General features: G+C 62.6%; 44 protein-coding genes and 2 tRNA genes (2 of these 46 only partly in view). 14 read left to right on the forward strand and 32 right to left on the reverse strand.

All coding sequences use genetic code 11. The features are described 5' to 3' along the window. Both AC07TV_RS10195 and AC07TV_RS10200 read right to left on the reverse strand, forming a co-directional pair. Positions 1-1265, reverse strand: the 5' portion of a protein-coding gene (locus AC07TV_RS10195; protein WP_494648278.1) for a patatin-like phospholipase family protein. It extends 928 nt beyond the left edge of the window; the window shows 1265 of its 2193 coding nt (coding positions 1-1265); it begins with the start codon at positions 1263-1265; its stop codon lies beyond the left edge, outside the window. A 56-nt stretch (positions 1266-1321) separates the two neighbouring features. Then, a complete protein-coding gene (locus AC07TV_RS10200) occupies positions 1322-1975 on the reverse strand; it encodes an OmpA family protein (RefSeq protein ID WP_494648279.1) in 654 nt (217 codons plus the stop codon). A gap of 168 nt (positions 1976-2143) precedes the next feature. Between AC07TV_RS10200 and AC07TV_RS10205 the strand changes: the two genes are divergently transcribed. The 3 genes from AC07TV_RS10205 to AC07TV_RS10215 are packed head-to-tail and all read left to right on the forward strand — an operon-like array spanning position 2144 to position 9539. Beyond that, positions 2144-4201 (forward strand): site-specific recombinase, encoded by a 2058-nt coding sequence (locus AC07TV_RS10205; protein ID WP_494648280.1) that lies wholly within the window; start codon positions 2144-2146, stop codon positions 4199-4201. 9 nt (positions 4202-4210) lie between these two features. Then, positions 4211-5890, forward strand: a complete 1680-nt coding sequence (locus AC07TV_RS10210) for an autotransporter assembly complex protein TamA (RefSeq protein WP_494648281.1) — start codon at positions 4211-4213, stop codon at positions 5888-5890. A gap of 7 nt (positions 5891-5897) precedes the next feature. Then, positions 5898-9539 carry a translocation/assembly module TamB domain-containing protein gene (locus AC07TV_RS10215; RefSeq protein ID WP_494648282.1) on the forward strand — a complete coding sequence of 1214 codons (3642 nt, stop codon included), beginning with the start codon at positions 5898-5900 and terminating at the stop codon, positions 9537-9539. A gap of 20 nt (positions 9540-9559) precedes the next feature. Here the strand turns inward: AC07TV_RS10215 and AC07TV_RS10220 are convergent, their stop codons facing one another. From AC07TV_RS10220 to AC07TV_RS10285, 14 genes are all read right to left on the reverse strand, one after another. After that, on the reverse strand, positions 9560-9826 hold the full coding sequence (locus tag AC07TV_RS10220) for a hypothetical protein (RefSeq protein WP_494648283.1): 267 nt from the start codon (positions 9824-9826) through the stop codon (positions 9560-9562). A gap of 71 nt (positions 9827-9897) precedes the next feature. Continuing rightward, complete coding sequence (locus tag AC07TV_RS10225) at positions 9898-12339, reverse strand: ATP-binding protein (RefSeq protein WP_494648284.1); 2442 nt, start codon at positions 12337-12339, stop codon at positions 9898-9900. A gap of 269 nt (positions 12340-12608) precedes the next feature. Beyond that, positions 12609-15671, reverse strand: coding sequence for an efflux RND transporter permease subunit (locus AC07TV_RS10230; protein ID WP_494648285.1), 3063 nt, complete (start codon positions 15669-15671; stop codon positions 12609-12611). A gap of 70 nt (positions 15672-15741) precedes the next feature. Next, positions 15742-16875 (reverse strand): efflux RND transporter periplasmic adaptor subunit, encoded by a 1134-nt coding sequence (locus tag AC07TV_RS10235; protein ID WP_494648286.1) that lies wholly within the window; start codon positions 16873-16875, stop codon positions 15742-15744. A 77-nt stretch (positions 16876-16952) separates the two neighbouring features. Continuing rightward, entirely contained in the window at positions 16953-18956 is a 2004-nt protein-coding gene (locus AC07TV_RS10240) for an acyl CoA:acetate/3-ketoacid CoA transferase (protein ID WP_494648287.1), read from the reverse strand. 31 nt (positions 18957-18987) lie between these two features. Further along, the gene (locus AC07TV_RS10245; RefSeq protein ID WP_494648288.1) at positions 18988-20385 is read right to left on the reverse strand and encodes a GntP family permease; all 1398 of its coding nucleotides are present in this window, start codon (positions 20383-20385) and stop codon (positions 18988-18990) included. A 159-nt stretch (positions 20386-20544) separates the two neighbouring features. After that, positions 20545-21945: a sigma-54 interaction domain-containing protein gene (locus AC07TV_RS10250; protein ID WP_494648289.1), complete on the reverse strand. Its 1401-nt coding sequence runs from the start codon at positions 21943-21945 to the stop codon at positions 20545-20547. A 2-nt stretch (positions 21946-21947) separates the two neighbouring features. After that, the gene (locus AC07TV_RS10255; RefSeq protein WP_494648290.1) at positions 21948-22532 is read right to left on the reverse strand and encodes a CBS domain-containing protein; all 585 of its coding nucleotides are present in this window, start codon (positions 22530-22532) and stop codon (positions 21948-21950) included. A 173-nt stretch (positions 22533-22705) separates the two neighbouring features. Further along, positions 22706-22781: transfer RNA gene (locus tag AC07TV_RS10260), tRNA-Ala, on the reverse strand. Between the two features lie 109 nt (positions 22782-22890). After that, positions 22891-23877, reverse strand: coding sequence for an L-threonylcarbamoyladenylate synthase (locus AC07TV_RS10265; RefSeq protein ID WP_494648291.1), 987 nt, complete (start codon positions 23875-23877; stop codon positions 22891-22893). A 25-nt stretch (positions 23878-23902) separates the two neighbouring features. Next, a complete protein-coding gene (gene purE / locus AC07TV_RS10270) occupies positions 23903-24400 on the reverse strand; it encodes a 5-(carboxyamino)imidazole ribonucleotide mutase (RefSeq protein ID WP_494648292.1) in 498 nt (165 codons plus the stop codon). Between the two features lie 35 nt (positions 24401-24435). After that, positions 24436-25296 carry a bifunctional methylenetetrahydrofolate dehydrogenase/methenyltetrahydrofolate cyclohydrolase FolD gene (gene folD / locus AC07TV_RS10275; RefSeq protein WP_494648293.1) on the reverse strand — a complete coding sequence of 287 codons (861 nt, stop codon included), beginning with the start codon at positions 25294-25296 and terminating at the stop codon, positions 24436-24438. A 72-nt stretch (positions 25297-25368) separates the two neighbouring features. After that, a complete protein-coding gene (locus AC07TV_RS10280) occupies positions 25369-25992 on the reverse strand; it encodes an indolepyruvate oxidoreductase subunit beta (protein ID WP_494648294.1) in 624 nt (207 codons plus the stop codon). Next, positions 25989-27866 carry a thiamine pyrophosphate-dependent enzyme gene (locus AC07TV_RS10285; protein ID WP_494648295.1) on the reverse strand — a complete coding sequence of 626 codons (1878 nt, stop codon included), beginning with the start codon at positions 27864-27866 and terminating at the stop codon, positions 25989-25991. The genes AC07TV_RS10280 and AC07TV_RS10285 overlap by 4 nt, the downstream gene beginning before the upstream one ends. A gap of 188 nt (positions 27867-28054) precedes the next feature. On the opposite strand from AC07TV_RS10285, the gene AC07TV_RS10290 reads away from it, so the two are divergent. From AC07TV_RS10290 to AC07TV_RS10320, 7 genes are all read left to right on the forward strand, one after another. Then, positions 28055-28657: a cytochrome c oxidase subunit 3 family protein gene (locus AC07TV_RS10290; protein ID WP_494648464.1), complete on the forward strand. Its 603-nt coding sequence runs from the start codon at positions 28055-28057 to the stop codon at positions 28655-28657. Further along, the gene (locus AC07TV_RS10295; protein ID WP_494648296.1) at positions 28654-28956 is read left to right on the forward strand and encodes a hypothetical protein; all 303 of its coding nucleotides are present in this window, start codon (positions 28654-28656) and stop codon (positions 28954-28956) included. The genes AC07TV_RS10290 and AC07TV_RS10295 overlap by 4 nt, the downstream gene beginning before the upstream one ends. A 188-nt stretch (positions 28957-29144) precedes the next feature. Beyond that, positions 29145-31820, forward strand: coding sequence for a pyruvate dehydrogenase (acetyl-transferring), homodimeric type (aceE, locus tag AC07TV_RS10300; protein ID WP_494648297.1), 2676 nt, complete (start codon positions 29145-29147; stop codon positions 31818-31820). Between the two features lie 15 nt (positions 31821-31835). Then, positions 31836-33467 (forward strand): dihydrolipoyllysine-residue acetyltransferase, encoded by a 1632-nt coding sequence (gene aceF, locus AC07TV_RS10305; protein WP_494648298.1) that lies wholly within the window; start codon positions 31836-31838, stop codon positions 33465-33467. Between the two features lie 18 nt (positions 33468-33485). Continuing rightward, positions 33486-35267, forward strand: coding sequence for a dihydrolipoyl dehydrogenase (gene lpdA, locus AC07TV_RS10310; RefSeq protein ID WP_494648299.1), 1782 nt, complete (start codon positions 33486-33488; stop codon positions 35265-35267). Positions 35268-35609: 342 nt separating this feature from the next. Beyond that, entirely contained in the window at positions 35610-37499 is a 1890-nt protein-coding gene (locus AC07TV_RS10315; RefSeq protein WP_494648300.1) for a putative bifunctional diguanylate cyclase/phosphodiesterase, read from the forward strand. A 128-nt stretch (positions 37500-37627) separates the two neighbouring features. Beyond that, complete coding sequence (locus AC07TV_RS10320) at positions 37628-38113, forward strand: thioesterase family protein (RefSeq protein ID WP_494648301.1); 486 nt, start codon at positions 37628-37630, stop codon at positions 38111-38113. Between the two features lie 146 nt (positions 38114-38259). On the opposite strand, the gene AC07TV_RS10325 is transcribed toward AC07TV_RS10320, so the two are convergent. From AC07TV_RS10325 to AC07TV_RS10385, 13 genes are all read right to left on the reverse strand, one after another. Then, positions 38260-38916 carry a PEP-CTERM sorting domain-containing protein gene (locus AC07TV_RS10325; RefSeq protein ID WP_494648302.1) on the reverse strand — a complete coding sequence of 219 codons (657 nt, stop codon included), beginning with the start codon at positions 38914-38916 and terminating at the stop codon, positions 38260-38262. 53 nt (positions 38917-38969) lie between these two features. Continuing rightward, positions 38970-41132 carry a PhoX family protein gene (locus tag AC07TV_RS10330; RefSeq protein ID WP_494648303.1) on the reverse strand — a complete coding sequence of 721 codons (2163 nt, stop codon included), beginning with the start codon at positions 41130-41132 and terminating at the stop codon, positions 38970-38972. Between the two features lie 466 nt (positions 41133-41598). Next, positions 41599-42723 carry a polyphosphate kinase 2 gene (gene ppk2, locus AC07TV_RS10335; protein ID WP_494648304.1) on the reverse strand — a complete coding sequence of 375 codons (1125 nt, stop codon included), beginning with the start codon at positions 42721-42723 and terminating at the stop codon, positions 41599-41601. Positions 42724-42780: 57 nt separating this feature from the next. Continuing rightward, positions 42781-43236, reverse strand: coding sequence for a SixA phosphatase family protein (locus tag AC07TV_RS10340; RefSeq protein WP_494648305.1), 456 nt, complete (start codon positions 43234-43236; stop codon positions 42781-42783). A 113-nt stretch (positions 43237-43349) separates the two neighbouring features. Further along, positions 43350-44123: a class I SAM-dependent methyltransferase gene (locus tag AC07TV_RS10345; protein ID WP_494648306.1), complete on the reverse strand. Its 774-nt coding sequence runs from the start codon at positions 44121-44123 to the stop codon at positions 43350-43352. A gap of 7 nt (positions 44124-44130) precedes the next feature. After that, positions 44131-44469, reverse strand: a complete 339-nt coding sequence (locus AC07TV_RS10350) for a hypothetical protein (protein WP_494648307.1) — start codon at positions 44467-44469, stop codon at positions 44131-44133. A 9-nt stretch (positions 44470-44478) separates the two neighbouring features. Then, positions 44479-44554: transfer RNA gene (locus tag AC07TV_RS10355), tRNA-Phe, on the reverse strand. Between the two features lie 64 nt (positions 44555-44618). After that, positions 44619-46124 (reverse strand): sensor histidine kinase, encoded by a 1506-nt coding sequence (locus AC07TV_RS10360; protein ID WP_494648308.1) that lies wholly within the window; start codon positions 46122-46124, stop codon positions 44619-44621. Then, the gene (locus tag AC07TV_RS10365; protein WP_494648309.1) at positions 46102-46773 is read right to left on the reverse strand and encodes a response regulator transcription factor; all 672 of its coding nucleotides are present in this window, start codon (positions 46771-46773) and stop codon (positions 46102-46104) included. Before AC07TV_RS10365 ends, AC07TV_RS10360 begins: the two co-directional genes overlap by 23 nt. Before the next feature lie 365 nt (positions 46774-47138). Beyond that, on the reverse strand, positions 47139-48818 hold the full coding sequence (locus AC07TV_RS10370; RefSeq protein WP_494648310.1) for a cation acetate symporter: 1680 nt from the start codon (positions 48816-48818) through the stop codon (positions 47139-47141). 1 nt (position 48819) lies between these two features. Continuing rightward, complete coding sequence (locus AC07TV_RS10375) at positions 48820-49128, reverse strand: DUF485 domain-containing protein (RefSeq protein WP_494648311.1); 309 nt, start codon at positions 49126-49128, stop codon at positions 48820-48822. Between the two features lie 206 nt (positions 49129-49334). Then, positions 49335-50987 carry a chaperonin GroEL gene (groL, locus tag AC07TV_RS10380; protein ID WP_226403592.1) on the reverse strand — a complete coding sequence of 551 codons (1653 nt, stop codon included), beginning with the start codon at positions 50985-50987 and terminating at the stop codon, positions 49335-49337. A gap of 73 nt (positions 50988-51060) precedes the next feature. Then, on the reverse strand, positions 51061-51351 hold the full coding sequence (locus tag AC07TV_RS10385) for a co-chaperone GroES (RefSeq protein WP_494648312.1): 291 nt from the start codon (positions 51349-51351) through the stop codon (positions 51061-51063). Between the two features lie 343 nt (positions 51352-51694). Between AC07TV_RS10385 and AC07TV_RS10390 the strand changes: the two genes are divergently transcribed. From AC07TV_RS10390 to AC07TV_RS10405, 4 genes are read left to right on the forward strand one after another with little or no spacing between them, the layout of a single operon-like run. Further along, positions 51695-53779 carry a methyl-accepting chemotaxis protein gene (locus tag AC07TV_RS10390; RefSeq protein WP_494648313.1) on the forward strand — a complete coding sequence of 695 codons (2085 nt, stop codon included), beginning with the start codon at positions 51695-51697 and terminating at the stop codon, positions 53777-53779. A 52-nt stretch (positions 53780-53831) separates the two neighbouring features. Next, positions 53832-55316, forward strand: coding sequence for a D-alanyl-D-alanine carboxypeptidase/D-alanyl-D-alanine endopeptidase (gene dacB, locus AC07TV_RS10395; protein ID WP_494648314.1), 1485 nt, complete (start codon positions 53832-53834; stop codon positions 55314-55316). After that, on the forward strand, positions 55309-56010 hold the full coding sequence (locus AC07TV_RS10400; protein WP_494648315.1) for a hypothetical protein: 702 nt from the start codon (positions 55309-55311) through the stop codon (positions 56008-56010). The genes dacB and AC07TV_RS10400 overlap by 8 nt, the downstream gene beginning before the upstream one ends. A gap of 20 nt (positions 56011-56030) precedes the next feature. After that, positions 56031-56483 carry a CopD family protein gene (locus AC07TV_RS10405; protein WP_494648316.1) on the forward strand — a complete coding sequence of 151 codons (453 nt, stop codon included), beginning with the start codon at positions 56031-56033 and terminating at the stop codon, positions 56481-56483. A 3-nt stretch (positions 56484-56486) separates the two neighbouring features. Here AC07TV_RS10405 and AC07TV_RS10410 read toward each other — a convergent pair whose 3' ends face one another. The 3 genes in view from AC07TV_RS10410 to ubiD are tightly spaced (each overlapping or abutting the next) and all read right to left on the reverse strand, a layout consistent with a single transcriptional unit that may run on beyond the window. Continuing rightward, positions 56487-56894 (reverse strand): DUF4870 family protein, encoded by a 408-nt coding sequence (locus AC07TV_RS10410; RefSeq protein WP_494648317.1) that lies wholly within the window; start codon positions 56892-56894, stop codon positions 56487-56489. Further along, on the reverse strand, positions 56891-57388 hold the full coding sequence (locus AC07TV_RS10415) for a GNAT family N-acetyltransferase (RefSeq protein WP_494648318.1): 498 nt from the start codon (positions 57386-57388) through the stop codon (positions 56891-56893). Before AC07TV_RS10415 ends, AC07TV_RS10410 begins: the two co-directional genes overlap by 4 nt. Further along, a protein-coding gene (ubiD, locus tag AC07TV_RS10420) for a 4-hydroxy-3-polyprenylbenzoate decarboxylase (RefSeq protein WP_494648465.1) crosses the window boundary here: on the reverse strand, positions 57385-57671 show its end. The gene runs 1177 nt beyond the window's last position; only the last 287 of its 1464 coding nucleotides appear in the window; its start codon lies off the right edge, out of view — the gene reads right to left on this strand; it ends in the stop codon at positions 57385-57387. The genes AC07TV_RS10415 and ubiD overlap by 4 nt, the downstream gene beginning before the upstream one ends.

Here is a 57671-nt window from a genome sequence, read left to right on the forward strand (position 1 = left end):
GCGAAGCGGGCGTAATCCGGCCCCCAGCGCTTTTCGATCGGCATGACGCGCAGAATGTTGCGGTCGCGCTGGGCGAGCACGGTGTAATCGACGCTTTCGTAGTAGCCGTCGCCATACATGCGCAGCAGGTCGCGGTTGATCACCGACGGCCGGATCGTTTCGCCCGGCTGGACGCTGAGATAGCGTTCAATAACGCCCTGATTGGCTCGCTCCAGCCCGACGATCTCGATTTCGTCGATACGCGGCGAGGGGCGGCGGGTGACTTCGATACTCTGCCACCATGCCGCGTAGGCCGACTCGCTGGCACTCAGGCGAGCCAGTTTGCCAATCGCCTCTTCGGCCGCCAAGCGGCCACTCTCGGCAGCCTCGGCATGTTTCGTAAAATCGCCCGCGGTGATCCCGCTGAGCTCGGGCTTGATGTAAATGTCGCCCGGCTTGAGCATGGCCAGCGAACGACTGACGTTCTGCTCGGTCAGGATGCCGACCATCTGCGCCGACACCGTCAGCAGCGAGCCGACCTCATCGGCCTTGAGCAGCGGCGAGCCGACATTGACGGCGATCACCACGTCAGCCCGGCAGCGTTCGCGGACTTCCGAAATGGGCAGGTTATCGACCAGCCCGCCATCGACCAGCTTGTGGCCCTGATGGTCGACCGGGGCGAGCAGGCCGGGCACCGACATGCTGGCGCGCATCGCCGTGGTCAGCGCACCATCGCGGAATACCACGCGCTCGCCCGTGCCGATATCGGTGGCGATGATCGACAGCGGCAGCGGCAAATCCTCGATGTTGCGCTCGCCCTGATTGGCGCGCACCAGCTGGTTGAAGAACAGCTTGATCTTCTGCCCGGCAACGACACCGCCCTGATAGGCCACACCGTTGGCCGAAACACCGCTTTCCGACCCGGGCAGGTAGCTCCGCGAGACCAGCTTGTTGCGGTAGCTCATCTCGGCGTATTCCGGGTTATCGACAAAAATGTCGCCCCAGTCCGCCGCGGCCAGCGCCTCGCGCATTTTCTCCGGCGACATGCCGGCCGCCCAGGCGCCAGCGATCAACGCCCCCATGCTGGTGCCGGCCACACAATCGATCGGCACACGTGACTTCTCCAACACCTCCAGCACGCCGATATGCGCCGCCCCGCGCGCCCCGCCGCCGCCCAGCACGAGGCCGATGCGCGGTCGGGCGGCATCAGCGGCCATTGCCACGGTCAACCCGAAAAAATGGGCAAAAATGAAAACGGCAACCAGACGGCGTATCGGCAATGTCATTCCTTTATCCGAAAAAAAACCCCGCTGGGCGGGGCTTTCATTGAAGCTTCGGCAGATTACTTGGTGCCGATGACTTCGATATCAACGCGACGATCCGGCTGCAGGCAGTCGATCAGGGCCTTGGTCTTGGCGTTGCCCTTGCACTTGTCGCCGGTGACCGGCTGCTTCTCGCCCTTGCCTTCGGTGTAAACACGGTTGGCTTCGATGCCCTTGGCAACCAGGTATTCCTTGACCGCGGCAGCGCGCTTTTCGGACAGCTTCTGGTTGTAGGCGTCGCCACCGATGCGGTCGGTGTGGCCAACGGCCAGGATCACTTCGAGCTTGATGGCCTTGGCCTTGGAAACCAGCTCGTCGAGCTTGGCCTTGCCGGCCGGACGCAGGACAGCCTTGTTGAAGTCGAACAGGGCGTCGGCAGCGACGGTGATCTTTTCGCCGGACGGCTTGACGCCGGTTGCAGCAGGCATGGCGGGCTTGGCGGCAACCTTGGGTTCGCAGGCTTCCTTCGGCAGCAGGTCCTTGTCGCACTCGCAACCGGCCTTGTCGGCAGCGGCAGCGGCCGGGGTCCAGTAACCATCGCGCCAGCACAGGCCGAAACCGGACTTGGCGACGACGTCACGACCGTCGATCAGGTAAACGCGTTCTTGGGCAACAGCGGTAAAACCGATACCGGCCAGCAGGGCCAGAACCAGAGATTTTTTGACGATATTCATTTTTGGCAGTCCCGGTGTAGTAATTAGGATGGTGGTCAATTCTTGAAACCTCTGAATTCTATTACGAATCGTCACATTTCAACCACTTGTCACGCATGGCGGGTAGTCTTTATCTCCGTTACCATGGGTCTGTCCGACACCCCGAGGGCCACTCCGGACTCCAAAACCATGACAAAAATCCAAGCCTTTTTCCTCTGGCTGTTTGGCAAGGCATCGCCGGTTGGCGACCCGCTGGCCGATGCCCTGAACCGCTTTCGCGACCCTCAAGCCGACACACTGGAGCTGATGCGGCGGCTGGTTGCCGCCCTGCGCCCGCAAAGTCGGCGTGCTGGCGGCTCGGCCGACCGTTACCAGTCGATGCTCGACCGGCTCGAATCCGATCCGGAGCTGCTCACCGCCTTTCGTGGCCACATCGTCCACTTCATCGCCACCCGCCGGCTGGTCACTTTCTTCACCGATAGCGGCGTGCTGCCGGGCACCGGCTTTTTCTCGGAATGGTGGCGCATCCTGGGCAGCCGGTTGCTGCCGGAAGTCCCCGACGAGCGCCGGCTGAAGGATTGCCTGCATGTCATCTACGACCAGACCGACGACTGGCGCTGGCTCGAGGCGATCCCGCCCGCGGCCTCGCAACGCTTCTGGGCTCTGCTCGCCCCGGCCGAGGAACTGCGCAATGTCGATTGGCACCGCATCCAGGAACAGATGCTCGACGCCGTATTGCTGCTCGCCCACCGGGTCAGCGGCCTGGGGGTCGAAAGCGAGTTGATGCGTGCCTCGCCCAATTTCGACGACGACACACCACGCTTCGTCGCGCTGTCGGCCGAGGCACTCGATTTCGTCAATTCATTCCGTGCTGCGCTCAACGATCCCGAACAGGAAGCCGACGACGGCAGCCAGTTGCTGGTCATCGCCGATCAGTGCCAGGACACCCTGCAGCGTATCCGGAAGCGGGCGCTCACTGTCGGTACCAGCCTCCATCTTTCCTACATTCTGACGCGCAGCGAGCAAAGCCTTGAGCGCCTGCGCGACCTCACCGCCATTCTCGCCATCGGCCAGCAGACAACGGCCCGCGACGAGGCCATCCAGTCCTGGGCGGAGTTCGCCCACGCCGCCTTCCTGGCCGAAAACCGCCGCAACAGCCTGCGTTTCTACGTCGCCCAGCTGTCTCAACTGCTTGCCGTGCGCGTCACCGAAAATGCCGCGCGCTCCGGCGAGCATTACATCTGCGACACGAATGCCGATTACCGCGCCATGTGGCGCTCGGCGGCCGGCGCCGGCATCATCATCGGCCTCATGGCGCTGCTCAAGATCAAGGCCGCCGCACTGCAAGCGCCACTCTTTGGTGAGGCTTTCATGTTCAGCATGATTTACGGCCTGGGCTTCGTCATCATCTTCCTGCTCGGCATGACGGTCGCCACCAAGCAGCCGGCGATGACGGCACAAACACTGGCCGGCCTGCTCGGCGACATCAAGCCGACGCGCAGCGCCGATCTCGAACGGCTGGTCGATGTCGCCGCCGCCGTCAGCCGCAGCCAGCTCGCCGCCATTGCCGGCAACGTCATGGTTGCGCTGCCCGTCGCCATCGCCGTCGGTTTCGGCCTGAGTTATTGGGCCGGGGAGCCGGCCATCACGCTCGACAAGGGCGCCCACCTGATTGGCGATCTCGACCCGCTGTCCTGGGCGCTGCCGCACGCCGCCATCGCCGGTTTCTACCTGTTTCTCTCCGGCCTGATCACCGGCTATTTCGACAACCGCGCCGCCTACGCCGACATCGGCCCACGCATTGGCCGCCTGCGCTGGCTGCAGGCGCTGTTCGGCCGCGAACGGGCCGGGCGTTTCGGCAACTACATCCAGGAACGCCTGGGCGGCATCATGGGCAATTTCCTGTTCGGCTGCATGCTCGGCTCGACCGGCGTCATCGGCACCATCCTCGGCCTGCCGCTCGACATCCGGCACATCGCCTTCGCCTCGGCCAACCTTGGCTACGCACTGGTCGGTTTCCAGTTCGCCTTGCCCCTCAAGGCCATCGCCTGGGCCGCTTTCGGCATCGCCGCCATCGGCTTCACCAACCTCGCTGTCAGCTTCGCGCTCGCCCTGCGCACAGCCATGCGCGCCCGCGGCATCGTTTTCGAACATTGGGGACCGTTGCTGAACGTCCTGGGGAGCCGCCTGCTCAGACAACCGCGCAGCTTCCTGCTGCCGCCGCGCCAAGCCGCTGCCAACGCGTAAAATGCCGGCGTGATCACCCGCCGCCTGCCACTTCTTGTCCTGCTCACCATCGCCACGCCGCTGATGGCCGGCGAGCTGACTGTGCACGCGCCAAATGACATCAACAGACTGCTCGCTCCCTGGTTGCCGGAAGAAGCCGGCAACCAGCGTCGGCTGCAGGGGCAGCTCAGCGAAATCCTCGCCACCGAGGGCTATTTTTCGCCGGAATTCAATTTCACCGAAAACGATGACGGCCTGACGCTCAATCTCGATCCCGGGCCACGGACGACCATCGCCAGCGTCAATGTCACGGTCGACGGGAAAATTGAGCCAAAAACGAAATCCGACCTCATCGCCAGCTGGGGCCTGCCGGTCGGCCAGCCATTCCGGCAAGCCGACTGGAATGAAGCCAAGCAGCAAATCCTGGCTGACCTGCTGGCCGTCGAACACGCCGACGCCAAACTGGTCGACAGCGAAGCCAGCATCGACGCCGAAACGCACCGCGCCGACCTGAGCGCTCATTACGACGCCGGCCTGCGCTACCGTTTCGGCAACATTCGCGTCGAGGGCCTGCAAAACTACCCGCCCGACCTCATCGCGCGCTACAACCGCGCCGTGCAGGCCGGCCAGCCCTACCGCGAAGACCGGCTCAACGCGCTGCAGGGCATGCTGCAATCGACCCCCTATTTTTCCTCGGTGCAGACCACGCTCGACCGCGAGGCGGCCGTGGTCAATGCGGACGGCACGGCGACGGCGCCCGTCCTCGTCCGCGTCCGCGAACGTTCGCCGCACCGCGTCTCGTTCGGCGCCGGCGCCAGTTCCAACACCGGCGCCCGGGTCGAGGTGAATTACCACACCCCCAACCTGCTCAACCGCGGTTGGGCGCTCGATACCGGCCTGCGCCTCGAGCAGAAAAGACAGACCGCCTACAGCGACGTCTTTTTGCCGCCCGACGCGCGCAACCGCCGGCACAGCTTTGGCATCATGGCTGAAGCCGCCGACATCCAGGGACTGAAAACCGAACGCTACGCTTTTGGCGCGCAGACCGTGCAGCAACGCGGCATCGTCGAACAGCGCCTGTCGCTCAACTGGCAGGAAGAAAAGCGCGAAGCCAGCGGCGCCAGCCCGCAAACCGCCCGGGCGCTGGTCCCCAATGGCGTGTGGACCTGGCGCCACATCGACAACCTGCTCGACCCGCGTGACGGTTCCGTCGTCCAGGTGCAGATCGGCGGCGGCGCCAAGGCCGCGCTCTCCGACCAGAACTTCGTTCGGCTGCACACCCGTGTCCAGCACTACATCCCGCTCGGCCACGCCGACACGCTCAATCTGCGCGGCGAAATCGGCTACACCTTTGCCGACTCGCGCCAAGGCATCCCGCAGGATTACCTGTTCCGCACCGGCGGCGCCGGCTCGGTGCGCGGCTACGCCTACCAGAGCCTCGGTATCCGGGAAGGCAGCGCGATAGTCGGCGGCCGCTACCTGGCCATCGCCAGCGCCGAATTCACGCACTGGCTCAACGACAGTTGGGGCATCGCCGCCTTCGTCGACGCCGGCGACGCGGTCGATAGCCTGCAGGACATCCGCCTCGCCGTCGGCGCCGGCCTCGGTGCCCGCTGGCGCAGCCCGGCCGGGCCAATCGGCGTCGATCTGGCCTACGGCGAACGCAACCAGGAAGTGCACCTGCACTTCTCGCTGGCCATTCCGTTCTAAGCGTGACATGAAACGCCCCCTTACCCTTTTCGCCCTCCTCGCCAGCGCCGCCGTCATCGGCGGACTCGGCTGGCTGACGACCAGCGAAAGCGGCCTGCAAACCGCCATCGGCCTGGCCCAAAGCGCCACCGCCGGCCAGCTGCGAATCGAACAAGCCAGCGGCCGCCTGCTCGGCAACATCGACATCGGCCAACTGCGCTGGCAAGGCGCCAAGCAGCAAATCGAGGCGACGCAGATTCACCTCGACTGGTCGCAGTCAGCCCTGCTCCGCGGCACACTGGACATCGCCGAACTGAGCATCGCCACCCTGCACATCGTCACCACCCCGAGCGACACGCCGACACCGGCGCCGATCGATCTGCAACTGCCTTTCACGGTCAACGCGAAAAAACTGGCAATTTTGAAATTGAGTGTCGGCGACGGCTTCACCGCCACCGACCTCGCCGCCAGCTTCAGCAGCGACGGCCGCCAGCACCAGCTTGCAGACGTCCATGCCCTGACTGGCGGCATCGCCATCACCGGCCGCGCCAGCCTCGACGGCCTCGCCCCCCTGCCGCTCGCCGCCAGCGCCGAGATTTCCGGCCAGCTCGACGAGCGCCCGCTCGCCTTGGCGCTGACCGCCAACGGCCCGCTCGAACGCATCGCGCTGACCGCCGTCGCCACCCAAGGCGTCGCCGGCACGGCCGAGGTCGCTCTCACGCCCTTCGCCGACGCCGCTTTCGCCAGCGCCCGCCTCCTGCTTGAAGACATCGACCCGGCCACCTGGCAGCCCGGCGCGCCGCAAGCCAAACTCAGCATCACCGCCGACATCGCACCGCAAGGCGACGGCATTGTCGGCAGCTTCGGCCTGACCAACCATCAACCCGGCCCCCTCGACCGCCAGCGCCTGCCGCTCGCCACGCTGGCCGGCACGGTCGACTGGCAGGGCAGCAGCGCCAAATTCGCCACCCTGCACGCCACCCTGCCCGGCGGCAGCGAACTCGACGGCAGCGGCGAATGGCGCGACGGCGCCCTTAAACTGGCGCTGACCGCCAGCCGGCTCGACGCTGCGCAACTCGTCTCGACGCTACGGTCAACCCGATTAAATGGCCAAATTTCAAGTCTTGTCGGCGCCGAGCGCCAGCAACTCAAGCTCAATCTGAAAGACGCCACCTTTACCCTGCTCGTCGAGGCCAGCCACGCCGACCAGCGCATCGACCTGCCGCAACTCCAACTCGCCGCCGGTGACGCCCGCCTGAGCGCCAAAGCCGAACTCAACCTAAAAACGCCGCGCGCCTTCACGGCCGAAGGCGAACTGCAACGTTTCGACCCAAGCCGCTTCGCCAAAGTACCAGCGGCGCAGATCAACGCCAATTTCAAGGCCGACGGCCGGCTCGACCCGCGTGCCGTGGTCGATGCCAGCTTCACGCTCAATGACAGCCGGGTCGCCGGTCAGCCGCTGAACGGTCAGGGCAAACTCAACATCGACTGGCCGCACATCCCCGGCATCGATATCCATCTCGTTTCCGGCGCCAATCACCTGACGGCCAAGGGCGCTTTCGGCCAGCCCGGCGACACCGTGGTCGTCGACCTCGACGCCCAGCAACTCGCTCCCTACGGCCTCGACGGCGGCATCACCGGCCGGCTCGCCCTGACCGGCTCGGCGCAGCAACCGAAAATCGCCGGCCAGCTTAACGCCGCCAAAATTGGCCAGCCCGGCGTCGCCCGCCTCACCGGCCTGAGCCTGAAGGCCGACGCCGCCGGGGAGGCCGGCTCGCCGCTGAGCCTCGATCTCGCCATCGCCGCCGTCGACATGCCGGACCAGCCCGGCCTGCTGCGTAGCATCCGCCTGCACGGCGCCGGCACCAACCAGGCGCACAGCCTGACGGCCAGCGCCGAGGTAGCCGGCAAGAATCTGCTGAACCTCGCCGTAGACGGGGGTTTGAGCGCCGATTTCAGCCAGTGGCAAGGCCGCCTGCTCGAAGCAAAGCTGAACAGCGCCGACAAATCGCGCAATTTCCACCTCGCCGCCCCGGCCCCGATCAAGCTGGCCGGCGCTGGCTGGAGCATCGGCCCGGCCCAATTCATCGGCGATCCGCTCGATTGGCAAGCTACCCTGCAAGCGGGCGCCGACGCCAGACAACTGCACGCCACGCTGAGCGCCAGGGGCAGCCGTATCGGCCAGGTCGATGGCGAACTCAACGCCGCCATGCTCGGCCCCTGGTCGCTAGCCCAGAACGCCCGCTGGCAGGGCCGGCTCAAGACCGACATCGCGGACCTCGGCTGGCTGGCCGAACTGATCGGCGACGGTTGGCAGAGCGAAGGACGCCTCAACGGCGAACTGCAATTGGCCGGCACACCCGCCGTGCCGCTGGCCAGCGGCCGCTTCCGCGGCGATAACTTGGCACTGCGCCTACCCGAACAAGGCCTCAACCTGGCCCGCGGCGAACTTGATGTCGATCTGCGCGACAACCTGCTGCACATCAATCGCCTCGGCTTCGATAGCCTGCTCCAGCCGATGCCGCGGGCGATCCGGCTCGATGCGCGCGACGACCTGAGCGGGCTGACGGCCAAGCCGGGGCGACTTGAAATTTCGGGCGAAATTCGGGTTGACCGTGGAAGTGCCGGCGAAAACGCTTTTCTCGACTTCAAACTCGATCGCCTTGGCGCTTTCCAGTTGCCCGACCAATGGGTCGCCGTTTCCGGCAACGGCCGGCTCAGTCTCAAAGATGGCACGCTCGGCGCCGTCGGCAAAATGGCCGTCGACGCCGGTTACTGGCAACTCGCCCCGAGCGGCACGCCACGACTCTCCGACGACGTGGTGGTCAAACGCCCTGGTACGGAAAAGCCCGCGGCCAGCCTGCGTCCGAAACTCGAACTCGACGTCAGCACCGACCTCGGCCGCAATTTCCTCTTCAATGGCGCCGGGCTTTCGAGCCGGCTGGCCGGCAGCATCCGGATTACCGCCCACGGCCGCGACCTGCCGCGGGCCAGCGGCACGATCCGGGCGCGTAGCGGCCGCTTCGAAGCCTATGGCCAGAAACTGGAAATTGAACGTGGCATCCTGAGTTTCAACGGCCTGCTCGACAATCCCGGACTCGATGTCCGCGCCGTGCGCAAGGGTTTGTCGGTCGAACCCGGCGTCCAGATCAGCGGCTCGGCGCAACGGCCGGTCATCAAGCTGATCTCCGACCCGGAATTGCCCGATGCCGAAAAACTTGCCTGGCTTGTCCTCGGCCACGGCCCGGAACAGATGGGCGCCGGCGACGCGACGCTGCTTTTCTCGGCAGCCGGCGGCCTGCTCGGCAACGATTCAGGGAATGTTGTCCAGCAGTTGAAAAAGACCTTTGGATTCGACGAATTCGGCCTTCGTCAGGGCAACATCGGCGACACCGGCGGGCGCCAACCAACCAGCCGCGTGGCCGGCGGCAACAGCATCGACACAGCCGGGACGACTGGCCAGCAGATTCTCAGCGTCGGCAAACGCCTGACGTCAAACGCGCTTGTTTCCTACGAGCAGACGCTGGGTCGGGCCGAAGGCATCGTCAAGCTGACCGTCAACCTGACGCGACAAATCGCTGTCATTGGCCGCGCCGGCAGCGACAACGCGCTGGATATTTTCTATACGCTGACCTTCGGGCGTGCAGAAAAAAAGCCCGTCGTCGAGTAAGAACGAAACAATCTGGCGGATCATGCCGCGGCGATGTGGTTTTTAACGGTGTGGTGAGCCGACATATGGGCCAGACGCCGAATTTCAGCCCGCAATGCCACCTGCTGCCCGGCCGTGATCATGCGCTGGCCATTGTGCCATTCGTAGTTGATGGCGGTATCGTCAACACCAAGCTCATAAAGCGCCTGCGCCATGGCACGCCAGTCGTGCCGCTCAACGCTCCGGCCATCGCTCAAAGCCGCGACAAATTCACTCTTGAAAAACGCTACGCTTGCAGTAATCGTCATGACAGCACCTCCTGTTGACTCAGGTTAGCGCCATCCTTTTTTGAGGGCAGTGACATATTTCACGCTTGCCATCAACGAGCCTGGAAGTTGCCCAACCACTTGCCGACCATGCCCAGCAACTCGGCATGATTAATCGGTTTGGCCAGAAAATCGTCCATGCCGGCCGCCATGCAGCGCTGCCGATCCTCGACGAAGGCTGCGGCGCTTAGCGCCACGATGGGCCGGCGCGGCAATCCCTGTTCCTGCTCCCAGTCGCGGATCAGGCGGGTAGACTCGAGACCGTCCATGATCGGCATCTGCATGTCCATCAATATCAGATCCGGGTGCATGCCGCCGGTAATGACGGTCAGCGCCTCCAGCCCGTTTTCGGCCATCGAGACAGCGAAACCCTCTTTCTGGAGCATGGCGCCGACCACTTTGCGGTTCACCAGATTGTCCTCGACCACCAGTACCCGGCCAATCTGGCTGGCCGAGGCGGTCTTGACGTCGGGTGCCCGATTTCGGGTCGCCTGACGACCATCCTCGCCAGCTTCGACGATCACGGCGCGAACCCGGAACCAGAAGCGCGCCCCAAGCCCCGACTGGCTTTCGACGCCGACTTCACCGCCCATCATTTCAGCCAGCCGGCGGACGATGGAAAGGCCGAGGCCGGTTCCGCCAAACTCACGGGTCGTCGAGCTATCGGCCTGCGAAAATGGATGGAAAAGTAGTGACTGCTGGCCGGACGAAACGCCGATTCCGCTGTCGCTGACCGAAAACTCGAGGATCGCCCCGCGCTCGTCACGGCTGACCTCGCTGGCCTCGATATCGACAAAGCCATGCGCCGTGAATTTCACTGCGTTGCTGACCAGATTGGACAGCATCTGGCGGAGCCGGATCGAGTCAGCTCGGTAGCGCGCGCCCGCTTCGCCACGCCAGTTCGCCCGAACCTCCAGTTCCTTGTCGTGGACCGGCCCGGAAAAAAGCTTGACGGTTTCGTCGACGATTTGTTTCGGGTCGAAGACCGCATCGGACAGGGACAGCTTGCCGGCCTCGATCTTCGATAGATCGAGGACATCGTTGAGCAGCGCCAGCAAGGTCTGGCCGGAATTGAGGATGATGCGCGCGTAGTCATTGCGCTCGTCATTCGACACCCCGGGCATCAGCAGCAGTTGCGCCATGCCCAGGATGCCGTTCATCGGCGTGCGGATTTCATGCGACATCATCGCCAGAAAACTGCTCTTGGCCCGATTGGCCGCCTCTGCCGCCTCCTTGGCGGCGTAAAGCTCGGTTACGTCAATGCGAAAACCGACAGTAAATCCTTCCGGTGTCCGGCGCTCGAGAATCCGTAGCCAGCGGCCGTCATCAAGCGGTTGAATGATCTCCGTATTGCCGCTGCGATGCGCGGCCAGACGCTCGGCGATCCATTCGTCTACGCGCCCGATGGCCTCCTTGTACTGGCCGCGTTCAGCCCCCGTGCGAATGATTTCCTCGAAGCTTTTTCCGGCAACCAGCAGGTCGGAAGAGCTCCGGTAATACTGACGATACTGTTCATTGGAATACGCCAGCCGGTCATCCTGATCGTAAATGACAAAGGCCTCGCCGATGGTATCGACCGCCGAAGCGAGCATCGCCTGGCTATCATGCAGGCGCTTCCCCATCTCGGCCCGCAGGGCCAGCGAACGGAACAGAAACAGCATGAAGGCCGCGAAAACGATGCTCACCCCCGAAGCAGCGCCAAGCACGACCCGCCGGTGACTGTAGAAGGGCATCAACACCTGCTCAACGGCATGCCCGATGACAAAACTCAGGCCGTAGTCCGGCAGTCGGTAAAACCCGTAGACCCGCTCGACACCATCCACCTGAGCCTGTCGCGTGAAACTGCCGGACAAGGGTGCATCCGGCGGCAGATAAGGAGCCCCGACAATTTTCTTGCCCATGGCGTTTTCGAAACCGGGCTCGCGCGCGACAATGTCGCCGCTATCGGCAACCACGGTACTGCTCGCCTCCGGGGCGATTTTTTCACTATAGGCTGCCACCGACCCCGGGCTGACGGAAGCCACAATCACCCCCGTCAATCGCCCGTTCACCAGGATTGGCCGGGTGAACTGGATGGACCATTTGCCGGACACCTTACCCTTGATCGGCTTGCTGATGAACAGCCGGTCGCCGCCAGCAAGGTGCGCCCGGAAATGCTCGCGTTCGCCAAGAAACACTCGCTCCCTGGCAACCGACAGATTGGAATAAGCCAACCAGCCCTCGGCATCGATAACGGCTACCTGAAAGGCCATGTCGGCCATGTATTGCTGGCGACGTTTAACCTGGTCGGCGAAGCGCTCGGGGCGCCCATCCCACTGGGTTCGCAGATCGAGCAGCATCTGGTCAAGGCGTTTGATGGCCGAAAATGCGCTCTCGGCGAAGGCCTGAGCCTGAAACCGGGTCGAGTTCTCGACTTCACGCAAATAACCCGCCCGGCTACGGTCAAGCTCATACCAGGCGATCGCCCAGACGAGCCCCAGACCAAACACCAGCATCAGCCAAAGTTGCGGCCGGAGTGACAAAGCGGAGTATTTTTTTGCAGGAATTTCGCTCACCAACTGGCGCCGTGCATCGACCCATCATGCAAGGCGGCCGCAAGACGCGCCCCCTGCCGATGAACAAGGAGCGTGATGCTCGCCTCGCCCATCGCCAAAGTCAAGACCGTCCCGACAGGAACGGCGCTATAACCGGTATCTGGCGATCATCTCCATGGCGATGACGCCTCGCGCAACATCCCGATGTTCGCCCCCATCTGCCGCGATGCTTAGTGCGGCTTGAGCCCCAATCGTGCCCGAACCAGCCCGATCAGGTCATCGACGTAGGTGAACACCACCGGAATGACCAGCAGGCTCAGGAAAGTCGAGGTAATCAGGCCACCGATGACGACAATCGCCATTGGCGCCCGGAAGCTCGGGTCGGTGCCGATGCCCAGCGCGATCGGCATCATGCCGGCGCCCATGGCGACGGTGGTCATGACGATCGGCCGGGCCCGCTTGCGGCAAGCATCGAGCAGCGCGTGCCAGCGATCCAGCCCGTGCTCGCGCCGGGCGAGGACGACATAATCGATGAGCAGGATGGAATTCTTGGTGGCGATGCCCATGAGCATGATCAGGCCGATCATCGACGGCATGGAGAGCGCCGTGTGGGTGACGAACAGCGCCAGGAAGGCGCCCGGCACGGAGAGCACGAGGGCGGCGAGGATGGTCACCGGCTGGACGAAGTCTTTGAAGAGCAAAACCAGCACGATGTAGATGCAGAGCACGCCGGTGGCCATGGCCAGCGCGAAACTGGCGAACAGTTCGCCCATCGCCTCGGCGTCGCCAACCGTCGTCTGGATGACGCCGGGCGGCAGGTTGGTCAGGCTGGGTTTGGCCAGGGCCTGGGCTTCCACCTCGCCAAGCGGCTGGCCGTTCAGTTCGATTTCAAAATTGATGTTGCGCAGGCGGTCGTAGCGGTCGATCTCGGCCGGGCCGCCGGCAATGCTGACTGTAGCGACATTGGCGAGCATGACCGGGCCGTGCTTGCCGGGTACGGTCAGCCGTGCGAGCAGGGCAAGGTCGGTGCGCGCCTCAGGCGGTAATTTGACGACGATGGGCACCTGACGCTGCGTCAGGTTGAGCTTGGCCAGACCCTGGTCGTAATCGCCGGCCGTGGCAATACGCAGGGTGTCGGCAATCGCCGCCGAAGTCACGCCGAGGTCGGCCATGCGGGCGAAATCGGGGCGGATGACCAGTTCCGGGCGAACCAGGCTGGCCGTCGTCGTGATGCCGCCGATGCCGGGAATGGTGCGCAGGTCGCGCTCGACGAGACGGGCGTGTTCAGTGAGCAATGGGCCATTCTCGCTGGCCAGGACGAGGACGTATTTGGCGTTGCCGGAGGCCAGGCCGACCTTGATCTGGGCGCCGGGGATGACGCTGAGCGCCTCGCGCAACTGGTCTTCGATGGCCTGCTTGCTGATGCCCGAACGCTCGTTGCGCGGTGTCAGGTTGATGGTCAGCGTTGATTTCCTCACCTCGGCAGCCCCCGAGGCAGCAAACGGATCGCTGCCGGCCTTGCCGCCGCCGACGGCGGTGTACACCAGCTTGACGTGCTCGTTGGCCTCGGCGATGTGGCGGGCCTGCTCGGCAATGGCGACAGACTCCTTGAGCGTCGCGCCGGGCGGCAGGGAGAGGTAGATTTGCGTTTGCGACACGTCGTCCGCAGGCACGAAGCCGGTCGGCAACAGCGGCACCAACATGAAGGAACCGACAAAGAAGAAGGCCGCACCGAGCATGGTCATGATCCGGTGCTTGAGACACCAGGTGGCCCAGCCTTCGTAATACTTCAGCCAGCGCGGCGTCGGCTCGTCGTGCGTCACCGGACGCAGGATGTAGGCGGCCATCATCGGCGTCAGCATGCGGGCGACGACGAGCGAGAAGAAGACGGCGACAGCTGCGGTCCACCCGAACTGGACGAAGAATTTGCCGGCGACGCCACCCATGAAGGCCGTGGGCAGGAAGACGGCGATCAGGGTGAAGGTCGTGGCGATAACCGCCAGGCCGATTTCGTCGGCTGCTTCCATGGCCGCCTGGTAGGGCGTCTTGCCCATGCGCAGGTGGCGCATTATGTTTTCGATTTCGACGATGGCGTCATCGACCAGAATACCGACGACCAGCGACATCGAGAGCAGGGTGACGACATTGAGCGTGAAGCCCATCAGGTACATCGCGGCGAAAGTCGGGATGGCCGACAACGGCAGCGCGGCGGCCGAAACAAAGGTGGCGCGGCCATCGCGCAGGAAAAGCCAGACGACGAGCACAGCGAGGATGGCGCCTTCGACAAGCAGCTTCATCGAGCCTTCGTAGTTTTCAATGACCGGATCGACGAAATTGAAGGCTTCGGTGATTTCGATATCGGGATGATCGGCTTTCAGCTTGTCGAGCACGACCTTGACGCTGTCAGCGACCTCGACTTCGCCAGCGCCCTTGCTCCGCGTGATCTCGAAGCCGACGACCGGCTTGCCGTTGAGCAGGGCGGCAGTGCGCTGTTCACCGACGGTATCGCTGATCGTCGCCACCTGATCGAGGCGGATGCGCCGGCCGTCGGTCAGCACGATGTCCATGCTGCCCAACTCGTCGGCGCTCTGCACGGTGGCAATGGTGCGCACCGACTGCTCGATGCCGCCGACGTCAGCCCGGCCACCCGAGGCATCCTGCTGGATCTGCTTGAGTTGGCGCGAGATGTCGGCAGCCGTGACGTTGAGCGCCAGCATTTTTGCCGGATCAAGTTCGATGCGAATTTCGCGCGCCACGCCACCGACCCGCGACACGGCGCCGACGCCGCGCGCCGAGAGGATGGCCTTGCTGACGGTGTTGTCGACGAACCACGACAGTGCCTCGTCGTCCATACGGCTCGACGCGACGGTATAGGTCAGGATCGGGGAGCCGGAGACGTTCATCTTGCTGATCACCGGATCGCGCAGATCGCCCGGCAAGTCGGAGCGGATGCGTGAAACGGCATCGCGCACGTCATCGACGGCTTCCTGCAACGGCTTTTCCAGGCGGAATTCGACGGTTACTGTCGCCGTGCCGTCCTGGACCTTGGTGTAGATGTGCTTGATGCCCTGCAGCGTTGCCACCGAATTCTCGATCTTGCGCGCCACCTCGGTTTCCATCTGGGCCGGCGCGGCGCCGGGCAGGCTGGCCGTAACGATCACGTTGGGCAATTCGATGTCCATGAACTGCTGGATCTTCATCGCCTTGAAGCCCATGATCCCGGCCAGCGTGAGGAGCAGGAAGAGCAGGATGGCCGGCGTCGGATTGCGGATCGACCACGACGAAACGTTCATCGCGTCACACCCTTCATCTCAATCTTCACAGCAGCCAAGCGGACTTCCACGGTCAACCGGAAAAAACGGCTCATTTTGCAACCCCGTCGACCACCTTGACGATGTCCCCATCGGCCAGGAAGCCGGCCCCCGTCGCCACCACGCGCGCCGTCGGTTCCAACCCGGAAACCACCTCGATGCGCTCGCCACCACGGCGGCCGAGCGCAACCTTGGCCTGCGCCACGCGATCCTCGCCCTCCATCCGGAAAACATAGGCAAAACCTTCGCGCAGGACGACGGCCGATTGCGGCAGCGTCAGCGCCGGACTTTCCGCCAGCGCGAATTCGCCGCGCGCGAACATGCCGGCCCGGACGGCCGAAGTCGCCGGCAGATCAACATAAACCAGCCCGTTGCGCGTTTGCGGATCAACGCTCGGCGACACCGTGCGCACCGTGCCCTTGACCGTTTCCCCGCCCGGCGCCGTGAGCGCCGCGACGACGCCGACCTTGATCTTGCCGAGATCGGCCGATGGCACCTCGGCCCGCCACTCGAGCCGGCCGCCGCGGATCAGGCGAAACAGCTCCTGCCCCGACTGGGTCAGCGAGCCGACCGTCGCACTGCGCGCCGAAATCACACCATCGTCGGGCGCCACAACGCCGGTCTTGCTCATTTTCAGATCAGCCCCCCGCTGCCGGGCCCGCGCCGCGGCGAGGCGTGCCTGCGCCGTGTGCTGGGCCGTCTGGTACTGGGTGTTGAGCTGCGAGCTGTAGAAGCCTTTTTCCTTCAACTCCTTCGCCCGCTCGGCATTGCCTTTCGCCTCGGCGACGCTGGCTTCGAGTTCGGCCACCGAGGCCTGGGCCTCGGCCAGTTCGCTGGCCACGGTGTCGCTGGCGATGCGCGCCAGCACCTGCCCCTTTTTGACCGTATCGCCCACCTGGACGCGCACTTCGGTGATCCGGTAATTGGCGATTTCGGCGCCGATCACCGCTTCCTGCCAGGCGACGACATTGCCGTTGGCCGGCAGCACCAGCGGCCACTCGAGTTTTTGCGGGGTGGTCAGGGTGACCGTCAGCGCCGGCCGGGCGGCGGCCGCCTTGGCTGTTTCGGCCGGTTTCGATTCATCCGAGCGCGATAAAAGGAAAGCGCCGACCACTGCCAGGGCGGCAATAGCCAGCGCAATGTACGTTTTTCGCCCGGCAAGCGGGCCCAATATATTGGATTTCATGCAAAAACCTGTGTCGACCGCGGGAATCGTCGAATCATACCGCGGCCGATGTCACAGGCCTAATGACCCTTCGGTCATCATTGCTTTGCCAGATGCCCCTCGGCCTCGTCGGCGCTCTCGTAGAGATGCGGCGAAATCCGCTGTTTCTCGAGCGCCTCGCCAAGCTTCATGCGCAGGAACGTGCTTGAGGTATAGCGCGTCACGTCGTGATAGTGCCGATCCATGATGCCCTTGACGACGCCGATGTACTCATCGACCAGTTCGGGCACGATGGAAAAGCGATCGTAATTGACGATGGCGTTGACCTTGTGACCGATCGGCGCCAGTTCGCTCTCGACGGCTTCGAGGATGCGGCTGATATCCGCCTCGCTGCGCACGCTGAGCCCGGCAAAATCGACGAAGAACAGGTTTTGCTCCGGATCGTAGGTGAGGCGTTCGGCCAGCGGCCGTTCGAGCATTTCAGCGCGAAAGTTCATCGGCTCGTCGGTAAAGATCCGCGCATCCATGAGCTGCGGTTCGCGGTGCATGATCGGCCGGAACTCCATCTTGTCGAGGATGTCCTTCTGCAGATCGACACCGGGTGCGATTTCGATCAATTCGAGTCCTTCGGCGGTCAGCTTGAAGACACAGCGCTCGGTAATGTAGAGCACGGTCTTGCCCCACTTGGCGGCTTGCGGGCCGCTGAAGGTGCGATGTTCGACCTCGTCGACAAACTTCACCGCCTTGCCGTCCTCGATAATCCTCAGTTTGCCGGCATCAACCGCAACCTCCAGATTGCCAGCCGTAAAGGTGCCGACGAAAACGACCTTTTTGGCGTTCTGCGAAATGTTGATGAAGCCACCCGCCCCGGCCAGCCGCGGCCCGAACTTGGAGACATTGAGGTTGCCCTGTTTGTCGGCCTGGGCCAGACCAAGGAAGGCGATGTCAAGCCCGCCACCGTCGTAGAAATCGAACTGGCTGGGCTGGTCGATGATCGCCTGGGCGTTGGTCGCTGCCCCGAAACTCAGGCCACCGGCCGGCACGCCGCCGATGACGCCGGGTTCGGCAGTCAGCGTCATGAGGTCGATGACCTGCTCTTCGGCCGCGACATTAGCAACGCCTTCGGGCATGCCGATACCGAGGTTCACAATGGCATTGGCTTTCAGCTCCAGCGCCGCGCGCCGGGCGATGATCTTGCGCTCGCTCATCGGCATGGCGGCAATGGCCGACAGCGGCACCTTGATCTCGCCGGCGAAGGCGGCGCTGTAGGGTTCGGCGAAAGTCTGCATGTGGTATTCCGGCTTCTCGGCGACCACGACGCAATCAACGAGGATGCCGGGAATTTTGACCTGGCGCGGGTTCAGCGTGCCACGCTCGGCGATGCGCTCGACCTGGACGATGACGATGCCGCCGGAGTTGCGCGCCGCCATGGCGATAGCCTGCGCCTCGAGGGTCAAAGCCTCTTTTTCCATCGTCACATTGCCATCCGGATCGGCCGTGGTGCCGCGAATGATCCCGACGTTGATGGGCAGCGCCTTGTAGAACAGGTATTCCTCGCCGTCGATCTCCATCAAGCGGACGAGGTCGGTCGTCGTCATTTCGTTGAGCTTGCCACCGCCGAAACGCGGATCGACGAAAGTGCCGAGGCCGACGCGGGTCAGCGTCCCCGGTTTGCCGGCAGCGATGTCGCGGAAGAGGTGGGTAATCACCCCTTGCGGCAGGTTGTAGGCTTCGATGCGATTGGCCACGGCCAGCGCCTGGACCTTGGGGACCAAGCCCCAGTGGCCGCCGATGACCCGGCGGATCAGGCCATCGTGGCCGAGGTGATTGAGGCCACGATCCTTGCCATCGCCCTGCCCGGCCGCGTAAACGAGCGTCAGGTTGCGCGGCCGGCCGAGGCCGTGCACATCTGCTTCCTCGCCTTCGAGAAAAAGCGCCTCGAGCGCGACAGCGATGTTTTCGGCAAAGCCGATGCCGACAAAACCGCCGGTGGCGACGGTGTCGCCGTCCTTGATCAGGCGGACGGCATCGCGGGCCGACACCACCTTGCCGGTGTCGGAAGCGCGCAGCGACGAAGCCATTGGGTGACGTGACAAGGCCATGGTTTATCTCCTCTTTATTTTTGTTGGATTATCAAACAATACCGGTAGCGTAGAACACCCCGATCACCACAAAGACGGCCATGGTCTTGATGCAGGTGATAGCGAAAATGTCCTTGTACGACTGGCGATGGGTCAGGCCGGTGACGGCGAGCAGCGTGATGACGGCGCCGTTGTGCGGCAGTGTATCCATGCCGCCGGAAGCCATCGAAGCGACGCGGTGGAAGACTTCAAGCGGGATGCCGGCCGCGTTGGCGTTGGCGATGAAGGTCTCGGCCATGGCGGCCAGCGCGATACCCATGCCGCCGGAAGCGGAACCGGTGATGCCGGCCAGCGAGGTAACCGTGATCGCTTCGTTGATGAGCGGGTTGGGAATCGAACTCAGGGCATTGGCGACAACCAGGAAGCCCGGCAGCGCCGCGATCACGGCACCGAAACCGTACTCGGAGGCGGTGTTCATGGTGGCCAGCAGGGCGCCACCGATGGCGTTCTTGCTGCCTTCGCCGAATTTGCTGATAACCATCCGCCAGCCAAAGATGAAGACCGTCGCTATACCGATCAACAGCGCCCCTTCGACGGCCCAGATGGCGGCAACGGCCTTGGTTTGCTGGACGACCGGGGCGGCCTTGCCGATAACAGCCGGGATGAAGGAGACCTTCTCGCCGTAAAGCACCGGAATGGCCGTGGTGAACACCTTGTTCATGACGCCGACCATGATCAGCGGCAGGATGGCGATGGCCGGATGGACCAGTTTTTCGCCGGAAACCGCTTCCGGCTCATTGATGTGCCCTTCGCCATAGCCTTCGCCGGCCTTGGCGGCACGACGACGGGCGCTTTCCAGATAGAGCATGCCGACAATGAAGATGAACACGCCACCGATAATCCCCAGCCAGGGTGCGGCATAGATGTCCGTCTTGAAGAAGGTGGTCGGGATGATGTTCTGGATCTGCGGCGTACCGGGCAGGGAATCCATCGTGAAGGTGAAGGCGCCGAGCGCGATGGTGCCGGGAATCAGGCGCTTCGGAATGCCGCCCTGACGGAACATCTCGGCGGCAAACGGATAGACGGCGAAGACGACGACGAACAGCGAAACGCCACCGTAGGTCAGGACTCCGCAGACGATGACGATGGACAGCATGGCCCGCTCGCTGCCGATCATCTTGATCACCGAGGCGACGATCGACTTCGAGAAGCCGGACAGCTCAATGACCTTGCCGAAGACGGCACCGAGCAAAAAGACCGGGAAGAAGTTTTTGACGAAACCGACCATCTTGTCCATGAAGAGGCCGGTGAACATCGGTGCAACCATGTTGGGGTCAATGAAAAGCACGGCGCCCATGGCGGCAATCGGTGCAAACAGGATGACGCTGTAGCCGCGATAGGCCACGAACATCAGGAACGCCAGGGCGCCCAGAACGATCAGAAAGTCCACTTTGTCTCCTTGAATATTATTGCGGAGCCTTCTCTATCGCACGCGGCGTGCCAGAACATTCAACTCATTGACTATTATGGAATTCGACGTTTTTTCCGGTTGACCGTGGCAGCGCGAACGTCTGCTCCGGCTGACACGCTGTCCAGCCAGGCAGACACTTCAGGCCGCCTCGGCATCAACGCCCAGGCCGGCAATCTTTTCGTACAGCGCCGCCCGCGAAATACCGAGCAGCCGGGCGGCCTGAACCTTGTTCCCGGCACAGCTGCGCAAGGCGGCGAGGATCGCCTGGCGTTCGGCCTCGGCGACCACCTCGGCAATGCCGAGAACCCTGGCCACCGGCGGCACGAGCGATGCCTTGACCTGCGGCATGACCCGATCAAGATCGGCGCTTTCGAGCATGTCTCCATCGCTCATCAACAAGGCCCGTTCGAGCACATTGGCCAGTTCGCGCACATTGCCCGGCCAGTCGTGCTGGAGCAGACGATTGAGGCCCGACGTACTGATGCCGTGCAGGGGAATACCTTGCAGGCGACAAATCTGTTCAATCAGGTAATCGGCCAACAAGCCCATGTCTTCGGGACGCTCGCGCAAAGGCGGCGTTTTCAGGGTAATGACGTTGAGCCGATAATAAAGATCGGCCCGGAACTGGCCATCGGCGACCATTTGCTCGAGATCGCGACTGGTCGCCGCGATGATCCGCACATCAACGGTCAGCAGCTTGTTCGAACCAACCGGCTCGAACTCCCGCTCCTGCAGGGCGCGTAGCAGTTTGGCCTGGAGCGCCAGCGACATGTCGCCGATTTCGTCGAGGAACAAGGTGCCGCCATCGGCCAGCTTGAACTTGCCGTCGCGGCCGCGCTTGTCGGCGCCGGTATAGGCCCCGGCAGCGACACCGAAAAACTCCGCTTCGAGCAGCGTTTCCGGCACGGCGGCAATGTTGACCGCAACAAACGGCCCGTTAACCCGCGGGCTGGCCGCATGAATGGCCTGGGCCAGCAGCTCCTTGCCCGTTCCCGTTTCGCCGAGAATGAGCACCGACGACGACGTTCGCGCTGCCCGTCGCGCCGCCTGCTTCAACTCGCTGCAACCGGTGCCAGCGCCGACAAAGCTCGAAAAAGTATATTTGGTCCGCCGGGCATCAGCCAGCTTGCGTTCGGCTTCGGCCAAATCCGCCCGTAGCCGCTGGTAACGCGACACCACCGGCGTCAGATGGCGCGGATCGTCGTACAGGATGAAGCCGACCGCCCCGACCACCACCCCGCCCTCATCGCGCAGCGGCAGGCGGGTGACAACGAAGGCCTCTTCGCCGAAATCCATGATGTCGAGCATGATTGGCCGGCCGGTGCTGATCACCTGACGCATCAGGCTGTTCGGGATCACTTCCTCGATCGGCCGGCCAACCGTTGACGCCGGATTGCGGATGCCCAGACGGGCCGGATACTGATCATTCATCCAGACGACGTTGGCCTCGGCATCGACCACCACCGCCCCCTCGCACAAATCGGCAAAATGCGAGAGCAGTGATTTCGATGCCAGCTGGCGCAGGTCGTCCGGAGTCACGCCTAGTTGGCCAGGGCGGCTTCGATTTCGGCGAAAGTGCTGGCCAGCTCGAAGCCAAGCACCGGCACGCCGAGCTGGCGACCGATGTTGGTGGCCGAAAACACGCCACGGACGCGCGGCAAGCCGGTCGCCGCATCCACATCCTCGACCAGGATGTGCTGGCGACCGAGACGTTTCAGGGCATCGAGAATATCCACGACGCGCACGTTCAGCACTTCCTTCAAGTAGAGCGTATCGACATGGCTGATCGGCGTCATGAGCTCGGCGACCTTGAGCTCGTCACGCTTGCAACCGCGCGCCGAGGCCACCTGCATCGGCTTCTCGCTGAGAATGTCGCGGGCGGTGATCAGACCTTCCAGGCGGTCGCCAGCCCCCGTCACCATGAGCAGACGAACGCCGCGCGCAATCATCTGCGCATTGGCCTCGACCACCGAGGCATCAGGCGCGATGACCACCACGCTGACCCGCAAAAAGTCAGTCATCGCCTCGATCGCCGGCGAGTCGGCGCCGATCACGTTGTATCCGGAAGCGCTCAAAGTAATGTTTTTGGAAATCTTGTGCGTTTGCACTTTGGGTACCAAAGTCATGTCTCGATCCTCCATCCGTTATTGTTTTGCGACCAAACCTCTGTTGAGTCAGGCCAGCCTGACACGGACAAAGTATTCGGCGATTCGCGCAGCAATACAAGCACCCCGAGGGAAAACCCTAACCCGGGAAGAAATGAAAAAGGCCTGACAAATCAGGCCTTTTCAGGAATCGATGGTGGAGAGGATGAGGATCGAACTCACGACCTCCTGATTGCGAACCAGGCGCTCTCCCAGCTGAGCTACCCCCCCAACGAGGACTGATTCTAGCGCACTCCAATTTGCAGATCAAAGCAGCTTTTCGGCGCGCAGACATTTTCGATTTTGGCCGTTTTTTCCGGTTGACCGTGGAAGTCCGCGTTTACGCTTGTCCTGCACCGGCTACGGCGCGACGCAAGCGGTCGGCGACTGCGGCCCAGGCCGGTTCGTCGGGCAGGGCTTCGACGGCGATCAGGTCGACGCCGGCGTGGTCCATGTCGCGCAGGGCGGCGTAGAGGTCGTGGGCGTAGCCGACCGGGTCGGCTGGCAGCATGCGCCAAGCGTGGGGCATGCCGGCATGTGGCGGCTGGTTGGTGCTGATGACGCCGCAGCGGTCGCCTTTGTGGCGCTGGGCGTTGATGAAATCGAGCAGGCGCTCGGACGACACCAGACGCATCGGCGTTTGTGGCGCGTAGTGGGCGGCCAGCGAGCCGGAGACGCGTGGCGCACCGACGGCGGTTTCGATGTTCGGGCGGCGGCCGAGAACGGCTTCGAGATGGGCCGGGGCGATGTGGCCGGGACGGAGGACGACAGGTTCGCCGCGCGAGCAATCAACGATGGTCGATTCGATGCCGACCTTGCACGGCCCGCCATCGAGAATGAGCGGCACGCGGTCGCCGAGCTCTTCGCGGACATGTTCGGCCGTGGTCGGGCTGATGCGGCCAAAGCGATTGGCCGACGGGGCGGCGATGCCGGCATGTTCACCGGCGACAGCGGCAAAAGCGCGTAGCAGGTCGAGAGCGACCGGATGGCCGGGGACGCGCAGGCCAACGGTGTCCTGGCCGCCGGTCACGGCGTCCGGCACCCAGGCCTGTTTTTTGAGGATCAGGGTCAACGGGCCGGGCCAGAAGGCTTCCATGAGTTCCCAGGCGACAGCGGGAACCTGCTCGGCCCAATGATCGACGGCGTCGTGGCCGGCGATGTGAACGATCAGCGGATGATCGGCCGGGCGACCCTTGGCGGCAAAAATCTTGGCGACGGCGGCCGGGTTGGCGGCGTCCGCCCCCAGGCCGTAAACCGTTTCTGTCGGGAAGGCGACCAGCTCGCCGGCGCGCAGTAGTTCAACGGCGCGCGCGTAGTCCTGAGTCATTGGCGAAAGCTGGTCGGAATGGCGATCAAGGCTGGTCGGGCAGCGTCTTGGACAGCACTTTTTCGGTCTGGCTCTGGCGGAAGCCGGCCAGCCGCTGGGCGATGGCTTCGTCGCTCAAGGCCAGCATGGCGACAGCAAACAACGCGGCATTGGTGGCACCGGCTTCGCCGACAGCAAAGGTGGCGACCGGAATGCCGCCGGGCATCTGGACCATGGAGAGCAGCGAATCGAGACCCATCAGGTGCTTGGACGGCATCGGTACGCCGAGCACCGGCAGTTGGGTCTTGGCGGCGAGCACGCCGGCCAGGTGGGCTGCACCGCCGGCCGCGCCGATCAGCACCTTGATGCCGCGCTCGGCGGCGGTCGAGGCGTAGTCAAGCGCCTGATCCGGCGTGCGGTGGGCCGACAGCACCTTGGCTTCGTAGGGAATATCGAGGTTCTTCAGGGCAACGGCGGCGGCGCGCATGATCGGCCAGTCGCTGTCCGAACCCATGACGATACCGACGAGGGGCTTTGTGCTCATGTTGTTAGTCCTTCTAGTAGGGATGGAAAGAGGCCTTAGTCAGCCAGCGCTGCTTTTCGTTCCGCAGCTTCGATCGTATTTGCCAGCAGCATGGTGATGGTCATCGGCCCGACGCCGCCCGGCACCGGGGTGATCTGGCCGGCGACTTCGAGACAGCTGGCAAAATCGACGTCCCCACACAGCTTGCCGTCCGGCAGGCGGTTGATGCCGACGTCGATGACGACAGCGCCCGGCTTGACCATGTCGCCGGTGACGAACTTCGGCTTGCCGACGGCGGCGACCAGAATGTCGGCGCGGCTGGTGTGGAACTTCAGATCCTTGGTGCGCGAATTGCAGACGGTAACCGTCGCCCCGGCATTGATCAGCAGCAGGGCCATCGGCTTGCCGACGATATTGGAACGACCGATGACGACCGCTTCCTTGCCGGTCAGATCGACGTTGCCCTTCTCGAACATCTTCATGACGCCGTAGGGCGTGCAGGGAATGAAGCGCGGGTTGCCCTGGGCCAGGGCACCGACGTTTTCGGCGTGGAAGCCATCAACATCCTTGTCAGCAGCGATGGCTTCGAGGACGGCCTCTTCGTCGAAATGCTTGGGCAGGGGCAGTTGCACGAGGATGCCGTGGATGTTCGGATCGGCGTTCAGTTCGGCGATCTTGTCGAGCACCGTGGCCTGATCGACCGTGACATCGTAAGTGATCTTTTCGGAGTGCATGCCGATGGCCAGACAGCCATTGACCTTGTTGCGAACATAAACCTCGGAAGCCGGGTCGGCGCCGACCAGAATGACCACGAGGCCAGGCTTGTGGCCCTTGGCGGTGAGCGCCTCGACGCGTGCCTTGAAACCCTGGCGCAGTTCTTCGGCCAGCGCCTTGCCGTCAATAATTTGAGCTGTCATCGTCGCATCCAACTGAAAAGAAAAAGGGGAAGGCGAAAGCCTTCCCTTTGAATTGGCGCGTATTTTACCAGATTACGCCGCGGCAGCTTCCGCTTCGCCGACGGCGGCGCGACCTGCCTCAAATGCGCGGCGGTTCAGTTCGACCAGTTTTTCGCCCTTGCGCTGGAAGCGCTTGAGCACGCATTCGAGCAGTACCTCGGCGCCGAACGGCAGGTGGTCAGCGATAGCGCCCAGCATCACTGTGTTGCCGAGGCGGATGTCGCCGAGATTCTGCGCGATGGTCGTCGCGTCGAAGGCGACAACCTTGTTGCCGGATTTCCGGATCTCGGCCAGCGGGTCTTCCGGGTAATCAAAGAGGCCCAACTCGACAACCGGCGGCACCAGCCTGGCCGTGTTCATGAGCGTGATGCCGCCCGGCTTGAGCATGTGCTGCCAGCGCATGGCTTCGGCCGACTCGAAACCGAGCAGCACATCAGCTGTGCCCGGCGTGATCTGCGGTGACAGGACGCGCTTGCCGAAACGCAGGTGCGACGAGACAACCCCGCCGCGCTGCGCCATGCCGGCAACTTCGGTTTTCTTGGCGTCGTGACCGAGCGCGATGGCGGCTTCGGCGAGAATTTCGGTCGCCGTCATGACGCCCTGGCCGCCGATGCCGACGACGAGGATGTTGGTGCAGGTGTTTTCAACAACGCTCATGCTGCGCAGCCTCCCTTGGTCACCAGCTGGATCGGCGAGGTCTGCACATGATGGACAATGGCCTTCGGCGCACAGGGCTGGACGCACAGGCCGCAACCGGTACACACCGAGGTTTCGATGCGCACGAAAGCCAGATCGACTTCGCGACCGCTGGGTTTGACCTCCTTGCCACGGCGCGTGACGTGAATGGCCGGGCAACCGACGTCGATACAATTGCCGCAACCGGTGCACTTGTCGTCGATGACCTCGAAGGGTTTGAGCTTGTGGTAATCCTTGACCAGAACGCAGGGCTGGTCGGTGATGATGACCGACACATCGGAGACCTTGACCTCGTCGCGGATGGTCTTGAAGAGCACCGGCAATTCATACGGATTGACGACGTGGATGCGCTCATCCTTGACGCCGAGCGCACTGACCAGCTTGGCGAAATCGACGCGCGGTGCTTCTTCGCCGTGGATGCCGTAGCCGTTACCCGGATTGTTCTGGCCGCCGGTCATACCAACGGCGCGGTTGTCGAGCAACAAAACCGTGACGTTGCCCTTGTTGTAAACCATGTCGAGCAGCCCCTGCATGCCCATGTGCAGGAAGGTCGAGTCGCCGATCACGGCCACCACGCGCTTGTCTTTGTCGGCCTCGCCGCGCCCCTTGTCCATACCCAGCGCGACGCCCATCGAGGCGCCCATCGAAACACAGGTGTCGAGGGCGTTCCACGGGTGTCCTGCGCCCAGCGTGTAGCAGCCGATATCGCCCGAGATATTGAGATTGCGCACTTGCGACAGCGTGTAATAGACGCCAAGGTGCGGGCAGGCGACGCACATCGTCGGCGGCCGCGGGAAAACCTGCAGCGGGGCCAGCGCGGTCTTTTCCGGAATCGGCTCGCCAAGCAGCCTGGCGATGGCCGGCTTGAGCACGTTCGGCGACAACTCGCCCTGCAACGGCAGGATTTCCTTGCCGATGACTTTCAGGCCCTGGGCCTTGAGTTCGGTTTCGACCAGCGGCTCGACTTCTTCGACGACGACGACCTGATCGACCATGGCCGCCAGTTCGCGGCATTTCTCTAATGGGACCGGGCAGGAGAAGCCGAGCTTGAGGACCGGCGCGTTCGGGAAGGATTCCTTGACGTGCATGTAGGCCGGGCCGGAGGCGATGAAGCCGACGCGTTTGTCGGAACCGTCCTCGATGAAATTGAGTTCGGAGGTTTCAGCCAGTTCGCGCAGCTTGATGTCACGCGCGAACATGAGCGGGATGCGCTTGCCGGCATTGCCCGGCACCATCACGAAGCGGGCCGGCTCCTTCTTGAAACCGGCGCCGACGTATTCGTTCCGCTCGCCGACAGTGACCAGCGACTTGACGTGGTTGATCCGTGTCGTCATGCGCAGGATGACCGGCACCTGGAATTTTTCGGACAACTCGTAGGCGACCAGCGTCATCGCGTAGGCTTCCTGCGAATCGGCCGGTTCGAGCACCGGCACGTGGGCGAAGCGGCCCCAGTAGCGGGAATCCTGCTCGTTCTGCGACGACGACAGACCAACGTCGTCGGCAATGGCAATGACCAAGCCGCCAATCACGCCGGTCAGGGTCAGGGTCATCAGCGCGTCGGAGGCGACGTTCATGCCGACATGCTTCATGCAGCAGAACGAACGCGAGCCGGCGTAGGCAGCGCCGATGGCGACTTCCAGCGAAACCTTCTCGTTGACCGACCACTCGGCATAGAGATCGGGGTAGCTCGAGATGACTTCGAGCATTTCGGTAGACGGCGTGCCGGGATAGGCGGCGGCGACCTTGACGCCGGCCTCCCAGACCGCGCGGGCGACTGCTTCGTTACCGGACATCAAAACCCGGCTTGCTGCGGGTACAGGCATGACTGCCGCCATGTCGACTCCTCGATCGTTTGGACTAAAGCCATACATTATAAAAGGGCATTCCTGCGGCAACTTGATACAACGCAATTCGCTGGGGTATTTTTTTCGTGTCGCATCAGGGCATGGTGAAAGCCGTTGATGAACATCAAGGCCAGCCCCGCCCGCCCCCGGAACAATGGCCGCTCATCGACACCTCGACCATGACCGCCGCCACCCTCCCCGCCGAACCGCCCCCCGCTGCCGAAAGCCCATTCCGGATTCCCGGCAACAAGGGCATCTGGGCCGGCATTACCTGCGAGTTTGTCGAGTTCGGCGTACTTTTCGCGGTGTACTTCATAGCCCGCGCCCATTTCCCGCAGGCCTTCCACGACGGCGCCCAACGCCTGCCGGTGACCGCCGGGACGGTGATCACACTGCTCATGATCACCAGCAGTTATTTCATCGCCTGCTCGGTGAACGCCATCCGCCAGGACAAGCATCGCTCGGCGATCATCTGGCTGGTTGCCGGCCTCATTGTCGCGCTCTGCTACCCGCTGACCAAGGTGCTCGAAATCGACTGGAACCTGGCCCACGGCATCAACGGCGAATCGGGCATTTTCTTCACGGTCTATTACTACCTGACCTTCACCCACCTCGTACACGCCACCTGGGGCATCCTCGGCATCCTCTGGGTGCTCGCCCGGCTGAGTTTCCGCGGCTATTCGTCCGCGGACTACGCCGGACTCGAAGCACTGGCCAGCTACTGGCACGCCACCGACATCATCTGGCTGGTCATCTTTCCGCTGTTCTACGTGCTGGCGTGAACACGAATTTCAAAAATGACCATTTTTTCCGGTTGACCGTGGCATGGCTGGCCCTGGTCGCCCTGACCCTGGCCAGCCTCGGCCTCAGCGAATGGTTCCGCGAGGCACGCTGGCTGCCGCTGCTCGTCGCCGCGATCATCTGGATCAAGGGCGTGCTGGTCGCCCGCTGCTTCATCGAAGCGCAGGTCGCCCACCCTTTCATCGCCCGCGTTCTGAAAATCTTCATCGCCGTTTCGCCCCTCGCCCTGATCGCCACCGCCTTCTTCGGCGGCACGCTGGCCCGCTGGGCCACGCTCTGACCTCCCTGTTGTAAATCGACAAAAAAGCACAAGGTACGCGCTCGTACGTATTGCACGATGCGAATATTGTTTTTACAATGCGAAACGCGAATTAGGGAAAGTACCGACTCGCGGTCCGAGTCAGAAGCAGCTAAAGTAGTTTTGCTCAACAGGCAAAACAGAATGACATTCAACCCAGGAGACAAACCATGGCCGAACAACCGAACAATTTGCCTGACCCCGCTGACGTAGATCCCCAAGAAACCAAAGAATGGACTGATGCCCTCGGCGGCGTCCTCGCCAACGAAGGCGCCGACCGCGCCCATTACCTGATCGAAAAGCTGATCGGCCAGGCCCGCGAAGACGGGATCGATCTGCCCTACTCGGCCAACACCGAATACATCAACACCATCCCGGCCGACCGTCAGCCCAAGTACCCGGGCAATGCCGACCTGGAAATCAAGATTCACAGCTACATCCGCTGGAACGCGATGGCCATGGTCGTCCGCGCCAACAAGGACACCAACGTCGGCGGCCACATCGCCTCCTTCGCTTCGGCCGCCGCGCTTTACGACGTCGGCTTTTCGCATTTCTGGCGCAGCATCAATGACCCGTCCGGCGGCGACCTGATCTTCTTCCAGGGCCATTCGGTGCCCGGCGTCTATTCCCGCGCCTTCATGCTCGGTCGCCTGACTTCCGACCAGATGGACAACTTCCGTCAGGAAACCGACGGCAAGGGCATTTCGTCCTACCCGCACCCGTGGCTGATGCCGGATTTCTGGCAGTTCCCGACCGTTTCCATGGGCCTTGGCCCGATCCAGGCCATTTATCAGGCCCGTTTCATGAAGTACCTCGACTCGCGCGGACTGGCCAAGGCCGGTGATCGCAAGGTGTGGGCCTTCCTCGGCGACGGCGAGACCGACGAAGTCGAATCGCTCGGCGCCATCGGCATGGCCGGTCGCGAAAAGCTCGACAATCTGATTTTCGTCATCAACTGCAACCTGCAGCGTTTGGATGGCCCGGTGCGCGGCAACGGCAAGATCATCCAGGAACTCGAATCCGAATTCCGCGGTGCCGGCTGGAACGTCATCAAGCTGATCTGGGGCACCCAGTGGGACACCCTGTTCAACCGCGACAAGAAGGGCATCCTCAAGAAGCGCATGATGGAACTGTGTGACGGCCAGTACCAGACCTTCAAGGCCAAGGACGGCGCCTACGTGCGCGAGCATTTCTTCAATACGCCGGAACTGCGCGAACTGGTCTCCGACTGGACCGACGATCAAGTGTGGCAACTGAACCGTGGCGGCCACGACATCTTCAAGATCTTCGCCGCCTACAACGCCGCCGTCACCCACAAGGGCGCCCCGACCCTCATTCTCGCCAAGACCATCAAGGGCTTCGGCATGGGCCAGGCCGGCGAGGCGATGAACATTTCGCACCAGCAAAAGAAGATGGACAAGGAGCAGATCGGCCGCTTCCGTGACCGTTTCAATCTACCGGTTGCCGACGATCAACTGGAAGAACTGCCCTACCTGACTTTCCCGGAAGATTCCGAGGAGTACAAGTACATGCGCCAGCGTCGCATGGACCTCGGCGGTTTCTTGCCGCAGCGCCGCCGCAAGGCCGAAGCGCTGCAGATTCCCGCGCTCGACACCTTTGCCGCCCTGCTCAAGGCGTCAGGCGAAGGCCGCGAACTGTCCACGACGATGGCCATCGTCCGCATCATGAACATGATGTTGAAGGACAAGAACGTCGGCAAGAACGTCGTGCCCATCGTGCCGGACGAATCCCGCACCTTCGGCATGGAAGGGATGTTCCGCTCGGTCGGCATCTGGAATCAGGAAGGCCAGAACTACGTGCCGGAAGACCATGACCAGCTGATGTTCTACAAGGAATCGAAGACCGGCCAGGTGCTGCAGGAAGGCATCAACGAGTCGGGCGCGATGAGCGACTGGATCGCCGCCGCCACCTCGTATTCGGTGCATAACGTCCAGACCATTCCGTTCTACATCTGCTACTCGATGTTCGGCATGCAGCGCGTCCTCGATCTCTGCTGGGCGGCTGGCGACCAGCGCGCCCGCGGTTTCCTGATCGGCGGCACGGCCGGTCGCACGACGCTGAACGGCGAAGGCCTGCAGCACGAAGACGGGCACAGCCTGATCCTCTCCAACCTGATCCCGAACTGCGTTTCCTACGACCCGACCTTCCAGTACGAAGTCGCCGTCGTGACGCAGGACGGCATGCGCCGCATGTTCCAGGAGCAGGAAGACGTCTTCTATTACCTGACGGTAATGAACGAGAATTACGAGCACCCGGAAATGCCGGTCGGCGCTGAAGCCGACATCATCAAGGGCATGTACCTGTTCAAGAAGGGCGCCGAATCGGCCGGCCCGCGCGTTCAGCTGCTCGGTTCCGGCACCATCTTCCGCGAAGTCATCGCCGCCGCCGACCTGCTCAAGGCCGATTGGGGTGTCGAGGCCGACCTGTGGGGCTGTACCAGCATGAACGAACTGGCCCGCAACGGTCAGGACGTCCAGCGCTGGAACCTGCTGCACCCGCTCGAAGAGCCGAAGCTGTCGCACGTCGAAGAGAAGCTGTCTGGCGCCAAGGGCCCGGTCATCGCCTCGACCGATTACATCAAGCTGTTCTCCGAGCAGATCCGTCCTTTCGTCAAGGCGCCGTATGTCACGCTGGGCACCGATGGTTTCGGCCGTTCGGACACCCGCGAAAAGCTCCGTCACTTCTTCGAAGTCGATCGTCACTGGGTGACGCTGGCCGCCCTCAAGGCGCTGGCCGACAACGGCGAAATCGGCCGCGAGAAGGTTGCCGCCGCTCTGGTCAAGTACAACCTTGACCCGAACAAACCCAACCCGATGTCGGTTTAATCAGGGAGAGACAACATGAGCCAAATCATTGAAGTCAAAGTCCCCGATATCGGCGATTTCGAAAGCGTTCCGGTCATCGAACTGTTCGTGAAGGTCGGCGACACCATCAAGGTCGACGACGCGATCGTCACGCTGGAATCGGACAAGGCGACGATGGACGTCCCGTCCACCGTTGAAGGCGTGGTCAAGGAAGTGCTCGTTTCGCTCGGCTCCAAGGTCGGCGAAGGTGCGCTGCTGATCAAGGTTGAAACGGGTGGCGCTGCTGCTGCCGCCCCTGCCCCGGCTGCGCAAGCTGTTGCGCCGGCACCCGCCCCCGCAGCGGCTCCGGTGGCTGCTGCACCGGCGGCCGGCGGTGGCGTGGTTGAGGTCAAGGTGCCGGATATCGGCGACTTCGCCGAAGTCCCGGTCATCGAGCTTTACGTCAAGGTCGGCGACAGCATCAAGGTTGACGATGCCATCGCCACGCTCGAATCCGACAAGGCAACGATGGATGTTCCCTCCACCGTCGCCGGCACGGTCAAGGAAGTGCTCGTTCAGATCGGTTCCAAGGTCGGCGAAGGCACGGTTCTGATCAAGGTTGAAACGGGTGCGTCGGCCCCGGCTGCTGCGCCGCAAGCCGCTGCTCCGGCACCTGTCGCTGCTGCAGCCCCGGTTGCTGCTCCCACCCCGGCACCGGCCGCTGCCGCACCGACTGCGCTGGCCCCGGCCCTGGCAGTCGGTTCCAAGGTTCACGCCTCGCCGTCGGTCCGCGCCTATGCCCGCGAACTCGGTGTCGATCTGAACAAGGTGCCGGCCACCGGCCCGAAGAACCGCATCGTCAAGGAAGACCTGACCAAGTACGTCAAGGGCGTGATGTCCGGCGCCGTTGCCGGCCCGGCTGCTGCCGCTGGCGGCGCCAGCCTTGGCGGCGGGCTCGATCTGCTGCCCTGGCCGAAGGTTGATTTCGCCAAGTTCGGCGAGATCGAGGTCAAACCACTGTCGCGCATCAAGAAGATTTCCGGCCAGAACCTGTCGCGCAACTGGGTGATGATCCCGGCCGTGACCTATCACGAAGATGCCGACATCACCGATATCGAAGCCTTCCGCGTGCTGCTCAACAAGGAAAACGAAAAGGGTGGTGGCGCCAAGCTGACCATGCTGGCTTTCCTGATGAAGGCTTGCGTCAAGGGCCTGCAGAAGTTCCCGGAATTCAATTCCTCGCTCGACGGCGACAATCTGGTGCTGAAGAAGTATTTCAACATCGGTTTTGCGGCCGACACCCCGAACGGCCTGGTCGTGCCGGTGGTCAAGAATGTCGACAAGAAATCGGTCTTCGAACTGGCGCAGGAATCCGGCGAACTGGCCAAGCAGGCGCGTGACGGCAAGCTCAAGCCGGCCGACATGTCCGGCGCCTGCTTCACGATTTCCAGCTTGGGCGGCATCGGTGGCACCTACTTCGCACCGATCGTCAATGCGCCGGAAGTCGCCATTCTCGGCGTCAACAAGTCGGCCATGAAGCCGGTCTGGGACGGCAAGGCCTTCGTGCCGCGTCTGGTCCTGCCGCTATCGCTGACTGCTGATCACCGCGTCATCGACGGGGCGCTGGCAACCCGCTTCAACGTCTACATCGCTCAGCTGCTGGCCGACTTCCGTCGCGTCGCGCTGTAACCCGGGAAGGAGATCATCATGAGTCTCGTAGAAGTCAAAGTCCCGGATATCGGCGATTTCGCCGAAGTGCCGATCATCGACCTGTTCGTCAAGGTTGGCGACAGCATCAAGGTGGACGACGCGATCTGCACGCTGGAATCCGACAAGGCGACGATGGATGTGCCGTCGCCGGTCGCTGGCGTGGTCAAGGAAGTGCTCGTTCAGCTTGGCGCCAAGGTCGGGGAAGGCGCGTTGTTGATCAAGGTTGAAAGCGGTGCGGCTTCCACGGTCAACCCGGAAAATGCGCCAAAAACGGAAACCCCGGCTGCGGCGCCAGCCGCCGCCCCGGTGGCCGCTCCGGTCGCCGGTAGCCATGCCGGCGGTGCCGACATCGAGTGCGAGATGCTCGTCCTCGGCGCCGGCCCCGGCGGTTACTCCGCCGCCTTCCGTTCAGCCGACCTCGGCATGAAGACGGTCATCGTCGAACGCTACGCCACCCTCGGCGGCGTCTGCCTCAACGTCGGCTGCATTCCGTCCAAGGCCCTGCTGCACGTCGCCGCGGTCATGGAAGAAGCCCAGCATGCGGCCGATCTCGGCGTCACCTTTGCCGCCCCGACGGTCGACATCGACAAGCTGCGTGCCCACAAGGACAAGGTCGTCGGCAAGCTGACCGGCGGTCTGGCCGGCATGGCCAAGGGCCGCAAGGTCGACATCGTGCGCGGTTTCGGCACTTTCCTCGACCCGCATCACATTGAGGTCGAAGTCACCGACGGCAGCGGTCAGGACAAGACCGGCAGCAAGAAGATCGTCAAGTTCCAGAAGTGCATCATCGCCGCCGGTTCGGCGGCCGTGCATCTGCCCTTCATCCCGAAGGACCCGCGCATTGTCGACTCGACCGGCGCGCTCGAACTGCGCTTCGTGCCGCAGAAGATGCTGGTCATCGGCGGCGGCATCATCGGTCTCGAAATGGCTACCGTCTATTCGACTCTCGGCGCCAAGGTTGATGTCGTTGAAATGCTCGACGCGCTGATGCAGGGCCCCGACCGCGATGCGGTGAAGGTCTGGGAAAAGCAGAACACGCATCGCTTCGACAAGATCATGCTGAAGACCAAAACGGTGGCCGTCGATGCCCGTGAAGATGGCCTCTACGTGACCTTCGAAGGCGAAGGCGTCTCGCCGGAGCCGGTCAAGTACGACATGATCCTGCAAGCCGCCGGCCGCTCGCCGAACGGCAAGAAGATCGGTGCCGACAAGGCTGGCGTGGCGGTCACCGACCGTGGCTTCATCAACGTCGATGCCCAGATGCGCACCAATGTGCCGCACATCTTTGCCATCGGCGACGTCGTCGGCAACCCGATGCTGGCCCACAAGGCCGTCCATGAAGCGCACGTTGCAGCCGAAGTCGCGGCCGGCCACAAGGCCGCCTTCGACGCCACAGTGATTCCCGGCGTTGCCTACACCCACCCGGAAGTGGCGTGGGTCGGCTACACCGAGGACCAGGCGAAGAAGGAAGGCCGCAAGGTCGAAGCCGCCAAGTTCCCGTGGGCGGCATCCGGGCGGGCCATCGCCAACGGTGCCGAGTACGGCTTTACCAAGCTGATCTTCGATGCCGAAACGCATCGCGTCATCGGCGGTGCGATTGTCGGCCCGAACGCTGGCGACATGATCGGTGAAGTCTGTCTGGCCATCGAAATGGGCTGCGACGCGGTCGATATCGGCAAAACCATCCACCCGCACCCGACACTCGGTGAAACGGTGGGCATGGCGGCCGAAGTGGCGCACGGTACCTGTACCGATGTGCCGGCACCGCGCAAGAAATAGCAAGACAACCCGATTGCGGTTTTGAACCGCAACGCCCCAACGAATCGGCCGAACCCCACATCAGTGGCGTTCGGCCGATTTGCTACGGTCGACGACCCGGAATGGCAAAAAACGGCCACCAGAACCCCGTCCGCCCGGCCCGGAATTTCAAACTGGCGCCCCGCTCCGCCATCCGCAGGCCAGACACGCCTCCCCATGCCGTGAACATAGCCCGATGACGCAGGGGTTTCCCGGGGTTTTCCCGAGCTTGACCGCAGCCGGAACACGAAGTGATACTGCAGAAAAATCTTCCGGCGCGAGTTGCCAAACGCCCTGCCAGGAAAACAGAAACGCCCCGGAGACATGTCCATCCATACCCTGCAGCAACTCATCCCCGGCCCGGGCAATCGCGGCATCCTGGCGCGCCTGGCCCTGCTCGCCCTGCTTGGCGTACTCCTTCCGCTGCTCTGGTGGTGGGAGTCGTCGTTCGTCATGCGCGGCGGTTTCGCCCTGCTCATCCTCTTCGGCGGCTACGTCATCCAGGCTCAGTTGCGCCAACTGTGGGCCACGCAGCGCGCCTACAGTCTGGCCATGGCGGCGGCGCACGACGGCTTCTGGGCGTGGGATCCGGTCAGCAAGCGCCTCGATGTCGGCAAGCGATTGCTCGAAATCCTCGGTTACCACGACAATTTCCTGCCCGACACGCATGCCTGGCTGGAACTGGTCCATCCGGAGGACCGCAGCCATTACAACCGGACCGTCGCCGAGCACCTCAAGGGGCTGACGCCATACTTTTACTGCGAGTACCGGGTCCGCGCCAGCAGCGGCCAGTACCGCTGGATCGCCTCGCGCGGCATTGCGGTGCGCGACCGTCACGGCGTCGCCTACCAGATGGCCGGCTCGGTCACCGACATCACCGAACGCAAGCAGCACGACGAGCAACTCGCCTTCATGGCTCAGCATGACCCGCTGACCGGCCTCCCCAACCGCTTGCTGCTTGCCGAAAAACTGAGCGAGGCGCTGCACCAGGCGACGACTCGGCAAGAACGTGTCGCCCTGCTGTTCATCGACCTCGACCGCTTCAAGGACATCAACGACTCGCTCGGCCACCGGCTGGGCGACAGCCTGCTCCAGGATGTCGCCGGGCGTCTGCGCGGTGGCCTCGGCCCGCTCGACACCCTGGTCCGCCAGGGCGGCGATGAGTTCATCGTGTTGCTCACCGGCATCGCCAGTGGCGCGACCGCCGAAACCCGTGCCCGCGACTTCCTCGAACGCCTCAATCAACCCTTCATCACCGATGGCAACCAGTTGCACGTCGGCGCCAGCATCGGGCTCAGCCTGTACCCGGACGATGCCGCCGATGCCGAGCAACTGTTGCGCGATGCCGATACAGCGATGTACGTGGCCAAGCGTCGTGGTGGCGGCCAGGTGGCCCGCCACACGCCGGAAATGAAGGAGCGCGTGCTGCAACGCGCCTCGATCGAGTTACGCCTGCACCGCGCCATCGAGCAACAAGCCTTCTCGCTGCACTACCAGCCCAAGTTCGACACCGCCAGCGGCCGCCTGCTCGGTGCAGAGGCCCTGCTGCGCTGGCAGGACGGCGACCAGTGGATTCCGCCCGACCGCTTCATCTCGGTGGCTGAAGAAACCGGCCTGATCATCCCCATCGGCCACTGGGTACTGACTGAGGCAATCGCTTGTCTGGCCCGCTGGAACCACCTGTCGCCGACGCCGCTGCACATAGCCATCAACCTGTCGGCCCGCCAGTTCTGGCCCGGCGATCTGACCGAGACGGTGGCCGCGCTGTGCGCCGAACACGGCGTCGCCTGCGGACAAATCGAGCTGGAAATCACCGAGTCGATGCTGCTGCAGGCCGAGGGCAACCACGTCGACATGCTCCACGCCATGCGCGCCCGCGGCTTTCGCCTGGCGCTGGACGATTTCGGTACCGGCTATTCCTCGCTGTCCTACCTGCACCGCCTGCCCTTCAGCAGCCTGAAGATCGACCGCAGCTTCGTCACAGCACTGATCGACGATGCCGGCGGCAGCGCACTGGTCCCGGCGATCATCACCATGGCCCACAACCTCGGCCTCGAAGTCGTTGCCGAAGGTGTCGAAACAGCAGCGCAACTGGGACTTTTGCGCGACCTGCACTGCGATATCCACCAAGGCTACCTGAGCGGCCGGCCGATGCCGGAAGCTGAATTCCGCCAGCGCTTCCTCGATGCGCCAACGCCCCCCGCCAGCCAGTAGTGTTGGCCGAAGTGGCGCCCGGTAACGCATCGATGTGCCGGCACCGCGTAAAAAACAAGCTGCGTTAAAATTGCGTTCGACTTGGCCGACGGCAACCCCGTCGCCCTTTTTAATGTCTATCGGACCCAATGACCTCGACTCCGCCCCGCCGCTCTCCCGAAGAGCAAAAGCACCTCGAAATCACGCTGCGTTATGTTTTCGAGCACCGCCTCTGTTTCAACGAGCTCCTCGGTTTCCGCGTCGAATCGCTCGACCCGGCTGCACCGCAAATCAGCTTTGCCATGCGTCAGGACCTGATCGGCCATTATCAGCACGGCCGCCTGCATGGCGGGGTGATCGCCACCGTTCTTGACACCGTCGGCGGTCTGGCCGTGACAGTGGCCGTCGCCGAAAAATTCAACAGCGAAAGCACCGACCAGGTCAGCCATCGCTTTGGCCGCATCGGCACCATCGACCTGCGCACCGACTACCTGCACCAGGGCGTCGGCAAGAAATTCACGGCGACCGGGCGGGTGACCCGCCTCGGCGGCCGCATCGCCTCGGTGCAGATGACGCTGGAGAACGAAACCGGCCTGCTCATCGCCACCGGCGGCGCCTCATACGTCATCAGCTAGGGCTGAACCGGCCACAGCACCTGCCACGGTCAACCGGGAAAAAGGGCCAAAATTGAGATGCCGTTCGCAGTAACGACAAAGGCCGGAATCTTCCGGCCTTTGTCGTTACTGCAGGACCAGCCCTGCCGCCTGAGACGCCTTTGTCGTCAGGCGCGGATGCTGCGACGACGGGCGACCACGCCCATCAAGCCGAGACCGGCGAGCAGCATGGCGTAGCTTTCCGGCTCGGGAACAGCGGCCGTGAAGGTCAGGTTGTCGAGCACGACGCCATCGCCGGAAATGCTGACGCGGGCGATGTTGGCCACGTCGCTGACATAACCGAAGCTCTGGAACTGGTTGTAGGTCGCACTGCCAAACGGCGAGAAGATGAACTTGGCGGTTTTCAGCAGGCTGTCGTTGGCATCGTAATAACGCGCCGTCAGCATGGCGGAGCCATCGGTATCACCCAACTCCTCGTAGATGCTGTAGTCGAAGGCAACGCCCTGGGTCGGTGCGGCGAAGCTGATGTTCATGGTCATCTGACCGATGGTGTCAAACGAGACGAAGTGATTGCCGGCACCCCATACGCCGTTTTCGCCAAGATCGGCAATGTACTGGCCGACGGTATAGCTGTCGGTGGCGGTGAGCGAACCGCCGGCAAAGTTGTAGATGTCACCAGCCAACAGGTTGAGGCCATCTTCGCTTTCGAAGTCGATGACGGTTTGTGTGGCCGGCACGTCGGCACGGTCGACGATTACGGCGGCGTGCGAGGCGGCGGAGGAAATCGCCAGCAGCAGGCCGGCGATCAGGTTGAACTTGTTCATTGATTTTCCTTTATCGAATTAACCCCGGCTGGCGCCGGGGCTGGTTCAAAAACTCAGGCGCCGACGATGCCGCCGTCGTCCTTGGTGATGACCACGACGCCGCTGCGCGGACGGCCGCCCGGCAACGGGGTGCCGTCGGCACGCGTCGCCCACTGGCTGGCCGGCCAGTTGGACAGCGCGGTCGGATTGGCGGCAACGGCGTCTTCACCGGGGTGCTGGATGCCGACGAACAGGGTCTTGCCATCCGGCGTCATGGTGATGCCGGTAACTTCGCACTTGTTCGGGCCGGTCAGGAAACGACGGAACTCCTTGCTCACCGGGTCGGCACAGGACAGGCTGTTGGCGCCGATGTTGACCCAGTCGCCGGTGCCGTTGCCGGCCTGGTCGGTCTGCACCCAGAGGCGGCCGAACCAGTCGAACCACAGACCATCCGGCGCACCGATATCGGCCGAGCCGTTCGGATCGTCGTTGATGTTGCCCTTGTAGTCGTTGGTCGGCTTGGCCGTCTTGGTCGTCGCGGTGTCGCCGCACTGAACGAAGATGTCCCAGCCGAATTCGGTGGCGAGCACCGACTGGCCGGCTTCGCGCCAGCGGATGATGTGACCGTAGCGATTGTCTTCACGCGGGTTGGCGGCATCGACCGGCGGCCGGGCAGAAGCCGCCGTCGTCGAACCATCGGCCTTGTTGGACGAAGCGGTGGTCGTACCACGGCGATCGTTGTTGGTCAGCGTGCAGAAGATTTCGATCTCGTCGTTGCCGTTGAGGCGCGGACGGGCGCCGGTCCATTCCGGACGATCCATCATCGTGGCGCCCAGGGCATCGGCCGCCATGCGGGTCTTGATCAGGATCTTAGCCTGGACTTCGGCATCGTCGGCCCCGGCAAAGTTCGGGTTGTCGCGCAGGGCAACACCGTCGAGGCCGATGCTGTCCGGCGTCAGCGGCAGCCAGGTGCCGCTCAGGTCGGCATTGAAGCGGGCGACGTAGAGCGTGCCGTGGTCGAGCAGATCGCGGTTGGCAGCACGGTTGCCCGGGTTGTACTTGTCGGCGCAAACGAACTTGTAGATGTATTCGTTCTTTTCGTCGTCGCCCATGTAGAAGGCGAGGTTCTGGGCACGGTCAACGACGTACTGGGCGCTCTCGTGCTTGATGCGGCCGAGTGCGGTGCGCTTGACCGGCACATTCTTCGGATCCGTCGGGTCGACTTCGACAACCCAGCCAAAATGGTTGGTTTCGTTCGGGTTAACCGCCAGGTCGAAACGCGGATCGACAGTGTGCCAGCGATAGCCAAAACCGCCGGCAGTGACGCCGTAGCGGTTGTAGAGCTTGCCGGCTTCGGTGGTAACAGCCGGCAGGGCGGCGTTGGCGCCGAAGTTGCCGTTCCAGTTCTCTTCGCAGGTCAGGTAGGTGCCCCAGGGGGTGATGCCATGCGCACAGTTGTTGATGGTGCCGAAAGCCTTGAAGCCGTCGGTGCTGTTGCCGGTGGCGACTGAGCCGGTCGGCGCGATGTTGAACTCACGGGTCTTCATCAGGGCGTGACCGGCGGCCGGGCCGGCGATACGCATCGGCGTGTTGGCGGTCAGCCGGCGGCCGTAGATGGAGCTCTTGACGACGCTCCAGTTACCGTTGATGCGGCGGACTTCGGTGATCGAAACGCCGTGCGCGGCCTGCGACTTGCGGCACTTCTCGATGCTGTAGCCGCTGGCGCCGACCTGACCATCCGGGAAGAGGATTTCTTCGTGGGTATATTCGTTGTTGGCGCACAGGATGCCACGGTCGTTGAGGACCTGGCCACGGCTCGGGAAGGGGAAGAAATGCATGCCGTCAGTGTGCATGCCGTACTGCATGGCCTGCTCGGCAGCCGTATTGGTGGCATCAGCCTTGTAGGCAGCAGCCCCCGGCATGATCGGATCGCCCCAGGAAACCAGAGCCTTGACAGTATGACCAGCCGGCACGGTGACCTTGTCGGCAACCGGTGCCAGACTGGGCGGGATGCTTTCGAAACCGATACCCACCACCGGGGCGGCCACGGCTGCCTCAACGGTACCGACGATACCGGACAGGGTCAGGCCACCGGCCGCTGCCAGCGCGCCGGCGCTGGCCGAACCCTGGATGAAGCGGCGGCGGCTGACTTCGACGCGGCCGATGACATCGATGATCGATTCGTTGCCTGACGGATTGATCGTCAGATCGTTCCTTGGATGCTTGCTGCCTTTCATGACATTCCTCTCAAAATTGTGACTCGACCATCTTTCATCGTCGGGTGGGGGGCGGGACCATGGCCTCACCAATGCGCCGATTCGAACCGGGAAAATCCATTGGGGGTAGCCATACAATTTTGATTCTGACCAAAAATTATTACCTGATCATTGCACCAAAGTTGATGTTCTGTGATCCGTTTGGACTACGCAAAGGCCTCGCGGATACGATTGCTGTCACGCCAGAATGATGGTGACTGTAGGAATCCCCTGAAAGAACGTTCGGCCGACCAGCAAGCTGGTCCGCACCAACTGATCGGCAAAACAATACGGCCACCGGACGGATAAACCGTCCCGGTGGCCGTATTCCAGTTGTGCCCATGAGGAACAAAAATCAAACCCGCCGGCGCATGGCGTCCGCCGGGGACATTCCACGGTCAACCGTAAAAAAAGGCCAAAAATGAAATGCCGTCGATCGCGCCGAAGCCTAAAGAATCGGTACGCCCTGCTGCTCGCCGCGCTCGTAAACCACGTTGGCGCGGCCGACGATGAGCGGATCGAGATTGCCGATACGGTCGGTATCCTTGTTGTTGTATGGCAGTTTGTGCAGCACGTAGCGCATGGCGTTCAGACGCGCCCGCTTCTTGCAGTTCGACTTGATCACCGTCCATGGCGCATCGGCGGTATCGGTGTGGAAGAACATCGCCTCCTTGGCCTTGGTGTAGTCGCCCCACTTGTCGAGCGAAGCCATGTCGATCGGTGACAGTTTCCACTGCTTGAGCGGATGCACCTTGCGTTCGCCGAAACGGCGGCGCTGCTCGTCCTGACTGACCGAGAACCAGAATTTGATCAGATGCGTGCCGTTGCGCGCCAACATGCGCTCGAACTCCGGTGCCTGACGGACAAATTCGGAGTACTCCTGATCGCTACAAAAACCCATGACCCGCTCGACACCGGCCCGGTTGTACCACGAGCGGTCGAACATGACGATTTCGCCATTGGTCGGCAGATGCTGCACATAACGCTGGAAATACCATTGGCCGCGCTCCATGTCGCTCGGCTTTTCGAGCGCCACGACACGGGCGCCGCGCGGATTCAGATGCTCCATGAACCGCTTGATGGTGCCCCCCTTGCCCGCCGCATCGCGGCCCTCGAAGAGGATCACCACCTTCTGCCCGGTTTCCTTGACCCAGGCCTGCAGCTTCAGCAACTCGACCTGCAGGCGATACTTCTGCCGCTCGTAGTTCTTGCGCTGCATGAGGTTCTTGTACGGGTAGCCGCCGTCGCGCCAATCCTTGGCCAACTCGTCATCCGGGCTGGCCGGCAATTCCTCGACGACCACGCCCTGCTGCTTGAGCAGCCCGCGGAGCAAGGCAACCGACTCGTCGGCCGGCATCCCGGCGATAACATCGCGCATCGCCCCCATTTTTGAAGCTTGGGCACCGTCGACCGCAGCCCGCACGGTGAACCCCTCAATGCCCTGCTCGGTCAGCACCGGCGGCACATCCCCGCTGATCACCCGGCGCCGGCGAACGGCACGTGCGGCAGGCTTGGTTTCAACAGGGGCGATCGTTTTCGGCGGCGTTACCGTCGTTTTTTTTCTGGTGACCATCTCTCTCTCCATCAAACGATGTAAAGAGTTTATTTCACGGCAAACACGGCGCCTTGTCTAGTCCAGCATTTCAACCGGAATGACCGCCCGCAGCACGGTCTGCGTTTCGCCCCGGCGTACGCGGTTGCTCAGCCACCACAGGGCCCCCTTCTTGATGCTCCACTCGGACTCATGCCCGGCCAGCAACAAGGACGCCATTCGCCCGAGCGAAGGCTGATGGCCAACGATCAGCACCGAACCCTGAGCCGAGGGCCAGCCCGACGCCGCGATCAGCTCGGAAACACAGGCCTCCGGCCCGATCTTGCGCATTGTTTCGAAGGGCAGCTTCAAGGCTTCAACCGTCTGCTGGGTGCGCACCGACGGGCTGGCGATGATGCGCAGATCCTTGGGTTGATGGGCCAGAATCCAGGCCGCCATCGTCCGCGCCTGCTTTTCGCCGCGCAAAGTCAGACGCCGCTTCAGATCGTCTTCGCCATCTTCCGCCTCGGCGTGGCGCCACAGCAGCAATTCCATGACCGCCCCTCCTCAAAAGCCCGCAGTATGCCCATGAACTGTTACCACCTGATTTCACTATAGCGAGTTTTCAAGCCTCCCGGCCAACAACAAAACAAATCGCCGAACCGCCGCTACCTGACCTTCAAGGCCTTCTTGGGATAAATGTCATAGCGACTGGATTTCCCCTCCAGCACATAGCCCGGCGGCTGGCCATCAACGCTCGGCGCCTTGCGCGGCCGCTTGACGACGACACGATGTGTCGCCAGCCCGAGCGCCGCCTGCAGCAGTTGCGCCGCATCGTCGTCGCCCCCGACCAGAGGACGAAAGACGCGCATCTCCTTCTTGACTAGCGAACTCTTGTCCCGATGCGGAAACATCGGATCAAGATAGATGACCTGGGGTGGTTCAGCCGACCAATCCCTGATCAACTCGATAGCATTGCCAAGCCGCAAATCCATCCGCGCAATGATCGGCGCCACCTCCGGATCGACCAGCGCCCGCCCCAGACCATCAGCCAGCAAGGCGCCGATCAGCGGATGGCGCTCGATCAGCGTGACGCAACAACCCAGCTGGGCCAGCAGAAAAGCATCGCGCCCCAAACCGGCCGTCGCGTCGAGAACCACCGGCCGAACACCCGACTGGATGCCGACCGCCTTGGCGATCATCTGGCCGTTGCCGCCGCCATGTTGACGACGATGCGCCACCGCTCCCTCAAGGAAATCGACCCGCACCGGGCCCGCCGCATCCGGCCCCAGCTCCTGCAACTGCAAGCCATCGGCCCCCAGTTGCAAGGCAAATTCAGCCTCCCCCGCCTGCGGCAAACCCAGCGCCTCGGCCAGCCCGGCAACCCGGTCGACAAACTCCGGCGCCAGCGCCTCGATGCGAACGTTTGCGGCGATACTCAAGTCGTCCTCAGGCCTTGGGCGTCCCGGCATCAGAAGGCGCAACATCTGCCGCGGACGGGCTCAACGCCGCATCCTCGCCGGAAGCATTGTCAGCCTTCTCGGCCAGCTTCTGGCGACGTTTTTCCTCCTGCTTGGCTTTCTTGGCGAGATCTCGTTGGCGCTTTTCGAACTGGTAGTTTGGTTTGGCCAAGAGGCCTCCTCTAGTCGCCAAAAATGGCGTGGAATGCAGGTTGGAAAAACGGGAGAAGAAAGAAGTCAGCAGCACGATAATAACCGGCGCAAGAACCACATTCCACAATGCAAAACGCCAACCGCTGAGGGTTGGCGTTTTTTCCTTGAGATCCAAGGATGAATTTGGTGGCCAATCGCGGAATCGAACCACGGACACGCGGATTTTCAATCCGCTGCTCTACCAACTGAGCTAATTGGCCAAACGAGGGCGCATTATAGCGATGTCACCGCTCCTCCGCAACCAGCACAGGCGTTTTTGAGGACTCAGGTCCCGATTGGCGGAGATTGGCGGTAGAGCTCGGAAAAATCGTCCGGCGGCGGCATTGGCGGAACCGGTGGATGCCAGGCGGCAAAAGCCACCCGCGCCACGGCACCACGGCGGTTGGGATTGGGTCGCAGACTGGCCCGCGAATCGTGCTGCATCGCAATCTCCTGAACGATGGCCAGGCCGAGGCCGCTGCCTTCGGTAGTGGCATCGTCCACCCGATAGAAGCGCTCAAAGACGAGTTCGGCCTGCTCTTCGCTAATGCCGACCCCGTTGTCTTCAACCTCCAGCAGGACGGTCGCCTGATTGACGAGAATGCGGCAGGTGACGTGCCCGCCGCTGGGGGTATAGCGCAGGGCGTTATCGAGCAGGTTCTTGGCGAGTTCCTGCAACAGGAATGAATTGCCGACAATCATCGCTGGTTTTTCGGACTCAAAGCCGAGATCGATATTTTTCTCGATGGCGACCGGTACCCAGTCGCTGACGACGTCGCGGATCAAATCGGCCAGATCGAGCGGTTCGTGCTTTTGCTGGGTAACTTCGCCACCTTCGGTGCGCGCCAGGGTCAACAACTGGTTGATCAATCGGCCGGCCCGGTCCACGCCGGTGGCGATCTGGCGCAGAGCGTGGCGTAGCGCCTCAGGGTCGGTTTCGCGGATGGCAAACTGTGCCTGGGTCTTGAGCCCGGTGAGCGGGGTGCGCATCTGGTGGGCGGCATCGGCGACGAAGCGTTGCTGGGCCGAAACGCTGCGTTTCATGCGATCGAGCATTTCGTTGAAGGCTTCGACCAGCGGCTCCAGCTCTTCGGGAACCCGCCGGGTGGCAATCGGCGAGAGGTCGTCCGGCTCGCGCGCCTCGATGGTCTGGCGCAGGCGGGTCAGCGGCCGCAGGCCGCGCGACAGGCCGAACCAGACGAGCATGACGGCGAGCGGAATGATGATGAATTGCGGCAGGATCACGCTGGCGACGATCTTGTTGGCGAGCTGACTGCGTTTCTCGGTGGTCTCGCCTACTTCGATGAGCACCCACTGGGACTTGGCCATTTGCGGCTCGGCCAGGTAGGTGTAGGCCATGCGCAGGTCCTGGCCCTTGAAATCGGCATCGCGCATATAGACTTCGCCGGGCATGATCGAGTCATCGGGCAGCGCTACCGCCCCCGGCAAATCCTTGTCGCCAGCCAGCAGTTTTCCACCGCCGGCGAGCACATGAAAATAGACGCTGTCGGTTTCGTCGGCCCGCAACATGGCCCGGGCAGAGGCCGGCAGGGACAACAGTGGCTTGCCATTGACCAGCTTGACCTGTCGGGCAATGGCCGTGACGTGCTCGCGCAATGCCTGATCGTAGGGGTAGTTGGCGACGTTGTTGGCGAAGTAATGGGTGAAGGCAATACTGAGCGGCCAGACAAACAGCAGGGGCGCCAGCATCCAGTCGAGAATCTCGCCAAACAGCGAGCGCTCTGTTTCGGAAGCCGGCGCGTGCGGGCTACTCGCTCTGGGGTCGCTCAAGGCAGTAACCCAGGCCACGTACGGTAGCGATCTTCACGCCACCGGCTTCAATTTTCTTGCGTAGCCGATGGACGTAGACCTCGATGGCGTTGTGACTGACCTCTTCGCCCCAGCCGCAAAGGTGGTCGACCAGCTGGTCCTTGCTGACCAGACGACCCATGCGACTGAGCAGGACTTCGAGCAGCCCGACTTCGCGGGCCGAAAGGTCGAGTACCTCGCCATGGACCTGTGCCACCCGGCCGACCTGATCGTAGCTCAGCGCACCGCACTGGATGGTCGGCGAGGTGCCGGCCGAACGGCGGGTCAGGGCGCGCACTCGCGCCTCCAGTTCGGGGAGCTCGAAGGGCTTGACCATGTAGTCGTCGGCGCCGAGGTCCAGGCCCTTGACGCGGTCGCCCGTGCCGTCGAGGGCGGTGAGAATGAGCACCGGCAGTTGCGAGTTGCGCGAGCGAATGCGCTTGAGCAGGTCAAGCCCGGAAAGCTTGGGCAAGCCGAGATCGAGGATGAGCAGATCGTAGGAAACCGTGAGCAGCGCGGTGTCCGCATCCAGGCCATTGGGGGCCCAGTCTACGGCGTATCCACCCTGACGCAGCGAGCGGGAAAGTCCATCAGCGATGATGGTGTCGTCTTCAGCAATAAGAATGCGCATGTGTTGGTTTTGGCCTGTGACCGCGTAAGATTTCTGTAAGCCTGTCGCATTATTCTGTTCGGGCTGTTCTCCTTTTATGGTCTTTGGAGTACGCGGTTCAGACCGCTACTCAGGGGGTTGCCCGACCTGCACTGGTCAACCCCCTACCGTTTTTTCCCTCGCCCAAGCCACACAGTCTATCAAATAAACTGCCCTGCGATTTCCGCAGTGCACAAGCACGTCCGCGTTTTCACGATGGCGGCTTCGGCTGGTCGCGGATAGTCGCGAATTATCATTTGCCACGGTCAACCGGAAAAATCGCCCAAATTTGAGGACAAAAAAAACCCGGGCAAGCCCGGGCTTTTTGCTGACGATGATTCGTCTTATTAGTGACCGCTGGCGCCGGAAGCACCCAGACCGGTTTCCGAACGCAGTTGCTGCGACGGATACAGGGCACGTTCCTTTTGGGCCTGAGCGGAGTTGTCCAGAATGGACACCAGCCAGATCGTGAAGAACGCAGCAGACATCGAGAAGATGGCAGCAGAGTTGTACGGGAACCAGGCCGAGCCCTTCGGGTTGCCCATGACGGCTTCCCAGACGCTGGCCGAGCCAACCGTCAGGATCACGGCAGAGGCCAGACCGACGAAGCCACCGACCACGGCACCACGGGTGGTGCAGTTCTTCCACAACACGGACATGAAGAGCACCGGGAAGTTGGAGGAGCAGGCGATGACGAAGGCCAGCATCACCATGTAGGCGACGTTTTCCTTTTCGAAGGCGATACCCAGAACCACAGCCAGAACGCCGAGGCAAACGGTGGTGATCTTGGAAACGCGCAGTTCGGCTTCGGACGAGCAGCCCTTGGCGAAGACGGAAGCGTACAGGTCATGCGACACGGCGGAAGCGCCGGACAGCGTCAGACCAGCCACAACAGCCAGGATGGTGGCGAAGGCCACGGCCGAGATGAAGCCGAGGAACAGGTCACCACCAACAGCCTTGGCCAGATGCACAGCAGCCATGTTGCCGCCGCCCTTCAGACCCTTGGCCAGTTCGCCGCCGACGTAGAAGTCGCCCGGATTCTGGATCAGGTTGGTGATGGCGCCGAAACCGATGATGAAAGTCAGGATGTAGAAGTAACCGATCCAGGTGGTTGCCCAGGCAACCGACTTGCGGGCTTCCTTGGCATTCGGCACGGTGAAGAAGCGCATCAGGATGTGCGGCAGACCAGCAGTACCGAACATCAGGGCCATACCGACGGAGATCGCGGAGATCGGATCCTTGATCAGGGCGCCCGGCGACATCAGTGCGTCATGCTTGGAGTGAACTTCGACAGCCTTGGTAAACAGTGCTTCCGGCGAGAAGCCGAATTGCAGCAGAACCGAGACAGCCATGAAGGTGGCACCGCCGAGGAGCATACAGGCCTTGATGATCTGCACCCAGGTGGTGGCAGTCATGCCGCCGAACAGCACGTACATCATCATCACGGAACCAACCAGGATTTCAGCGTAGAGGTATTCCATGCCGAAGAGCACCTTGATCAGCTGACCGGCACCGACCATCTGCGCAATCATGTAGAAGGCGACGATAACCAGGGAAGCGGAAGCAGCAAAGATGCGGACCGGGGTCTGGGCGAAACGGTAGGAAGCCACGTCAGCGAACGTGAACTTGCCAAGGTTGCGCAGACGCTCAGCCATCAGGAAGGTGATGACAGGCCAGCCGACCAGCCAACCGATCGAGAAGATCAGGCCGTCGAAGCCGTTGGCGAACACGAGACCGGAAATACCCAGGAAGGACGCGGCGGACATGTAGTCGCCGGCGATTGCCAGGCCGTTCTGGAAGCCGGTGATGCCGCCACCGCCGGTGTAGAAGTCAGCCGCCGACTTGGTCTTGGAAGCAGCCCACTTGGTGATGTAGAGCGTGCCGCCGACGAAGATGGCGAACATGACGATGGCCGTCCAGTTGGTGGCCTGCTTGGCGGTCTGACCGAGGTCGGCACCGGCAGCAACAGCGCCACCAGCAACAGCCAGGGCGAGAAGGCCAGCGAGAATTTGAGTAAATTTATTCATCTTACTTCTGTGCCTCCTTGATGAGGGCTTCGTTGATCGCGTCGAACTCGGTGTTGGCGCGGCGAACGTAGATCCAGGTCAGGACGATGGTGAAGACGATAACGGCAACGCCGATCGGCACCCCGATACTCATCGTGTAACCCTCACCGATCTTCTGGGCGAGGAATTCCTTGTTGAAAGCGACCAGCAGGATGAAGCCGTAGTAAGCGGCGGCACTGACAATAGCCATGATGATGGAGTAAGTGCTGCGCATGGCAACAAACTCCAGAAATTTCGGATTTGCTGTAATCCGATCAAGTACGTCTTGCATTGATTTGCTCCTCAGATTTTGTTTATAGAGGCATTGCTGCGGATCGTAATTTAGGCGCAGCGTCTTACAGCTAACTTACAGACCGTTACAAAACCCATAGCGCAGATCAAAGCAATTTCAGACAAAAGCTCAGGCTAAGCCCGAAAAGCAAAAAGCCCCGCACAAGGCGGGGCTTTTCAAAGCGGTGACGCTTGCTTGGCGGGAGATTACATCCCCATGCCGCCCATGCCACCCATACCGCCCATGCCGCTCATGTCGGGCATGCCGCCGGCCGGCTTGTCTTCAGCCAGTTCAGCAACCATGCACTCGGTGGTCAGCATCAGGCCGGCCACGGAAGCAGCATTCTGCAGCGCGGTGCGGGTCACCTTGGTCGGATCCAGCACGCCCATTTCAACCATGTCGCCATACTCGCCAGTGGAAGCGTTGTAACCGTAGTTACCCTTGCCACGCTGGACCTTGTCGACGACAACAGACGGCTCGTCACCGGCGTTGGCGACGATTTCACGCAGCGGCTGTTCCATGGCGCGCAGGACGATCTTGATGCCGGCGTCCTGGTCATGGTTGTCACCCTTGAGCTTGCCAACGGCAGCACGGGCGCGGATCAGGGCCACGCCGCCGCCGGCGACGATACCTTCTTCCACGGCAGCGCGGGTAGCGTGCAGGGCATCTTCAACGCGCGCCTTCTTTTCCTTCATTTCGACTTCGGTCGCTGCGCCAACCTTGATGACGGCAACGCCGCCAGCCAGCTTGGCAACACGTTCCTGGAGCTTTTCCTTGTCGTAATCGGAAGTCGCTTCGTCGATCTGGATGCGGATCTGCTTGACGCGGGCTTCGATCGACGCAGCTTCGCCGGCACCGTCGATGATGATGGTGTTTTCCTTGGAAACTTCGATGCGCTTGGCCTGGCCCAGATCCTTCAGGACAGCCTTTTCCAGCGACAAGCCGGTTTCTTCGGCGATAACGGTACCGCCGGTCAGGATGGCGATATCTTCAAGCATGGCCTTGCGACGGTCACCAAAGCCCGGGGCCTTGACGGCAACGGTCTTCAGGATGCCACGGATGTTGTTGACGACCAGGGTAGCCAGTGCTTCGCCATCGACATCTTCAGCGATGATGAGCAGCGGACGACCGGCCTTGGCAACTTGTTCCAGGATCGGCAGCAGGTCGCGGATGTTGGAAATCTTCTTGTCGTAGAGCAGGACAAACGGGTTTTCCATCAGCGCTTGTTGCTTGTCGCCGTTGTTGATGAAGTACGGCGACAGGTAGCCGCGGTCGAACTGCATGCCTTCGACGACGTCGAGTTCGTTGGCCAGGGACTTGCCATCTTCAACGGTGATGACGCCTTCCTTGCCAACCTTTTCCATGGCATTGGCGATGATTTCGCCGATGTCAGCATCGGAGTTGGCGGAAATGGAACCAACCTGGGCGATTTCCTTGGTCGTCGTACAGGGCTTGGAGAAAGCCTTCAGTTCGGCCAGGGTAGCGACAACAGCCTTGTCGATACCGCGCTTCAGATCCATCGGGTTCATGCCGGCGGCAACGTACTTCATGCCTTCGCGGACGATGGCCTGGGCCAGAACGGTCGCGGTCGTCGTGCCGTCACCGGCGATGTCGGAGGTCTTGGAGGCAACTTCCTTGACCATCTGGGCGCCCATGTTGGCGAATTTGTCTTTCAGTTCGATTTCCTTGGCGACGGAAACGCCGTCCTTGGTGACCGTCGGGCCGCCGTAGGAACGCTCGAGGACGACATTGCGGCCCTTGGGGCCAAGGGTGACCTTGACTGCGTCAGCCAGGACATTGATGCCTTCGACCATGCGGGCGCGGGCGGAATCACCGAATTTGACTTCTTTAGCTGCCATTTAATAGCTCCTGAAATTTGATCAATTTTCCGGTTGACCGTGGGATCAACCGTCATTTCGAGACGGGCAGAAATTACTTCTGCAGAACGCCCATGATGTCTTCTTCACGCATGACCAGGACTTCCTGACCATCGACCTTGACGCCCTGGCCGGCATACTTGCCGAACAGCACGCGGTCGCCAACCTTGACGTCCAGAGCGATCTGCTTGCCGTTGTCGTCACGCTTGCCCGGGCCGACGGCCAGAACTTCGCCCTGATCCGGCTTTTCGCCAGCGGAATCGGGAATGACGATGCCGGAAGCGGTGGTGCGCTCGGCTTCAACGCGTTTGACGATCACTCGGTCGTGCAAAGGACGGATATTCATAAATCTGACTCCTGAAATTGAATTGCAACACACGGAAAATTGGCCGACCACGCCTGAACGTGGATTCGGGACCGGAGCTGGCGGGTTATTAGCACTCGTCTCCGGTGAGTGCTAATAATAGGGGCGGGGAACCGCTATTTCAAGGGTGGTGTCTGTTTTTTTTGTACAGAGCCGCACCGTCCCCACCACTCGGTTGCCAGCAATTTCGTTGCCGACAGTCCGGATTCAGTCAACAGGGGGCTCACGACATATGCCTTTGGTAATAAAATACTGGGCGCCGTCATAGGTTTTTGGTATTTTTACAACAACAAACAAAAAGCAATACCCCCAACAAGGCAGAACAGTGAAAAACAACCAACCAGTTACCCAAAGAGAAGTCCCCTTTCCGCCGAACTGTTATCTGGTCTCAAAAACTGACTTGAAGGGCAGCATCACGTATGCCAACGACGCCTTTGTCGAAATCAGCGGTTTTAGCCGCGCCGAACTGATCGGCAGCAGCCACAACATCGTCCGCCACCCGGACATGCCGATGGCTGCCTTTGCCGATCTCTGGCAAACAGTCAAAGCCGGCCTGCCGTGGCGGGGCGCAGTCAAGAATCGTTGCCGAAATGGCGACTATTACTGGGTCGAGGCCTTCGTCGTTCCGCTCAAGAAAAATGGCGAAATCACCGGCTACATGTCGGTGCGCACCCCGCTGGCGGCAGACAAGAAAGCCGCCGCCGAAGCCCTTTACCGAGCCACCGGCACGGCCGGCAAATTGCCGGTGTCGACCAGGCGCAGCATCCAGCTGGCCCCTCGCCTGTGGGCCGCGATGGGCGTACTGGTCGCCTTGATGGGCCTGATCGGCTTCTTTGGCCTGCGCAGCCTGGCGGGGACAGATCAGGCGCTGAATGCGATGTACCGCGACAATCTGTTGCCATCCAACACAGTCAATCGCATGACCTTCCTGCTCGCTGACAACCGCTCGCAGATCATGCTTGCCTTGCAGCACGAAGCGACGAATCCCTTTGCCAAAATGCACGATCACCCGCTCGATCTGCATATCAACGCGACCCTGAAAAATCGTGAGGAAATCAACGGCCTGCTCGATGTCTTGAAGAAGCAGACGCTGACCGACACCCAGAAAGTCCTGCTCGACAAGTTTGGCGAAAGCCGCGAGAAATACTCGAAAGAGGGTGTCAACGCGGCACGCAGCCTGCTGGCCGAAAGTAAATTCGATGAAGCCAACGTGGTCCTGCTGACCCGGATCAACCCGCTATACGCCGAGTTACGGCAAAACGCCGAAGCCTTGATTCAGCAATTGAGCAGCGATGCCGAAGCGCGCTACATCGCGGCTGAAACGGAATATGCCTCGGTCCGCAACATGAGCATCGGGCTGATCGTCTTTGCCCTGCTCATCACGCTCATCGGCGGCGGCCTGCTGGTCCGTTCCATCATCGCGCCACTGCGCAAGGCCAACACGCACTTCGAGCGGATCAGCGACGGCAAGCTGACCGACGAAATCGACATTTCCGGCCGCGACGAAATGGGCGTCCTGCTCTGCAACCTCGGCGTCATGCAAGGCACCATCAAGGCCATGCTCGATGAAATCAGCACGGCGGCAAGAAGTATCGACCGGCGCAGCAACCAGCTTGAGCAGCAGATGAGCCAGGTCTCGGCACAGTCCGTGCAGCAGCAAGCCAGCGTCGAAGGCGTGGCAGCGGCCACCGAGGAGTTCAGCCAGTCGGTGCAGGAAGTCGCAGCCAATGCCGAGGAAACCGCGTCGGCTGCCCGCGATTCGCAGAATCAGGTCAAGCTCAGCAACACCAACATCAGCCAGAGCATGGCGGCAACAACCCGCGTCGTCGAGGCTGTCACGGCATCCAACGCCACGATCGACCAGCTCAACCAGTCGATCGCCAAGATTGGCGACATCACCCGCGTCATTGCCGACATCGCCAGCCAGACCAACCTGCTCGCCCTCAATGCCGCGATCGAAGCGGCCCGGGCCGGCGAACAGGGCCGCGGCTTTGCCGTCGTTGCCGACGAGGTACGCAAGCTGGCCGAACGGACGACAACCTCGACGGCCGACATCAACAACACGGTCAACGAAATCCAGTCGGTCACCGCCCAGGCCGTGGCCAGCATGGATCTGGCCGCCAAGGAGGTGGAAACCGGCATTGGCATGCTGCGCGAGAGCGTCGCCGGCCTCGAAGGCATCACCAACTCGTCGAGCCAGGTTTCGCTGATGGCCAGCCAGATATCCGATGCCGCTCGCCAGCAAGGCGTTGCCAGCGAGGAAGTGGCCGGCAGCATGCAGCAGATCACCGACCTGATCGAGCAGAACACGCAGTCGGCCCAGAGCGCCAAGTCGATCGCCGAAGAACTGCTCAGCACCTCGCACCAGCTCGAAGTGCTGATCTCTTCCTTCGAGCTATATCGGCGCTGACCGGCTACTCGCAACGACTACAATGGGGGCTTTCGAGCCCCCTTTTTTCGCCATGACTCTGCCCCAGCCCAGCCCGGCGCCACACCCGACCGCCTGTCGCAAGCTGCGCCAAGCCTTTGGTTTACTCGCGCTGCTAACGGCGGCCGGGCTGGCCAGCGCCGACCTGCCGCCAACCGTGTTGCAGGCCCTGAAAGCAGCGCAGATTCCGGCCGCCAGCGTCGCCGTCGTCGTCCAGCCAGTCGACGCCGGCGCGCCGCTGGTTGCCCACAACGCCAGCCGCGCGATGAACCCGGCTTCGGTCATGAAGCTGGTCACCACCTACGCTGCCCTCGACCTGCTTGGCCCGGCCTACACGTGGAAAACCACGGCGTGGACCGAGACTTCCACGGTCGACGGGAGTTTGAGCGGAAATTTGTACATCCGCGGCAGCGGCGACCCGCGCTTCGCCATCGAACATCTGACCGCCCTGCTTCGCCAGATTCAGGTCCGCGGCATCCGCCGGATCGACGGCGATATCGTCCTCGACCGCAGCGTTTTCAACATTCCGGCCATTGACCCGGGCGCCTTCGACGACAAGCCGATGCGGCCCTACAACGTCGGGCCGGACGGTTTTCTGCTCAATTTCCGCGCCCTGCGCTTCACCCTGCAGCCGGACAACGGCAAGCCGCGCATCCTTATGGAGACGCCGAGCGAGGGACTGCGTGTCGACAACCAGTTGCGTGCCAGCAACAACGAATGCGGCAGCAACTGGAAGGACTTCATCAACGTTCGGCTGATTCCCGAAAACAACGGCAATCGGCTCGAATTCACCGGCAGCTACGCCGCGCTGTGTGGCGAAAAGCCGCTCAGCCTGTCGCCCCTGCCGGCCGAAGCCCAGACTAGCGGCCTGATCCGCGCCCTGTGGAAGGAACTCGGCGGCACCTTGAACGGCCAGGTCCGCGCCGGCAGCGTGCCGGTCGGCGCCAGGCTGCTCACCCAGCACGAATCGGCGCCGCTGGCCGACGCCGTGCGCGACATCAACAAGTTCAGCAACAACGTCATGGCCCGCCAGGTTTTCCTGACCGTTGGCAACGATTCTGCGCCAGCCACGGCCGAACGCGCCCGGCAGCGGATCACCGACTGGCTGACGGCGCGCAATCTGCGTTTCAGCGAACTCGTCCTCGACAACGGTTCCGGCCTGTCGCGCATCGAGCGGATCAGCGCCGACAGCCTCAATCGCCTGCTGCTCGATGCCTGGAAAAGCCCGGTCATGCCCGAATTTGTCTCCAGCCTGCCGATTGTCGGCATCGACGGCACCATGAAAAAACGCCTCAACGGCTCCGCCGCCACCGGCCGCGCCCACATCAAGACCGGCACGCTCGATGGCGTCAAGACCGCCGCCGGCTACGCGCTCGACGCCCACGGTCAGCGCCATGCCGTCACCTTCCTGATCAACCACCCGCGCGCCCAAGGCGGCAGCGCAGCCATCGACGCCCTGCTCGTCTGGGTCGCCCAACGGCGCATTGGCGAGAAAGTGCCAGTCCTTGAAAATGAGTGAGCGCCCACCTTTTCCGGGCGGGGGGCTGGCCGAGGCCGGCCTCAACCGGCAATTCCTCTTCGATCTGGATGGGCTACCCGAAGAAACGCGAAAAACACTGGGCGACACCACCGGTTTTCACCAGCTCATCCTGCTCGGCCACGCCGGCCGGAGGCTCTGGGAACGCGTGCAGGCGGCCGGCATAGCCAGCCAACATCCGATCGACGACTACACCGTGTGCACCGTTGAAGCGTGGCTGGTCGAACATCTGCCCGGCCGGGCTTACCGCATCGTTTATCCGGGCCAGCAGCCGGTCGGTCTGCAGGCCCTCGGCAAGCTGGCCGGCTGGCACCACACTTCGCCCTTCATGATCGGCATCGACGCCGAGTGGGGTAGCTGGTACGCCTATCGGGCGGCCGTGCTGATCGATTTTCAATTTTCGGCGTTTTTTCCGGTTGACCGTGGGAACCCGTGCCTCGACTGCCGGTCGACGCCTTGCATCACGGCCTGCCCGGCCGACGCGCTGGCCGGCCGCCAGTTCAACCTGCAAGCCTGCAGCGGCTACCGCCTGCAGACCGAATCTCCTTGCGCCGAAGGCTGCCCGGCCCGCCAGGCCTGCCCGGTCGGCGCCGAACATCGCTACGAGGCGACACAGATCGCCCACAGTTACCGCCGGTCGCTGGCCATGCTCCGGCAGTACATCGACAAACCCTGACCACCCCACTGGAAAACACCATGCGCTCGATACTTCTCTTTCTGCACCTCGCCGGCGTCATCATCTGGATCGGCGGCATGTTCTTCGCCCATTTCTGCCTGCGCCCGGTGGCTGCCGAACAACTTCAACCCCCGCAGCGGCTGCCGCTGCTGGCCGGCGTCCTTGGCCGCTTCTTCAGGATCGTTGCAGTTGCGATTGCCCTGATCCTGCTCTCCGGCATCGCGCGCATGCTCAACGTCGGCTTTGCCAACGCGCCGCTGCACTGGCACGTCATGCTGAGCAGCGGCTTGGTCATGACCATCATTTTCGTCGACATCGCGCTGCGCCATTTCGCCAGGCTGCAGGCCGGCGTGGCCGCTCAGGACTGGCCGGCGGCCGGGGCGGCGATGAACACCATCCGCCAGCGGGTGGCACTCAATCTGGGGTTGGGCGTGGCGACGGTCGCCGTCGCCTGTTTCGGCGTCGGTTTTTAAGCCTTAGTTGTCGACCGGTTTGACGCCAAACAGCGCAATCCAGCCTCGGATGACCCGATAGGCCACCCATAGCCCGAGCACGGCGATCAATATCCAGGCGAGCGGAATGCCGATGATGGTGATGACCAGCAGGCCGTAGAAAACCAGCCCGAGGAAGGTGAACCAGAAGGTGCGGATCTGCCAGCGGAAATGGCTTTCGAGCCAGGTGCCGTTGACCTCGCCGCGCTTGAGGTAATTGAGAAAGACCGCGCACAGCGACGGCAGACCAAAGACGAAGCCGCCTGCCACCGTCGCCGCCGAGGTAATGCCGATGAGCACGGCAATGGCGTGCAGGCCGTAGATGAAATGGGTGAGCTGAACGAGCGAGGGGCGGACGCCGCGCAGGTCTGGGGCGGGAACGGGGTCATTCATGGGGCCACCTCCGGGAGGATTTTCTGCATGAGCAGCGCGTTGCCGGCTGCCGGGTCGAGGACATACGGCGCGTAGCCGGCCTGTTGGTAGGAGGCCATCGCCCGCGTATTGTTGGACAACACTTCGAGCGTCAGCTTGCAACAGCCGAGCTGGCAGGCGCGTTCTTCGGCCCAGGCCAGCAGGGCCTGACCAATGCCCTGGCCGCGCAGGCCATTGAGCACGACGATGTCGTGAACATTGAGCAGGGGCAGCGCAGCGAAGGTCGAAAAGCCGGCGAAGCAGTCGATCAGGCCGACCGCCTTGCCGTCGAGCCAGGCCAGCGCGCCGTGGAAACCCGGCACCTCGCGGATGGTACGCACGAGATTGAGCTTGGCGTAGTCGGACAGGCCATCGCCGCCCCCCATCGGATCCTGCGCATAGTGGTCGAGCAGGCCGAGCCAGATTTCAGCCTGGGCCAGGTCGGACAAGTCGAGCGGAATGACTTTGACGGTCATAGCCCGAGATCGCTCCACATGGCGTCGACCTTCTTCTTCACGCCGTCATCCATGACAATCGGCCGTCCCCATTCGCGCGTCGTCTCGCCCGGCCACTTGTTGGTCGCATCGAGCCCCATCTTGGAGCCAAGGCCGGCCACCGGCGAGGCAAAATCGAGGTAATCGATCGGCGTGTTGTCGACCAGCGTCGTGTCGCGCGTCGCGTCCATGCGCGTCGTCATCGCCCAGACCACTTCCTTCCAGTCGCGGATGTCGATGTCGTCATCGACGACGATGATCGTCT

This window comes from Azonexus sp. GW821-FHT04F04, from assembly GCF_059420025.1.

Excerpts from the sequence above, each read along its gene's own strand:
- AC07TV_RS10415 (WP_494648318.1), bottom strand. The coding sequence starts at position 57,388 with ATGACCGTCAAAGTCATTCCGCTCGACTTGTCCGACCTGGCCCAGGCT.
- AC07TV_RS10370 (WP_494648310.1), bottom strand. The coding sequence starts at position 48,818 with ATGAATAAATTTACTCAAATTCTCGCTGGCCTTCTCGCCCTGGCTGTT.
- AC07TV_RS10225 (WP_494648284.1), bottom strand. The coding sequence starts at position 12,339 with ATGCTGGTGTTTGGTCTGGGGCTCGTCTGGGCGATCGCCTGGTATGAG.
- folD (WP_494648293.1), bottom strand. The coding sequence starts at position 25,296 with ATGACAGCTCAAATTATTGACGGCAAGGCGCTGGCCGAAGAACTGCGC.
- AC07TV_RS10320 (WP_494648301.1), top strand. The coding sequence starts at position 37,628 with ATGACCTCGACTCCGCCCCGCCGCTCTCCCGAAGAGCAAAAGCACCTC.
- AC07TV_RS10230 (WP_494648285.1), bottom strand. The coding sequence starts at position 15,671 with ATGAACGTTTCGTCGTGGTCGATCCGCAATCCGACGCCGGCCATCCTG.
- AC07TV_RS10220 (WP_494648283.1), bottom strand. The coding sequence starts at position 9,826 with ATGACGATTACTGCAAGCGTAGCGTTTTTCAAGAGTGAATTTGTCGCG.
- AC07TV_RS10235 (WP_494648286.1), bottom strand. The coding sequence starts at position 16,875 with ATGAAATCCAATATATTGGGCCCGCTTGCCGGGCGAAAAACGTACATT.
- ppk2 (WP_494648304.1), bottom strand. The coding sequence starts at position 42,723 with ATGGTCACCAGAAAAAAAACGACGGTAACGCCGCCGAAAACGATCGCC.
- AC07TV_RS10290 (WP_494648464.1), top strand. The coding sequence starts at position 28,055 with ATGACCGCCGCCACCCTCCCCGCCGAACCGCCCCCCGCTGCCGAAAGC.
- aceF (WP_494648298.1), top strand. The coding sequence starts at position 31,836 with ATGAGCCAAATCATTGAAGTCAAAGTCCCCGATATCGGCGATTTCGAA.
- AC07TV_RS10240 (WP_494648287.1), bottom strand. The coding sequence starts at position 18,956 with ATGGCCTTGTCACGTCACCCAATGGCTTCGTCGCTGCGCGCTTCCGAC.
- AC07TV_RS10325 (WP_494648302.1), bottom strand. The coding sequence starts at position 38,916 with ATGAACAAGTTCAACCTGATCGCCGGCCTGCTGCTGGCGATTTCCTCC.
- AC07TV_RS10405 (WP_494648316.1), top strand. The coding sequence starts at position 56,031 with ATGCGCTCGATACTTCTCTTTCTGCACCTCGCCGGCGTCATCATCTGG.
- purE (WP_494648292.1), bottom strand. The coding sequence starts at position 24,400 with ATGAGCACAAAGCCCCTCGTCGGTATCGTCATGGGTTCGGACAGCGAC.
- groL (WP_226403592.1), bottom strand. The coding sequence starts at position 50,987 with ATGGCAGCTAAAGAAGTCAAATTCGGTGATTCCGCCCGCGCCCGCATG.
- AC07TV_RS10375 (WP_494648311.1), bottom strand. The coding sequence starts at position 49,128 with ATGCAAGACGTACTTGATCGGATTACAGCAAATCCGAAATTTCTGGAG.
- AC07TV_RS10215 (WP_494648282.1), top strand. The coding sequence starts at position 5,898 with ATGAAACGCCCCCTTACCCTTTTCGCCCTCCTCGCCAGCGCCGCCGTC.
- AC07TV_RS10280 (WP_494648294.1), bottom strand. The coding sequence starts at position 25,992 with ATGAGCGTTGTTGAAAACACCTGCACCAACATCCTCGTCGTCGGCATC.
- AC07TV_RS10265 (WP_494648291.1), bottom strand. The coding sequence starts at position 23,877 with ATGACTCAGGACTACGCGCGCGCCGTTGAACTACTGCGCGCCGGCGAG.
- lpdA (WP_494648299.1), top strand. The coding sequence starts at position 33,486 with ATGAGTCTCGTAGAAGTCAAAGTCCCGGATATCGGCGATTTCGCCGAA.
- AC07TV_RS10205 (WP_494648280.1), top strand. The coding sequence starts at position 2,144 with ATGACAAAAATCCAAGCCTTTTTCCTCTGGCTGTTTGGCAAGGCATCG.
- AC07TV_RS10315 (WP_494648300.1), top strand. The coding sequence starts at position 35,610 with ATGTCCATCCATACCCTGCAGCAACTCATCCCCGGCCCGGGCAATCGC.
- AC07TV_RS10285 (WP_494648295.1), bottom strand. The coding sequence starts at position 27,866 with ATGGCGGCAGTCATGCCTGTACCCGCAGCAAGCCGGGTTTTGATGTCC.
- AC07TV_RS10400 (WP_494648315.1), top strand. The coding sequence starts at position 55,309 with ATGAGTGAGCGCCCACCTTTTCCGGGCGGGGGGCTGGCCGAGGCCGGC.
- AC07TV_RS10200 (WP_494648279.1), bottom strand. The coding sequence starts at position 1,975 with ATGAATATCGTCAAAAAATCTCTGGTTCTGGCCCTGCTGGCCGGTATC.
- AC07TV_RS10340 (WP_494648305.1), bottom strand. The coding sequence starts at position 43,236 with ATGGAATTGCTGCTGTGGCGCCACGCCGAGGCGGAAGATGGCGAAGAC.
- AC07TV_RS10385 (WP_494648312.1), bottom strand. The coding sequence starts at position 51,351 with ATGAATATCCGTCCTTTGCACGACCGAGTGATCGTCAAACGCGTTGAA.
- dacB (WP_494648314.1), top strand. The coding sequence starts at position 53,832 with ATGACTCTGCCCCAGCCCAGCCCGGCGCCACACCCGACCGCCTGTCGC.
- AC07TV_RS10365 (WP_494648309.1), bottom strand. The coding sequence starts at position 46,773 with ATGCGCATTCTTATTGCTGAAGACGACACCATCATCGCTGATGGACTT.
- aceE (WP_494648297.1), top strand. The coding sequence starts at position 29,145 with ATGGCCGAACAACCGAACAATTTGCCTGACCCCGCTGACGTAGATCCC.
- AC07TV_RS10330 (WP_494648303.1), bottom strand. The coding sequence starts at position 41,132 with ATGAAAGGCAGCAAGCATCCAAGGAACGATCTGACGATCAATCCGTCA.
- AC07TV_RS10255 (WP_494648290.1), bottom strand. The coding sequence starts at position 22,532 with ATGACTTTGGTACCCAAAGTGCAAACGCACAAGATTTCCAAAAACATT.
- AC07TV_RS10410 (WP_494648317.1), bottom strand. The coding sequence starts at position 56,894 with ATGAATGACCCCGTTCCCGCCCCAGACCTGCGCGGCGTCCGCCCCTCG.